The organism is Microtetraspora glauca (genome assembly GCF_040656155.1).
Lineage (GTDB): Bacteria > Actinomycetota > Actinomycetes > Streptosporangiales > Streptosporangiaceae > Microtetraspora > Microtetraspora glauca.
Genome location: NZ_JBFALK010000028.1, coordinates 1 through 56180, shown reverse-complemented (window position 1 = coordinate 56180; position 56180 = coordinate 1). Strand labels below are relative to the sequence as shown.

The following is a 56180-nucleotide window of genomic DNA, read 5'->3' as shown; positions in this document are numbered from 1 at the left end:
CTGCTGATCGTCGTACTGGCCGTCGCGTCGGCCCGGTGGGCCATGCACGACGCCCCCGCCGAGGCCCCCGCGGACGGCACCACAGTCACAGGCGACAGCGTCACAGGCGACAGCACGACCGGGACCACCGGGACCACCAAGGCCGGCCTGCCGCGAGGCGTGCTCTTCCTGGGTGTGCTCGCCTTCTGCTGTCTGGTGGGAGAGGGCACGGCGGCCGACTGGAGCTCGGTCTACCTGGTCGAGACCCTGGGTTCCTCCCCCGGAGCCGGCGCCGCCGCGTATGCCGCGTTCGCCGTCATGATGACCGCGGGACGGTTCGCCGGGGACCGGCTGGCGAACCTGCTCGGCCCGGTGCCGCTGGTGCGCTACTGCGGGATCCTCGCCGCCGGCGGGCTGGCCCTCGCGGTGCTCGGCGGCGCGCGGATCACGGGCGTCATCGGGTTCGGTCTCTTCGGAGCCGGTCTGTCGTGCACCATCCCGCAGGTCTTCTCGGCCGCCGGGCACCGTGACCCGGCCCAGGCCGGACGTGCGCTGGCCCGGGTCGCGAGCCTCGGCTACGCCGGTCTACTCGCCGGTCCCGTCCTGATCGGCGGCGCCTCGGAGCTGTCCACCCTGCGCTACGCGCTCCTGATCCCCGTCGTCCTGTCGGCGTTCGTGGCCCTCGCGGCACCCGCGCTCCGGGCGCCCGCGACGGCCACCCCGGCGGGACCGGCGGAGCCGGCCACCGAGAGCGGCGTCCCCGGCGGGAACGTCACGCCGGTCTGAGGAACTGCTCGTAGCCGAGCTTGACGACCAGGCCGGTCACCACGCACAGCAGCACGATCCGGACGAAGCCGGAGCCCCGCTTGAGTGCCATGCGCGCTCCGAGCTGGGCTCCGGCGATGTTGCACACGGCCATGCCGAGGCCGAGGGCCCACAGCACGTGCCCCTGCCAGGAGAAGACGACCAGGGCCCCGAGGTTCGTCCCGGTGTTGAGGATCTTCGCGGTGGCCGAGGCGTTGACGAAGTCCATGCCCAGAATGGACGTGAACGCGATGAGCAGGAACGTCCCCGTCCCCGGACCGAGTATCCCGTCGTAGAACGCGATCAGCCCGCCCGCGACGGCGACGGCGGCCAGCAGCCGTCCCCTCGTACGCAGGTGAGGACGCGGGAGCAGGCCGAACGCCGGACGCGTCGTCACGAACGCCGCCACCCCGAGCAGCACGACGAGGACCAGCGGCTTGAGCACCGCCGCGTCCAGCATCGCGGCCGAGGCCGCCCCCAGCCCGGCGAACGCCACCGCGAGCACGCCCGACGGTACGGCCACCGCCCGGTCGAGCTTGGTGTTCCTGGCGTACGTCAGCGCGGCGGAGGCCGTGCCGAAGATGGCCGCGGACTTGTTCGTCGCCATCGCCTGCACGGGGGACAGCCCGGCCAGCAGCAGCGCGGGGAGCTGGAGCAGCCCTCCCCCGCCGACGACCGCGTCCACCCAGCCCGCGGCCAGCGCCGCCACGAGCAGGATCACGACCTCTCCCGCCCCCATACGGCGCACCTTCCCTTGACGATCTCTTGACCATCCGAGGGTAGCCAAGGCCGAACTGGAGCCGACGCCGATCGGACCGGACACCATCCCTCCCCTGTGTGGGGTAGGCCGGACCGGGCGCCGGACGCGTCGTCGGTGGTACGGCGCAGCGGTGACGATCGACTGGCAGGCCCCCCCCCGCCCCGCCCGTCCCCTGACACCGGATCCCGGCCGGCCCCGATCACGCCCGGCGGACGTCGCGGCCGGCGGCCACGAGGACCAGGACGGGTACGGGAAGAGCCGCCAGCCACCACACATGAACGGCATGCCAGTCGGCGCTGTACGGCATCGGCCAGGCCGCTCCACCGGCGATCCCGATCCCGGCGCAGAGCGCGAGCAGCACGAACGCCCCGGCGAGCGCGGCCGGCCGTCCCCCATGCCTCCGTACGGCGACCGCCGATCCCGCCAGACCCGCCAGCACGCACGCGGCGGCCTCGACACCGGCCCCGGGGAAGTGCAGCACGCCAGCGGGCTCCAGGCGTACGGCGACCACCGCGCACACCGCGGCCCAGCTCGGCACCACGGCCGCGAGGACCAGCACGACGCGCGCCCATTGCCGCACCCAGCGGGGCACCGGCGCCGCGTCCGTCCCCGCCGCCATCGCATCCACGAGCGCGAAGCCCGCCGCCGCCCCGAGCAACAGCCCGGACATCCTGAGCAGGAGCAGGCCAAGACGGGAATCCATGGGGTCGCCGGGCTCCACCGCGATCGCCAGGGCCACGGTCAGCGGCCCGGCCAGACCCACCGGAAGCCAGTCGATCGCCCGCGCCAGCGGCCGGACCAGCGCGGCCACCACCGGAAGGCGTACGGCCCGGCCGGCAGGGCCCGCACGGCCGCCACGGCCGTTCGTCATCGCGCGTCCGCGCATGTCTCGTCCTTCACGGTGGCGGGGAACTCCGACCGCAGCCCCAGCGAAGGAAGAGCCTGCTCCACGGTGGTCCGGGGATCGGTGAGCGTGTCCCAGTTCGCCCGTACGCGCTCGACCGCGTCGGGTCGCGCCAGGAGGCGGCGGGCGTAGCCCACCTCGGCCGCGCCGTACCGCGTCCCGTAGAGGCGACCGGGCATCGAAAGCCCCGCGCCCCCGTCGCCCAGCACCACGTGGGTCCACCCCTTGGGGGAGTCATCGGGGCCGGGAAACCCCCAGGTCTCCGGGATGTCGAGCACCGTCCCCGCCCGCGCGGCGAGCCAGAGCGCGACGACGGTACGGGCCCGGCCGAGGCCGTCGCAGACGTCGTCGTCATCGTCCAGGCCGGTGACGGCGGCCGCCATCTCGCCGACCAGCAGTGTGCGGTGCTGGGCCGGGTCGGTGGACCAGACGACCCAGGTCCGCGGATCCCGCATCTCCCCCGCCGTCGCGACGGTGTTCTGCCGTACGACGGGGATGCGCTCGACGGCCTCACGCGGCACGGCCGACACGATGGGCCGCACGGCCTCCACCCAGACCGGGATCCACGGCAGGTAGTCCGGGAACACGCAGTACGTGACACCGTCCCGCTTCTCGCACACCTGCTCGGGGAGCCGGGGGGTGAAGTGCGGCACGGTCCACGGCAGCACCGGCGCGCCGGCCGTCGCGGCGGCCCCCGTGGGCACCGCGACGGCCAGGGCGGCCAGCGCGACGACGACGCGGACCGGCCGCGGGCCGTGTCTGAGCAGCGCGACGGCCGCGAGGAGAACCGCGGCCGCGATCAGGTAGGCGAGATGCGGCCCCGTCGGCCTGGGCCCCCATTCGACACTGTGGCCGGGGATCACCGGCAGGAACCACCCTCCGTACTCGCCGCGCGAATTGCCGAGCATGGTGAAGGCCACCGTGAAGATCAGGATCGGCGGCATGATCAGCCACGGAGTCCAGCGGCCGAGTGCCGCTCCGGCGGTGGCGGCCAGCGCGGCGAGCGCCACGCCGCCCAGGGCTTCGTAGATGTCCGGCCGCCCGGCCGCCGTGTCCGACAGGGACACGACCAGCAGGTGTAGGAAGATCATGACTGCCGCCGCGAGCGCGGCCACCACGGGAGCGGCCACGATCACCGCCCGGGTGCGGGCCGCCGCCCGGCCGGGCACGGCGGCCAGCGTCTCGGGCAGGCCGTGCCTGCGGTCGCGGCCGGCGGCCAGGTTCGTGACGATCATCACCGCCGCCCCGACGATCGTGGACGCGGTCACCGTGTCGATCGTCACCATGGTCATGTCGGGCAGCCAGGGCGCGCGCTGCGCGAACGCCATGGCAAGGGCGAGGACCACCGCGCCCCACAGGATCGGGCTGCGCAGCAGCCGCCGAGCCTCGAACAACACCAGCGACCGGTTCACGCGCCCTCCCCTCCATCCGAAGCGCCCGCCGAACGGCTCCCCGACTCGCCCGCGGAACCACCCGAAGGCTCGTCGGACGGCCCGCCGGCCCCTTCGCCGAGCAACAGCAGGTAGCCGTCCTCGACGCCGGGATCGGCCGGGACGCCGGACGGCGGGCGGGCTCCGAGTGTGCGGTACCGCCCGTCGGCGGTCCGCCAGAACAGCCCCTTCTCCGCGGGCGGGTGGTCCGACAGCCACACCTGCCCGGCGGCGGTGGCCGCCAGGCCGCCCGGCGTGCCTTGGAACGCCTCCGCGCCGTCCCTCATCACGATCACCCGCTCGCACAGGGCGGCGACGTCCTCGGTCTGGTGGGTGGAGAGCAGCACGGTACGGCTCTCGCCGAGCCGCGACACGAGGGCGCGGAACCGCATCCGCTGCTCGGGATCCAGCCCCACGGTGGGCTCGTCGAGGATGAGCAGATCGGGGTCGCCGAGCAGCGACTGGGACAGCGCGAGCCGCTGCCGCATGCCACCGGACAGCTTGCGCACCTTCGTCGCCGCGAGATCGGTCAGGTCGGTCTCGCGCAGGACCCGGCGGACCTCCCGGTGGCGTTCCCTCCTGTCGGTCAGCTCCTTCAGGATCGCGACGTACTCCACCAGCTCGAAGACCGTGAAGTGCGGATAGAACCCGGGGCTCTGCGGGAGGTAGCCGAGCCGGCGCCGCAGGTCCGTACGCCCGCCGGGGTCGGACGGGTCCAGCCCGAGCGCCCGCACCTCGCCGCCGTCGGGTGCCAGTGTGGTCGCCAGGCAGCGCAGCAGCGTGGTCTTGCCCGCGCCGTTGGGGCCGAGGAGCCCGGTCACCCCACGCCCGAACTCCAGGGAGAGGCCGTCGAGCACCACCGCGCGGCCGTATCTCTTGGTCAGGCCGCGTATGGTCACCGTCGCCGTCACGGGAGCGGGCGACGGTGCGGTCGCAGGAAAGGTCATCGGGGTCCTCCGGGGTCGAGGCGAGCGCGCCGCGCGTAGATGAGGAAGACGAGAGCCGGCGCCGCAACGCCGTACAGCGCCTGCGCGCCGGGCGAGAAGGCCAGCAGCCGGTCGTCGGCGAGCAGGGGTCCGGCCGCCACCGCGCCGAACCAGGCGATGGCGAGCACCGCCACCGAGACGGGCGGCGCGAACCGCGTCGAGAGCGCGAGCGCGCCGGCGGTCAGCGCCAGGGCGGGCAGCAGCCAGGCGGCGGCGAGCCCCGGCGGTCCGGGCAGCAGCGGGGTGGCCGCGCCGCTCAGCGCGACCGCGCACGACAGCACCGCGAGCGCGCGCAGCAGCAGCGCCCGCCATCCCGCCATCGGAGTGGCGGCCTGCAGCTCGTACACCGGATCGACGTGCCGGCCGTACGCCATCGCGATGCCGGCCACCGGCAGTAGGGGGGCGACCGCGAGGAAGGGGATCAGAGCGTTCGCCGTGTCCGGCGTGCGCCGCGCGGCGAAGTGGGCCGCCGCCACGGCGAAGGCGAGCACCCCGGTCACGGCGACGAGCCAGCCGCGGGCCGGCGCGGGTGTGGCGGCGAGGAACGTGGCCACGTGCTCCGGCACGCCCACCCGGCGCAGGACGCGCGCGACGGGCCTCGGCCGGGGCCGGTCGACCAGGTCCTCGATCCGCTCCCAGCTCGCCGCGAGCCACCCGTCCTCGTACGGCACGGCCGCCCGGCAGAGCGGGCACCGCGCGAGGTGGCTCTCCACGGACATCACCTGGGCGGAGTCGAGACGGCCGTGCGCGTAACGTTCGACGAGATCGCCGGGCAGGTGCCAGGTCATGCCAGATACCCCCTGAGCCGGGCCTTGGCCCGCATGACGCGGGTCTTGACTGTGCCCTCGGGAACTCCGAGGAGGTGGGCGGCCTCCTTCACGGTGAGGCCGTCGAGGACGGTCGCCTGGATGGCGGCGCGCAGTTCGGGTGACAGCCGGGCGATGGCGGTGCCCAGATCGCCGTGCTCGACACCGACCAGGACGGCGTCCTCGGCCGACTCCGTGACCAGGTGCGCGTCGTCGAACGAGGTGACGGGCGGCGCGGTGCCGGTCCTGCGCAGCGCCGAGATCAGGCGGCGGATCGCGATCGTCCAGATCCACGCGGCGACCTCGCCCTCCCCCGCGCGGTAGCGGTGCGCGTCCCGCCAGACGGCGACGAACGTGTCCTGGAGCGCGTCGTCCACCAGGTCGGCGTCGGCGCACCGGCGGGCCAGCCGTACGCGGAGCCAGGGGGCGTGCCGCTGGTGCAGGAGGCGCAGCGCGTCGGTCCTGCGGGCGGCCGCGGCGGCGAGGAGCTCCGCGTCGTCGCTGGCCGGGCCGATCGGAGGGGGTTCTCTCCGCCGGGCGAGGAATCCGTACACGCCTGATCTATCGCGACATCCGCCTCCGGTGGTTCCCTCGAAGCCGGAGAACATCGAGCCGCCGCGCAGAGGGACGACGGCGGCCCGGCAGGGCACGCGTGTCCATGATGGCGGCGCCGCCCGCCGCGTACGCGAGGCGACCGGTCTGGCGGTCAGGCCGCCCTAGAAGACGAGAGAAAGTTCCCGTCTGCCGCGATGAGTTCCGACTCCACCGCCGGTATGTACTGACGAGCTCGCCGGAAAACCCCGGGCGAACCGATCACAAGGGAGAATGCGATGTCAGACAGTCGTGTGGAAGACGAGGCCGCCATCCAGGCCGTGCTGGTTGACTCCTACAAGGCGTGGGAGGCCGGCGACGCCGACGGCATGGTCGCCAACTACACCGCGGACGCGACCGCCATCATGACCGGCTCGCTCCGCGACGGCCGTGACGTGATCCGTCAGACGATGGCCCTGGGCTTCGAGGGGCCGCTCAAGGGCAGCTCGACCTACAACAAGCAGCTCAGCATCCGCTTCGTCGGCAGGGACGGCGCGATCGTCATCAGCGAATCCGCCATTCTGTTCTCCGGCGAGACCGAGGTTCCGGATGACCTGCGTAAGGTGAACGCGACGTGGGTCTTCGAGAAGCGGGACGGCCAGTGGCTGATCGCCGCCTATCACAACAGCCCGGTGCTGGCGCCTGGGCAGTGAACCCTTCCCTGTTACCGACAGTGACCGTGTGTACCTACCAGTGAGGTGGTGTGGCGGCAGTGGAGATGGGGCGTGGCGTGATAACGAGGGAAGAAGGCTTCGATCGTCGGATCGAACCGTTCCGGACAGAACTGCTGGCGTACTGCTACCGGATGCTCGGCTCGGCTCACGACGCAGAGGACGTGGTCCAGGACACGTACCTGAGGGCGTGGCGGGCGCGGGAGCAGTACGACGATACTCGCAGCTCACTGCGCACCTGGCTCTACCGGATCGCGACGAACGCCTGCCTGACCGCCCTGGAGGTTCGCGGCCGCCGACCGCTGCCGTCGGGGCTGGTGGCCGCGTCGGATCCGCTCGGGCCGCTCGTCCAGGGAGAGCACGTTGCCTGGCTCCAGCCCTTGCCGGACTCGGTGCTGGACGCGGGCGATCCGGCTGGGGCCGTGATCGACCGCGGCAGCCTGCGCTTGGCGTTCGCCGCTGCCCTGCAGCACCTGTCGGCGCGTCAGCGCGGTGCGCTGATCCTGCGTGACGTGCTCAGCTTCTCCGGGTCCGAGACGGCGGAAATCCTCGGCACCACCGTCGTGTCGGTGAACAGTTCCCTGCAGCGGGCGCGTACCCGCATGAAGGAGGTCGGGGTCCGGCGGGAACGGGTCAGCGAGCCGTCCGCGGCCGAGCAGCGCGCCTGGGTCGAACGCTACATGAAGGCGTTCGTGCTCGCCGACGTCGAGGGCCTCAAGCGGCTGCTCACCGAGGACGTGCTCATGGAGATGCCGCCGATGCTCAACTGGTTCTCCGGCCGCAGCAACTACGGCCTGTTCATGGAATGGGTCTTCGGGGCGGCCGGGAAGGACTGGCTTCTCAAGGAGGTCGCGGCCAACGGCGGCCAGCCCGGATTCGCCGCCTATCAGCGCGTCGGCGACGGGTACGACCTGCACACGCTCCAGATCTTCACCGTCACCGACGAGGGCATCAGCCGGAATTCGGTGTTCCAGGACTCCAACGTCTACGCGACTTTCGGCCTGGCGGCCAGGCTCGACGACCAGGGACGTGCCATCGCCGAGGCATAGCCGGGCAAGGGTGGGGTGGGGTGGGAGGGGTCCTCCACCTCCAGTTGCTCGGCCACGAACTCCAGCACCGCGCCCGGCACATCCAGCGGATCTTCCAGGAACGTCCGCAGCCACCGCACCGTCACCGGTCGCAGCGCGAACCCGGGCGTTGCTGTTCGACCCCCGCGTCCAAGGCACGTCGGCGCGATCTCCCCCTCGCGGGGGATGCGCCTCACCCCGGCTCGGGAGGACCGGAATTCGCGATCACGCGAGTGTGGATCCATGAACCGGCAACCCACGAACTCACAGATCGAGACCCGCCCGGCAGTGCCGCCCTACCGCCCTCTCGTCGCCGCCGCCGGATGGACGGCCACCGTGCTGCTCATCGGCTTCGCCGCCACCGGTGTCGCCCTGGACATCCTCCTGACGATCATGAAGGGGATCTCCCTCCTGACGGGCGACCGAGGCGTGCTCGACCCGGACATGAACTGGACGCTCAGCGGCGCCCGCGTCGCGTCCCTCATCGCGGGCACGGCCGTCGCCGTCGCCACGATCCGCTACCGGCGGCGGTCACTCGGCGCCTGCTCCCGATGCGGCCGGACACCCCACGGCGCGAACAATCACGACGACGCCGCCGAGGCGAGTGGTCTGAGCGGATACACCCGTCACGCCGGGTACGTGTCCGCCCTGCTCGCCGCCGCGTACGGCGGGTTCAAGGCGCAGTGGGGACTGGGCGGCACCTTCGGCCTCGACGATCCGCACGCCTTCGGCGACGACGTACACCTGTGGACCCCGGGGCTCGGGGACACGGCCGTGCTGGGTCTCATCGGAGTCGCGCTCGGCATCGGCTTCGCCCGCACCTGGACGCCCCGGTTCATCCCGCGCTGGATGCCGCTGACCGCCGGGTACGTGGGTTCGGTGATGCTCATCTCCACCGGCCTCATGGGGACCGGCATGACCGTCGCCCACGGGCTCGGGCTGGTGGACCCGCCGCAGGCCGGCGACCTGGGGGGCGTCTCCGCGTGGGTGTTCCAGGGCATCTATCCGCTGTTCCTCACCTGGGGCCTCACCATGGCCTCGGCCGCGCTCGGCTACCACTACCGGACCAGGGGCCGCTGCGGGGCCTGCGGCCTCGGCTGACCGCCACCGGGGCGACGCGTCCTCCCGCGGCCCCCCCAACCCGTCTCGTCTTCCACCGGCGTCGGACGGCACGATGGGGTGCGTACGGAGCCGCCGACCCCGCGGACCACGGATTCTCGCGGGCCGGCAGGACCCGCTCGGGAAAGGAGCACGGGTGAACGGCGTCATCGCACCGTTGCGCAACGCGGTCACCTACCGCCGATGGGCCTGCCTGGTCGTCGGCGGAGCGCTGCTGATGCCGTACATGATGGCGGGTGAGGTGGTGGCGGCGCTGTGGCGGCCGTCCCCGGCCCCAGGGGACCCCCTGCTGTCGGTGCAGCCGCTGATCTTCCTGGCCGCGCTCCCTTTCGTCGCCGCCTCGGGGCTGGTCCTGCCGGTACGCGCGTTCGAGATCGCGGCGGCGCGGGCGCTGCTGGGCGTGTCGATCGATCCCCCGCCTCCCCTCGCGCCGCGGACCCGGGCGGAACGCCTCAGAACCGCCGGGTGGTTCACCGTCCACCTGGCCGTCGGCGGTGTCGCCAGCGGCCTGGCGCTGGCCCTCGTGCCGTTCGCGATCTGGGCGGCGGCGCTGCCCCTCATGGACGGCCCCACCCGCTTCGGCGACCTCTCCATCGAAACCGGACGGGCCGCGCTCTGGGGGCCGCCGCTCGCCGTGCTGACCCTCGTCCTGCTGGTCGGTCTCCTCGTGGGAGCGGGCAGGCTGCTGGCCGCGCTCGCCCCGGTCCTGCTCGGCCCGTCGCCCGCCGACCGGCTGGCCGCGGCCGAGGCGAACGCCCGGCGGCTGGCCGCCCGCAACCGCCTGGCCAGGGAGCTGCACGACTCCGTCGGCCACGCCCTCAGCGTCGTCACCGTGCAGGCCGCCGCCGCCGGCCGCGTGCTCGACCGCGACCCGGCCACGGCGCGGGCCGCGCTGCACGCCATCGAGGAGTCCGCCCGGTCCGCGCTGGCGGAGCTCGACCACGTCATCGGGGTGCTTCGGGAGGGCGCGGGCCGTACCGAGCCGGAGCCGACCCTGCACGACCTGGACCGGCTCCTGGACTCCTCGGGCGCTCGGATCATCGGTCGGATCGACGATCTGTCCGGTGTCCCTCCCGTGGTGTCCCGCGAGGCGTACCGGATCGTCCAGGAGGCGCTGACCAACGCCATCCGGTACGGCACCGGCCCGGTCGAGGTGGCGGTGGCCGTACGGGACGAGAGCCTGGAGCTCGACCTGCGAAACGCGACACGGGCACGGGCCGCCACATGGGCGGCCACACGGGCCGCCGCACCAGGGACGGCCGCACCACGGGCCGGCCGTGGCCTGGCGGGCATGCGGGAGCGTGCGGCCCTGCTCGGCGGCGAGTGCGAGGCGGGCCCCACGGACGGCGGCTGGCGGGTCCGCGCCTCCCTCCCCCTGCCCGCCGAGGGCAGGTGGCGGGCATGAGCGTGCGCGTCGTCATCGCGGACGACGAGAGCCTCATCCGTACGGGACTGCGCGTCATCATCGGAGCGGAGCCCGGACTTATGGTGGTCGGCGAGGCGTCGGACGGGGCGGAGGCGCTGTCCATCGTCCGCGAGACGCGGCCCGACGTGGTGCTCATGGATGTGCGGATGCCCGCCGTGGACGGGATCCAGGCGACCCGGGCCATCCTGGCCGGGCAGTCGCCGCCGAAGGTGCTGGTCGTCACGACCTTCGAGAACGACGACCACGTCTACGAGGCGCTGCGGGCCGGGGCGAGCGGGTTTCTGCTCAAGCGCGCCCGGCCGGAGGAACTGGTGCACGCGATCCGGCTGGTGGCGTCCGGGGACTCGCTGCTCTTCCCCGCCGCGATCAGGTCGCTGGCCGCCGCGAGCGGCGCGTCCGGGAGTGCCCGCGCCGTACCGGGGATCGACCGGCTCACCTCGCGCGAGGGTGACGTGCTGCGGCTGATGGCGCGCGGCCTGTCGAACGGCGAGATCGCGGCCGAGCTCGTGGTCGGCCCCGAGACCGTCAAGACCCACGTGGGGAACGTGCTGGCCAAGCTCGGCGCGCGGGACCGGACCCAGGCGGTGATCGCCGCCTACGAGTCCGGCTTCGTCTCCCCCCGCTGAGCATCCACCGCCGCGAAGGTTCCGGCAATTCCACTGCTCACAACAGGCCCTAACGTTGGTCCATGTCCGAAATGCCATCACGGGTCGAACTGCGCCCGCTCGCCCTCTCCGACCAGGACGAGTTCTGCTCGCTCGTGCGGGCCAGCACCGAGCTGCACCTGCCGTGGATGCGGCTGCCCGCGACCGCGGAGGAGTTCCAGATCTGGATGCGCCGCTTCGACGACGGCACCAACCTGGGCTTTCTGATCCGTGTCCGGGAGACCGGCGCAGCCGCCGGCATGGTCAACATCAACTCGATCATCCGGGGCCGCTACCAGGGCGCGTCCCTCGGCTATGCGGCCTTCGCCCCGTCCGCAGGGCAGGGTTACATGACCGACGGGCTCACCGTCACCCTGCGGCACGCCTTCACCGACCTGCGGCTCCACCGGCTGGAGGCCGGCATCCAGCCGGCGAACAAGGCATCCCTGGCCCTGGTCCAGCGCCTGGGCTTCCGTTACGAAGGGCTGTCACCCGCCTACCTCTACATCGACGGGGCCTGGCGCGACCATGAACGCTGGTCCATCACCGCACCGAACCCCTGGAAACCCGATCCCTCCCTTCCAGAGGTATGAGCCGCACGGCGCCGCTTATGAAACACGTCCTAGATGTCCCCGCCGACGTCGTCGTCGCCCCCGGGGAGCGTCGTCCGGCTCTCCGAGCCGCCCTCTGACGGCGTGGGCGACTGCTCTCCGGGGCGCGGGGACGCCGGGGTCGGCGGCGGCGTGGGGACGACGACCGTCGGCGGCAGCGGCCGGGTCGGCTGCGGATCACCCTCCAGACGGACCAGCAGCAGCCATACCATCGCGATCATCATGGCGACGAGCGTGGCCAGCAGCGCCGAGGCGAGGCCGACGGAGCGCCGTGTCCCGACGGGAGGGGGCCCGGGAGGCGCGGGGGCGGGCAGCGCCGGATCCCGGTCTCCCAGCCAGTACGGCACGAAATCGGGCCCCTGCCGGTCGCCGAGCAGCATGCCCGACACCATGACGGGTTCGAGGAACCGCTCCGCACCCGCTCCCCCCGGCACGTACGGCACGGCCACCCACGGCGCCCGGCCCTCGTCCATGGCGACGACCTCGGGGGTCTCGGCCCGGCCGCGCACCACACCGATCAGCGGGACGCTCCGGCCGCGCCGCCCGCCGCGGTGCCGCCCGGCATCCTTGATCGCGGTGACGAACCGGTCCCTGGCCGCCGCGTCCAGCGCCGCCCCTCGGGTGAGGACGGCCACGGACACCGCGCGCCCGTCGGGCCCCTGGCCCAGGTAGACGAGGCCGGCCGGCGCGGTGAGCAGTCGGGCCTGCAGCACGAAGGGCCCCAACCGGGGCGGGTCGCCGTACTGCAAAGGAGTGGCCATCCAGCTCATGAAAACACACCCGACGGTTCTGCCCGCCGACGCCGGGCACTGTCAGGGCATGGATTCTCCCACGGAGTCACGATTGAATAACACGCATGACCGTCGCGGATGAGCGCAGTGAGCCGGAACGGGGCCGGGCGAGGGGCGGGGACATCGGGGCGTTGCGGGAGACTCTCGCCGAGGTGCGCCGGGTCATCGTCGGGCAGGACCACATGGTCGAGCGGCTGCTGGTGGCGCTGCTGGCACGGGGGCACTGCCTCCTGGAGGGCGTTCCCGGCGTCGCCAAGACGCTCGCCGCGTCGACGCTGGCCACGGTGGTCGGCGGCTCCTTCGCCCGGATCCAGTTCACCCCCGACCTGGTGCCGAGCGACATCGTCGGTACCCGCGTCTACCATCCGGGCAGCGAGCGGTTCGACGTGGAGCTCGGGCCCGTGTTCGCCAACTTCCTGCTGGCCGATGAGATCAACCGCGCCCCGGCGAAGGTGCAGTCGGCCCTGCTGGAGGTGATGGCCGAGCGGCAGGTCACCCTGGCGGGGAAGACGCATCCGCTGCCCCGGCCGTTCGTGGTCCTGGCGACGCAGAACCCGATCGAGTCGGAGGGGGTCTACCCGCTGCCCGAGGTGCAGCGGGACCGGTTCCTCTTCAAGGTGCGGGTCTCCCATCCGAGCGCCCACGAGGAGCTGGAGATCCTTCAGCGGATGAGCGTGCGTCCGCCGGTGGCCGCACCGGTACTGGACCCGGAGCGGCTGATGAAGCTGCAGGACATGGCGGAGGAGGTCTCCGTCCACCATCTGGTCGCCGACTACGTGGTGCGGCTGGTGATGGCCACCCGCTCCCCCGCCGAGTACGGCCTGCGCGAGCTGGAGGAGACGATCGAGATCGGTGTGAGCCCGCGCGCGACGCTGGGCCTGATGGCGGCGGGCCGGGCGCTGGCGCTGGTACGCGGACGCGACTACCTGCTGCCCGACGACGTGCGGGACGTGGCCGTCGACGTGATGGCACACCGGCTGATGCTCACCTTCGACGCCCTTGCCGACGACGTGGACGCCGCAGACGTCGTCCACCGCATCCTCGCCACGGTTCCCCCGCCCGTCGTCGTGTGGAACCAGGGCACCAGGTGAGCGGATCATGAGCGCCGGATCCCCGGAGCTGGCCCTGCGGCGGCTGGAGCTGACCGTGCTCCGACGGCTGGACGGCCTGCTGCACGGCAACCACCAGGGACTGATCCCCGGGCCGGGCAGCGAGCTGGGCGACACCCGCGTCTACGTGCCGGGCGAGGACGACGTCCGTCGCATGGACTGGGCGGTCACCGCGCGCACGACCACGCCGCACGTGCGGGATCTGATCGCCGACCGCGAGCTGGAGACCTGGGCCGTCGTGGACCTGTCGGCCAGCATGGACTTCGGCACCGCCGACATGGAGAAGCGCGACCTGGTCATCTCGGCCGTCGGCGCGATCGGCTTCCTGGCCGGCCGGGTCGGCGACCGGTTCGGCGCCTACGTCCTGCACGGTGACCAGGTCCACCGCTATCCGGCGCGCGGGGGGCGGCCCGCCCTGTACGCGCTGCTGCACTCGCTGGCCGGCGCCCCTCGCGGGACCGGGTCCGTGGACCTGGCCTCCGCCGTCGAGATGATGGCCGCGGCGCACCACAGGAGGGGCCTTCGGGTGGTCGTCTCCGACTTCCTGGACGAGCCGGGCACCTGGGAGCGGCCGCTGCGCCGCCTCGCGGCCCGCCACCAGGTGCTGGCCGTCGAGGTGGTCGACCCGCGCGAGCTGGAGCTGCCCGACGTCGGCCTGGTGACGCTCCGCGATCCCGAGACCGGCCGGACCCGTGACGTCCACCTGTCGCGCAAGGTCCGCGAAAGGTACGCCGAGGCGGCGGCCGCGCAGCGGAAGGCGACCCGGGCGGCACTGCGCCGCGGCGGCGCCGCGCACATGGTGCTGCGCACCGACCGCGACTGGGTGGCGGACATCGCCCAGTTCGTCCTCCAGCAGCGGCGTACCGCCCACCTGGCCCGGCGGCACCCGATCGGAGGACGCGGCAAATGATCTTCCTTTCCGCCGGCTGGCTGTGGCTGTTCGTCCCGATCGCGCTCCTGCTGGGCGGGTACATCGCGCTGCAGTTCGCCCGCCGTAGGTACACGGTCCGGTTCACGAACCTCCGGTTGTTGTCGGTGGTCGTCCCCGAGCGACCCGCGTGGCGGCGGCACGTGCCCGCGGCGATCTTCCTGGTGATGATGAGCGTCCTCGTCGTGGCCGCCGCCCGCCCGGCCGGCACCGTACGCGTACCGAGGGACCGGGCCACCATCATGATCGCGGTGGACATCTCGCTGTCGATGGAGGCGCAGGACGTCCCGCCCACCCGGCTGGTCGCGGCCAAGCAGGCGGCCCAGCAGTTCGTCGCGGACCTGCCCGAACGCTTCAACGTCGGCGTGGTGTCCTTCGCCCGGTCGGCGTCCGTGGTCATCTCCCCCACGGCCGACCATCCGGCGGTGATCACCGCCATCTCCAACATGACGACCAGGCCCGGCACCGCGATCGGCGAGGCCGTGTTCAACTCGCTCGACTCGATCAGGTCGTTCGACCAGCGGGCGGTGACCGATCCGCCGCCGTCGGCGATCGTGCTGCTGTCCGACGGCGACAACACCTCGGGCCGGTCCGTCAACGAGGCGATCCAGGCCTGCCTCTCCGCCAAGGTCCCGGTCTCCACCATCGCGTACGGGACACCCGAGGGGACGGTCACGATCGACAACAGGCCGGTCCAGGTCCCGGTGAACAAGGCGACCCTGCAGTCACTGGCGGACGGCACGGGCGGCCGGGCGTACGAGGCCCAGTCGGGCAGCGAACTGCGGGACGTGTACGCGCAGATCGGCACGTCCCTGGGCTACAAGATCGTGCACCAGGAGGTCACCCAGCGGTTCATCCTCGTCGCGCTCCTGCTCGGCGCGCTCGCCTCCGGCGCGGCCATGCTCCTCGGCTCGCGGCTGCCCTGACCGGCCGCGATCCGCTCGCATGCGGGCATTGGTAACGTCTCTCCATGTGGCACATTACTTCGAGGAACGCCCCCAGGCGGCCAGCAGGCCGGGTGTGGTCACCCTGCTCCTCCCCGACCTGCATCTGAGGCTGGAGACCGACCGCGGGGTGTTCTCGCCCGACCGGATCGACGCCGGCACCCGCGTCCTGCTGGAGAGTGTGCCGCCACCGCCCGCCGAGGGCGACCTGCTCGACCTGGGCTGCGGCTACGGCCCGATCGCGCTGACCATGGCCTCCCGCGCTCCGGGCGCGACCGTGTGGGCCGTCGACGTGAACCGCCGTTCCGTGGAGCTGTGCGAGCGCAACGCCAAGGCCGCCGGCCTTGACAAAGTAAGGTCGGCGCATGTCGACGAAGTGCCCGACGACGTGCGCTTCCGGGCGATCTGGTCCAACCCGGCCATCCGCATCGGCAAGCAGGCCCTGCACGAGATGCTCACCCGCTGGCTGGACCGGCTCACCCCGGACGGCGTCGCGTACCTCGTCGTGCAGAAGCACCTCGGCTCCGACTCTCTCCAGAACTGGCTGAACGACCAGGGCTGGCCCACGACCCGTGCGGCCAGCCGGTCCGCCTACCGAATCCTCAAGGTGGAAGCGCGATGAGCACCCCGAACCCGCGCAGGCAGCTGCGGCCGACCGACGTCAAGCGCCTCAACCGGACCTGGCGCCGCGCCACCGGGTCCCGCCTCGCGCTCATCCTCGAATCGGTCACCGGCCCCTTCAACGTCGGCTCCGTGTTCCGCACGGCCGCCGCGTTCGGGGTCGAGACGATCTGGCTGGCCGGGAACGCCACCCCGCCGACGAACCCGAAAGCGCAGAAGACCGCGCTGGGCACCGACCGGCTGGTCGAGTGGCACGAGCCGGTTCCCGCCACCGAGGCCGTACGCGCGGCGAAGGAGGCGGGGTATCGCGTCATCGCTGTGGAGCTGACCGGAGACGCCGCTCCGCTGCACGAGGCCAAGCTCGGCGGCGACGTGTGCCTGGTGGTCGGCAGCGAGGACCACGGCTGCTCCCCCGCCCTGCTGGAGGCGGCCGACGGCATCGTCTACATCCCCCAGGTGGGCCGGGTCGGCTCGCTCAATGTGTCGATCGCCGCCGCCATCGCGGTCGCCGAGGCCCGGCGCCAGGAGTGGACGTCAACGGCGCATCCGTGATTCCCCATGTTCATGGAGCGCTCACTGACGATCTGGGCCTCCAACCGGCATACTCCTGGTCATACGGGAACTGATCCGAGGAGCGGTGACCACCAGAATGACCCGCCGTCGTTTCGCCTTTCTCGACCACCCCGGGCCGCTCGCCTTCGCCCATCGCGGCGGGGCGGCCGAGGGCCGCGAGAACACGATGACCGCCTTCGCGCGGGCCGTCGATCTCGGGTACGTGTACCTGGAGACCGACGCCCACGCGACGGCCGACGGCGTACTGCTCGCCTTCCACGACCACACCCTGGACCGGGTGACCGACCGCAAGGGCCGGATCTCCCAGCTCCCCTACCGCGAGGTCCGCAAGGCCCTCATCGGAGGCACCGAGGAGATCCCGCTGCTGGAGGAGCTCCTCGGCACCTGGCCGGACGTGCGGTTCAACATCGACGTCAAGGAGAGCGCGTCGATCCTGCCGCTGGCCCGCGCGATCCGCCGGACCAACGCCTACGACCGGATCTGCCTGACCTCGTTCTCCGACCTGCGCCTCGCCCAGGCGCGCAGGGCCGTCGGCGCCCCGGTGTGCTCCTCCCTCGGGCCTCGCGGGGTCGCCGCGCTGCGGGCCGCCGCCATGGGGTCGGGCTACGGGCGGCTGCTCACCACCCTCGCCCGCGCCGGCGTGCCCTGCGCGCAGGTGCCGATCGGGGTGCGCGGGCTGCGCGTCACCACCCGCTCCTTCGTCCGTACGGCGCACGCGCTCGGCATGCAGGTGCACGTGTGGACGATCGACGACCCGGCGGTGATGCGGCGGCTGCTGGACCTCGGCGTCGACGGGATCATGACCGACAACATCACCGGCCTGCGCGACGTGCTCGACGCGCGCGGGCAGTGGCACCCCCGCACGTAACCAGCGGCACCCCCGACCCCTGCGGCACGCGCCCGGCGAGGAGACCATATGACCGCCCCCCAGGTCATCGACGAGACCCCGAAGGCACGCCTGCGCGAGCAGCGCGGCTGGTACTGGTACGACTGGGCGAACTCCGCCTTCTACACGACGATCATCTCGGTCTTCCTCGGGCCGTACCTCATCCCCGTCGCCAAGGCGGCCGCCTGCGGCAAGGACTTCCCCGGGATGCCGGTGGACGCCTGCGTCGCCGACTTCGACCGGCTGGCCACCGACCGGCTGGGCTTCGTCGACGTGCTGGGGGCCGACATCCGGCCCGCCGCGTTCTTCGGGCTGATCATGACGGTGGCGGTGCTGCTGCAGATCGTCGTCCTGCCCGTGGTGGGCGCGCTGGCGGACCACACCGGTCGTAAGAAGGAACTGCTCGGCGGCTTCGCGTACGTGGGCGCCATCGCCACGATGTGCCTCTACTTCGTGGCCGGCGACCGTTACCTCCTCGGCGGCGTGCTGTTCATCGTCGCGAACCTGTCCTACGGCGCGTCGGTCGTGGTCTACGACTCGTTCCTGCCGCAGATCTCCACGCCGAACGAGCGGGACCGCGTCTCGTCGCGCGGCTGGGCCATCGGGTATCTCGGCGGCGGCCTCCTCCTCGCCCTCAATCTCGTCCTCTACCTCGGCCGGGACAGCCTGGGCGTCAGCGAGGGCATGGCGGTGCGGATCAGCATGATGTCGGCCGGGCTCTGGTGGGCGATCTTCACGATCATCCCGCTGCTCGCGCTGCGCAACCGGCCCGTTCCCGCGCACGAGACGACGGCGCTGAGGTCGGTCGGCGGCAGCTTCCGCCAGCTGGGGCGGACCGTCGCCGAGCTGCGCCGCTACCCGCGCACGCTGCTCTTCCTGGTCGCCTACCTCGTCTACAACGACGGCGTCCAGACGGTGATCGGGAACTCCGCGGCGTACGCCTCGGAGGCGCTGAAGCTCAGCAAGAACGTGCAGATCAGCACCATCCTGATGGTGCAGTTCGTGGCGTTCGGCGGCGCGCTGCTACTCGGCGCGCTCGCCAGGAGGCACGGCACCAAGCGCACCATCCTCGCCAGCCTGGTCGTCTGGACCGTGATCGTGGTCGTCGCGGTCTTCCTGCAGGAGGGCGCCGCGGCGCAGTTCTACGCCATGGGCTTCGCCATCGCCATCGTGCTCGGCGGCACCCAGGCGCTGTCCCGCTCGCTGTTCTCGCAGGTCATCCCCAAGGGGAAGGAGGCGGAGTATTTCAGCCTGCTGCAGATCAGTGACAAGGGGTCGGCCTTCATCGGATCGCTGACGGTCACCCTGGCGCTGCAGTTCTCCAACAGCTATCGCATCGCGATCGTCTCACTGGTCGTCTTCTTCGTGATCGGCTTCGGTCTGCTCGTCGCGGTGAACATCCCGCGCGCCATCCGGGACGCCGGCAACGAGGTCCCGGAACGCATCTGAGGAACCACGCGCCGCAAAGGGCGGTTGGATCACGCTTCCTGTGGGAATCCCCACACGGTATCAAGCGTTGAACGCGGTGGAGACCGACCCCTCTCAGGCGGGGACCTCAGGAGGCATTTGAACATGGGCGAGCGTGCACTTCGCGGTACCCGGCTCGGCGCGACCAGCTACGAGAACGACCGCAACACCGATCTGGCTCCGCGCCAGGAGGTGTCCTACACCTGCCCCAAGGGCCATCGCACCACCGTGCCGCTTGCCGCCGAGGCCGAGATTCCGGCGAGCTGGGAGTGCCGCAGTTGCGGGGCCACCGCTCTCCGGATGGACGCCGAGCAGCCCCAGCAGAAGAAGGCGAAGCCGCCCAGGACCCACTGGGACATGCTGCTGGAGCGGCGCACCATCGAGGATCTCGAGGAGGTCCTCAACGAGCGCCTGGCGATCCTGCGGGCACAGCGGCGTAAGAGCGCGTAGAGGCAGCACAGCACAGAGGTCAGACGACAAGAACGGCGACGCCCCCGGAGGATTCCTCCGGGGGCGTCTCGCATGCTGCGGGCCCGCCGGGACGGGCCGGTGCCTCACTCCCAGGTGACGGTGAGCTCGTTGCGCTGGCCGAACCTCTCAAGGTGGCGGCCGAGCACGTCCTGCACGACGCCGAGCGACTCGGCGTCCGCGGCGCTGGCCCGCATGACGAGCCGGTCGGCCTCGGGCGTCAGCACTCCCTCTCCGGCGGAGAAGATCAGGCGGTAGCCGCCGTCGGGCAGCTCCTCGGCCTCGCTCTTACGGCCCAGGTGGGAGGCGAGCTGCTTGGCGTACCGGGCGGCGGCGTCGGTCGCGACGTACGCGATGGAAGTGGCCACGGCGGAGAACCTCCTACATTAAACGGTCAATAACCGCAAAACGGTTCATAGTCAGACTACTCGCTACGGCGCAAAAGTTGAAAGTTCAATTATTCCGCTAGGCTGGAGGCATGTCCGGGACACGATGGCTGAGCGACGAGGAGCAGCGGACCTGGCGAGCCTACCTGGCGAGCACCCAGCTGCTGCAGGAGGCCCTGGAACGGCAGTTGCAGCGCGACTCGGGCATGCCGCACGCGTACTACACGATCCTGGCCATGTTGTCCGAGGCGCCCGGCCGGGCGCTGACGATGACCAGGCTCGCGCGCGTCACCATGTTCTCCGCCAGCAGGCTCTCTCACGCGATGGCCCGCCTGGAGGAGAAGGGCTGGGTCCGCCGGGTCAAGCACGGGCAGGACCGGCGCACGACCATGGCCGAACTCACCCCGGAGGGTTTCGCGGCGCTGGAGGCGGCCGCGCCCGGTCACGTCCAGGAGGTACGGCACCGCCTGTTCGACCCGCTCACCGACGAGCAGACGCGGCAGTTCCGCGACATCCTCGCCGCCCTCACCGCGGCGTACGCGCGCGAGGGGCACGAGAGCGGCCTCGCGTCTCCCTGATCGCGGTGACGCCGCCGCTCGTCATCCCTTGGGCGCCCGGATCCCTTCGAGCACCATGCCGAGGTACCGCTCGGCGACCTCGTCGGCCGTCAGGCGCCCGCCGGGGCGGTACCAGCTCGCCGCCACCCACACGGTGTCGCGCAGGAAGCGGTACACCAGCGGCACGTCGAGGTCGGAGCGGAAGGCGTTCTCCTTGATCCCCCGGTCGAGCAGCTCGCCCCACATCCGTTCGAACCGGTCCCAGGACTCCCGCAGGTAGGCGAAGCGCGGCCCCTCCGACAGGTGTCGCGACTCGTTCTGGTAGATCACGACGGCCGCCCGGTGCCGGTCGATGGAGCGGAACGACTCGACGACGAGGCGCTCCATCGTCTCCCGCGCGCCGAGTCCCGCGCCGAGGACCTCGTCGTAGCGCGCCCAGAGGTCGTCCAGGAACGTGGACAGGATCTCGTCCACGATCGACTCCTTGGAGTCGAAGTGGTAGTAGAGGCTGCCTCCGAGGATGCCGGCCGCGTCGGCGACCTCCCTGACGGTGGTGGCGGCGTACCCTCGCGAGGCGAAGACCTCGGCCGCGGTGGCGAGCAGCTCCGTGCGCCGCCCCGCGCGCGCGGTCGCGGTGCCCTCGGCGTCACGCCGTCGTGGACTCATCTGTCATGGCTCCCTGGACGCTGACCGGAGACGGGGCAGGTCCGCCCCGTCACATGTGTACGAGCACCAGTCTCCCGTCTCCGGCGAGACGTAGGTGCGGGCGGAGGTCCACGATCTAGTGACCCCGTGCTTACCGCGTCTGGGTTGGTTCCAGCGGTCGATGCTGTGTGGATGGTCAGGACGGCGGCCGGGTCGCGATCGGGCTGCTGTAGGACACGTTCTTGCCTCCCACGAACGGCAGCAGGCGCTCCGTCTCCTGCTCCAAAGCGGCCTGATCGGTCGCGGTCAGGGGGCGGAATGGAGTGAGGTGCAGGGTTTCGCCTTTGAGGGACCAGCTTCCGTGCACGTGACCGTTCACAAGGAAGGTGGGCCGTACTTGTGCCTGGCCGGGCATCACGCGTTTTCGGTCCTCGTGGCTGATGATGCGGGTCCGGTCGGCGTGGCCGAGCAGGGCGTTGTCGAAGGCGGGCAGCAGTCGCACGGGGGCGGGCGTGTCGGGGTCGGGCAGTTCCGCGTCGGCCACGTCGACCAGTTCCCTGCCGTCGGGGTCGCGGTGGTGGCGCAGTTCGGCGCGCATGTCGGAGACGATCTCGCCGAGGCGGGTGAGCCCGGACCAGGCCTGTACGTCCATGATCCCGGCTGGACCGAACGCTGCCAGATAGCGGCGGATGAGGTCCTTGGCGGTCGCCGGGGCCATGGGCTGGCCGAGCCAGGTCTCGGCGGGCGTGACGGAGACGGCCGACCGGGTGCCCCAGGAGCCCCATGTGCCGGTGGCCGGGTTGTGGATGAGGGGGGTTCTGAACTCGACCTCCCCGGCGAGGCTGCAGTGCGACCAGGCGCCCGATCACCTCCAGCGGGGTCTGATCGGTGCGGGCCAGCAGGAACTGGCGATGCAGCAGGGCCCGGTTCAGGGCCCTGCTCGAGAGAGTCGTCATGACAGCCGCACCGAGACATTGCCTCGGTAGGAGCCCTGGAGCAGGGACAAGAACGCCTGCGGCACGTCTTCGACCCCGCCCTTGATGACCGTCTGCGGGTAGACGAAGCGGCCCTCGCCCAGCCAGGTGCTGAAGTGTTCCCGCCAGGCGGCGATCTGGTCGGGGGTGTGGTAGCAAGAGAACGGCAGCAGCTCGATGCCCCTGGCCTGGGCCGCCGCGTGGTCGGGCGTGGGGAAGCGCTCGGCCGCGTCGCCGAGCTGACTGGACAGCGAGCCGCACAGCGCGAAGCGGGCGCCGGGCCTGGCCGCCTGCAGCGCGGCCTGATACTGCTCGCCGCCCACGACGTCGAAGAACACCGAAATGCCCTCGGGCGCGAGCTCGCGGAGCCGGTCGACCGGCGAGCCGTCGTGATAGTCGAACGCGACGTCGTAGCCGAGCTCGTTCACCAGATAATCGACCTTGGCTGGGCTGCCGGCGCTGCCGATCACCCGCGCCGCGCCCAGGCACTTGGCGATCTGCCCGGCCAGTGAGCCGACCCCACCCGCCGCGCCGGAGACGAACACCACGTCGCCCTCGCCGACGCCCGCCACGTCGGCCATGCCGTAGTAGGCCGTCGGCCCCTGACCGAGGTAGTAGCCGGGGTCGGCGATGGGGTCAAGCCTGGTGTACTGGGCGGCCGGGCCCGCCGAGTACTCGCTCCAGCCGGTCATCGACTGGACCAGGTCGCCAACCGCGAGCTCGGGGCTGTCGGACCGGACGACGGTGCCGATGGCGGCCACGCCCACCCGCCGGCCCGGCTGCCAGGCCGGTACCGGGAGGGTGCAGTCCGCGCGCATCAACTCCAGGTAGGTCGCGGCGAGCCCTACCTGGTCAGTCCGCACCACAACCTCGCCGTCCACCTCGGTGGTGGCGACCGTGAAGTGGTCGAGCGTGGGGGCGCCGGCGATCTGTGCGGTCAGCTGGATCTCACGGGTGATCATTTATTGGTCCTTCTGTCGGTACGGCCTTCGAAATCGACCCTAAAGAGGCTTCCGGTCACTTTTTGGCCGGAAGTCGGGCGAGGATGGCGGTATGGCGAACACCAGCTCACGGACCCTCCGACTGCTCTCGCTGCTGCAGACCCACCGCCACTGGCCCGGCACGGAACTGGCCGAGCGGCTCGGGGTATCCGAGCGGACCCTGCGCCGTGACGTCGACCGGCTGCGCGAGCTCGGCTACCCGGTCAGCGCGGCCCGGGGGACCGACGGCGGCTACCAGCTCGCGCCCGGCGCGGTCCTGCCGCCGCTGCTGTTAGACGATGAGGAGGCGGTGGCTCTGGCGGTGGGCATCGGTGACGCGGCGCAGAGCGGGATCGCAGGGATGCAGGAGGCGTCGCTGCGTGCGCTCACCAAGGTGATTCGGGTCCTGCCGCCCCGGCTGCGGGCCAGGGTGGACGCCCTGCGGGAGATGACCCTCTCCGTCGCCGCGTCCGGGCCGGTCGTCGCGGCGCAGGTACTCACCGCGGTCGCCCAGGCCTGCCGGGACCAGGAGCGGCTGCGCTTCGGCTACACCGCCAGAGGCTCCGCCCCCACCGAACGCGAGGTCGAGCCGCACCGCCTGGTCGCCCTCGGCGGACGCTGGTACCTGGTCGCCTACGACCTGACCCGGCACGACTGGCGAAGCTTCCGCCTCGACAGGCTGACCGAACCGACCGGGATCGGCACGCGATTCCGGCCGCGTCCACTCCCGGCCGAGGACGCCGCGGCCTTCGTCCAGGCAGCCAGCGGAGCCCCGGCGCCGTGCACGGTCCAAGCGCTCGTCCACGCCTCCGCGACCCAGGTACGGCAGGTGGTCGGCCAGTGGGGCACGATCGAACCGCTCAACCACGACACCTGCCGGATCACCATGACCTCGACCTCTCTCGATTGGCCGACGCAGGCGCTGGGCAATGTGGGCGCCGAGTTCGAGGTGCTGGGGCCGCCGGAGTTCGCCGCGCACGTCCAGGAGTGGGGCGCCCGCTTCATCCGGGCCACCAGCGCAGCCGACAGTGCGCCTGCCGCCAGGGTACGTATCGAGTTGTGATCAGTGGTTGATCCCGGTGAGGTCTTTGATCCAGATCATCGAGGCGCGCAGGTGGAGGCCGGCGAGGTAGCTGTCCGGGGTCTTGTCGTATCGGGTGGCGATGCCTCGCCTTCTTCTTTCGGTTGGCAGCTTGGTCCTTCTTTTCGGGGATGACTGCCTTGATGTGGCGTTTGCGCAGGTGGGTGCGGTTGCCGCGGGAGGAGTAGGCCTTGTCCCCGGCGACCGCGTCCGGCCGGGTGCGGGGGCGGCCGACGGGCCCGCGGACCCGTACCTTCTCCAGCACGGGGATGAACTGCGGGCTGTCCGCCCCTCGATCGTCCGAGGAGGGCGGCCTTCAGCCGGAGTTTTCGCCGATGGCGGATGCGCCGCCGCTCTTCCCGCTCGGGATCGGTGTCGGTGTCCTGTCCGTCTTGTTCTTCGAGGCTGCCCCTTTTGACTTGGCCTTCTCCGCCTCGGCGGCAGCCCTTCTCAAGGGCAGTGAGGACGTCCTCGCCCAGGTGCATCCCAGCCGCGTCGTGGTGAGCGCGCGCGGTGGTGGAGTCGATGCTGACCAGGGACAGGTCCACCTCACCCCGCTTCGCCGCTTCCGCGATCAGGCCCTCCAGCAGGGCCCGAGAGCGAATCCCACAGATTGATCAGGACTCGGTAGGCACCCCACTCGGTCGGCTCCTGCGTCACCGAGAATTGATCAAGGGTCCGGACCTCGCAGTGCCTGATCCGTCCGGTCTCCGGCGCTGGTTGCCCTCGTGGGCGCCGGTGGAGCTTGCCTACTGTGTCCGTGTGAGTGACGTGACGAGCGGGCGTACGGGACGGGTGGTCGTGCTGGTGCTGCCCGAGGTGAACCTGTTGGATCTCGGCGGCCCGGTCCAGGTCTTCGATGCGGCAGCCCACTTGGGCGGCTGCTACCGGCTGGAGTACGTCGCCGAGACCGGTGGGGTGCGCTCGGCGCAGGGGCTGGAGCTCGCTGGGCTCCAGGCGCTCGCGGCGACGCAGGCGGGACCGGGTGATCTGGTGCTGGTACCGGGGCCACGACTGACCGGATCCGACCGACTGGTGTCGAGCGCCGCAGTGCGATGGCTGCGGGATGCCTATGACGCGGGGGCGCGGGTGGCATCGGTGTGCAGCGGCGCCGCGGCCCTGGGAGAGGCGGGGCTGCTGGATGGCCGGGCGTGCACGACGCACTGGTCGCTGACCGGAGCGATGCGCGAGCGGTATCCGGCAGCCCGGGTCCGCGAGGCGGCCCTGTACGTCCACGACGGGCGCATCAGTACCAGCGCGGGCATCTCCTCCGGGATCGACCTTGCACTGTCCCTCGTCGAACGCGACCATGGCCCGGAACTGGCCGCCGCCGTCGCCCGTGAGCTGGTGCTCTATCTACGGCGGGACGGCGATGCTGCCCAGATCAGCCCATTCCTGCGCTACCGCGACCATGTGCAGCCCGCCGTGCACCGGGTGCAGGACCACCTGGCTCAGAACCTGGATGCCCCGCACTCCCTCGACGAGCTCGCCGCCGTTGCCCATCTGTCGCCGCGTGGTCTGACGCGGGCCTTCACCACGGCCACCGGGATCACTCCGCTGGCCTACCAGCGCCGGCTGCGCCTGGAACGGGCCCGTGCCCTGCTGACGGACACCGACCTGACGGTGGAGACGGTCGCTGCCCGTTGTGGCTTCCGTGACGCACGGCAGTTGCGCCGCCTGGTCACCGCGAGCTTCGGCATTCCGCCGTCCCGGCTCCGCACGCAGTCGCGCCCCGCCGGCTGAAACGCCCGTTGGGAACGGCTCCTGACGCCTTCCCCCGGCCACTTCCTTTCTTGTTCTCCCCATGGGGGCGGTTGCGTGTGCCGCACCGCCATCGATCGCCCGTTTTATGGAGGTATGTCGTGTCAAGATTGAATAGGGGGCGCCGGGTGGTCCGCCGTGCGGGCTGGGTGCTCATGGGCACGGCGCTGTCGGTGGCGTCGTTCGCCGGGATCGCCTTCGCGGGGGTGAGCACGTCGATGGCGGACAGTTTCGCCCCCGCACCGGCCGCATCGGACGCGCGTGCGTGGCCGACCGCGCGGGCCGTGCCGACCGGACGGATCACGGTGGCCGTGGTGGTCAGCAACGAGGGGGCTGTGGCCACTGACGTGATGGCGCCGTACCGGGTGTTCGCCGAGTCGGAGAAGTTCTTCGTGTACACCGTGGCAGCCGAGCGCCGCGTCTCCCCGCTGTCCGGCGGAGCCCATCTCCTGCCCGACCACACGTTGGCCGAGGTGGGCAGGGGAGTGATCCCTGAGCCCGATGTGGTGGTCGTGCCCGCGGTGACCGAACCGGCCGACGCCAAGGAGGCGCGGCTGCGGGACTGGATCGTGGAGCGGCACCGCAAGGGCGCGCGTGTTCTGGGAGTATGCGCGGGCTCGGAGCTGCTGGCGGCCTCCGGCCTGCTGGACGGCCGGGACGCGACCTCCTTCTGGTCCAACATCGGCTCCCTGAAGCGCGATTACCCCCGGGTGCACTGGAAGCGCGGCCAGCGGTATGTGGAGGACGGCCGGGTCACCACCACCGCCGGCATCACCTCCGGTACGGTCGGAGCCCTACGGGTCGTGGAGGAACTGGCAGGCAACGGCGAAGCCGCCCGAATCGGGAAGGGCCTGTCGTATCCGGGCTGGACTCTGGACGGGCCGACCACGATCCCGGCCAACCACCTCACACTCGGCGACCTGCCGTACGCGCTGAACGCCGCGTTCCCCTGGCTGCGCTCCACGGTGGGGATCGGCCTGGTCGACGGCGTCGATGAGATCGACGCCGCAGCCGCCTTCGAAGCGTACGGCGGGGTGTCCTTCAGCGCACGTACGGTGGTCCTCGGCAGCCGTGGCACAGTCACCACTCGTCACGGCCTCGTCCTGATCGCCCAGCCGACAGGTTCCAGCTCCCACGGAGTGGACCGCTTCGTGGTGCCGGGCGTCGCGGACGTGTCGGCCGTCGACACGTCGCTGCGCACCTGGGCGCACCGCAACAAGCTGGCCGTCGAACTGCCCGGCGGGGGACGGCATGCCGGTGAGTTCGGCTTCGATCCGGTCCTGCGTGACCTCGCCCGCCACAGCGACCGCTCCACGGCCCGGGTCACGGCGAAGTTCTCGGAGTACCCCTCCGCCCACCTGACGCTCACCGGGGCGGCCTGGCCCCGGCGGTCGACCCTACTGGCCGTCGCGGCGGCCGCGGTCAGCGTCGGTGCGGGGTTCCTTCCGACGGCGATCCGGCGGGCTGTGCGGCGCCTGCGGGCGGCATGACAGCGCGTCGCACCCCGCGGGGTGCTCTCCCAGCCCACAGCCCCTTACCGGCCCGAACCCGACACCATTGATCACAACTCCGGACAGGCCCTAGGACCTTTGTCCGATATCGGGCCGACCGTCCGAGGATCTAGAACAGATGGCGTGGGGCCGCGAGGCCACGACCGAACCATCGGCATCCGATCGACCGGATATATCCGATCCGTCCAATCTGGGAGACCACCATGCGCGCCATCCGCCTGCACGCCTTCGGGCCCGCCGAGAACCTCCGCTACGAGGAGGTCGAGGATCCCCGTCCAGCCGCCGGCCAGGTGCGCGTGGCCGTACGGGCGGCCGGGGTGCACCTGGTCGACACCACGCTCAGGGCGGGGAACTATGGCGGCGGTCCCATCCCCGTACCGGAACTGCCCACCGTCCCCGGACGCGAGGTCGCGGGGGTGGTCGACGCCGTCGGACCGGGCACCGACCCCGGCTGGCTGGGGAAGCGGGTCGTCACCCACCTGGGCATGGTCCCCGGCGGCTACGCGGAGCTCGCCGTACGGGACGCCGAGGCGGTGCACGAGCTCCCGGACGGGCTGGGATACGAGGCGGCGGTCGCGATGATCGGGACCGGCCGCACCACTGTGGGCATCCTCGACGTGGCGGCGCTCACCGCCGACGACGTCGTGCTGGTGACCGCCGCGGCGGGCGGGATCGGCAACCTGCTCGTGCAGGCGGCCCTCGGCGTCGGCGCCTCCGTCGTCGGGCTGGCGGGCGGCGCGGCCAAGGTCGAGCGGGTCCGCGGGCTCGGCGCCGCGTACGCCGTGGACTACAACGCGCCGGACTGGCGGGAGGAGGTGCGGGCCGTACTCGGCGACCGGGAGGTGACCGCGGTCTTGGACGGCGTCGGCGGCGCGCTGGGACGGGGCGCGATGGAGCTGCTGGGGATCGGCGGCAGGCTGATCCTGTTCGGCTGGGCCGACGCCGAGGGCGGGCCGACCGAGATCACCACCGCGGATCTGTACGCGCGCGGCCTGACCGCCTCGGTCGCGATCGGCCCGCGGATCCTGAGGCGGCCGGGCGGGCTGCGCGGCCTCGAGGAGCGCGCGCTGGCCGCGGCGGCGACGGGCGCGCTGGTGCCGCTGACCCAGAGCTTCCCGCTCAAGGACGCCGCCGCCGCGCACGCCGCGCTGGAGAGCCGCGCGACGATGGGGAAGGTCGTCCTCGTGCCCTGATCCGGCGATTCACGTCAGAGCGAACCGCCGAGGTAACGCTCGGCCAGCTCGCAGCTCCCGTCGGTGTACCCGGCGCCGAGCTCGCGGGCGATGTCGACGGCCGAGTGGGTACCGATCCAGGCCACCAGCAGCAGCCGGCGGAACAGGATGAAGGTCCAGATCTCGGCCTCCTCCTCCTTCGACAGCGGGAGGACGGTGCGGTATCCGCGGAGCCAGGAGTCGATCATCTCGGGCACGAGGGGGTGGTGCTCGATGAAGCTGACCGCCGCGCCCAGGTCGTACAGATACCAGCCGAACCCGCAGTCGTCGAAGTCGATGACGTTGGGCGCCCGCTCCCCCTCGACGAGCAGGTTCGCGAGCCGCAGGTCGGCGTGGATCAGCCCGTAGCGGTCGCTCCCCCGGCCGAACGCCGCCAGCCGGTCGCGCAGTTCGGTGTCGAGCCGCTCCAGTACGGCTCTCGCCTCGCCGTCGACGCCCGCACCGTCCTGCCATCGTCCCCAGCGGGACTCCCTCCCGAGTGCGGCGTCGTAGTCCCAGTGGAACCGGTCGAAGCCCGCGGGGCGTCGCCATTCGCGGGCGTGCCGGTGCATCCGCGCCGTCAGGGCGCCGAGCCGCTCGAAGTCCTCCACCAGGCGGTCCTCGGTCGGTTCGGCCCCGGGCAGGTACTCGAACATCACGCAGTGGCGCCGTTCCCCGCCGGGGGCGTCGATCGCGAGGACGCGGAGGCCCGCGACGGAGGGGATCACGCGGGGGGTGCGGACACCCGCCTCCTCGCGCAGGGCCTCCAGCCAGCCGAGCTCGGACTCGATCGCCCGCTCCGAGTGGTAGCCGAGGCGGTGCACGCGCAGGATCGACCGGTGGCCGGTCGCCGGGTCGTCCACCCGGTACGTCGCGTTCTCCGAGACGTTGATCAGCGTGGCGGTCGCGTCCCCGGACAGGTCGTGGTGGCGCAGTGCCAGGCGCGCGACCAGGTCCGTGCGCTCAAGTACCTCCGCCCCTCCGGAGAGGTCGTGTTCCCGCATGCGCTGTCCTCCGAGGGCTGGGAAGGTCATCGACATTCTGGGGCACGGCTTCAGCCGGGCGCACACGGGGCGGCGCGCGAGATATTTTCCTAGTAAATTATATGTTAAGCTGTTAGCCATGCCGGAGCGGAACCACCACGACACGTCCACGTGCCCTCGATCCGGCACCCGCGTCAGGCCGCTCCCCATCAAGGGCGTGCTGCGCCTGAGGCCGTACGGAGACATCTGGCACAAGCCCGCCTTCAGCGTCGTGATCGCGACGGCGATCCCGTGCCTGGTGCTGCTCGCCCTCGGCCGCCTCGACCTCGCCGTCTACGCCTCCGCCGGCGCCCTTTGCGCGCTGTACTGCCACGGCCTGCCGTACGCGGCACGGGCCAGGACGCTGCCGTGGCTGGTGGCCGGGATGCTGACGGGCACGGGCGCGGCGCTGGTGACCGCCTCGCTCACCGACTCGACGTTCATCCGGGTGGCCGTGGCCGCGGTCATCGCCGCCGTCCACCGGATGCTGTGCGACGCGACGCGCGTCGGGCCCCCGGGGAACGTCGTGCTCACGTTCGTCGCCGCGAGCTGCGCCTTCATGCCCCAGCCACTGACCGGCATTCCGGGCCATCTGGCCGTCGGCGTCGCCGGAGGCGTCCTGGCGCTGGCGGTCTGCCTGGCCCCCGCCCTCGTGCGACCGCACGGACCCGAGCGCGTCGCCGTCGCCCGCGCGCTGGAGGCGGCGGCCCTTTTGCGCTCGGGTGCCCGCGAGGAGGGCCACGCGCGCGCGGCCGCGCGGCACGACACGGCCGCCGCCGTGAACGCCGCCTGGCACACCCTTCTCCTGCTGCGCCCAAGGACCGCCGCCGGGTTCCGGTCGCGTGCCGTACTGGAACGGCTCGTGGAGCACGCCGAGGCCGCGCTCGCCGGCGACCGGGCCGACCGCTCCGAGGCGGAACGGCTTCGCGCGTGGGCGCGGGCGCTGCGCCGCGGCGGCCCGCCGCCCGAGGTGGAGCCGGACCCCGGAATCCTCACGACGCCGCGCCTTCCCGCCCGGCAGGGTCCGCACGGCGTCCGCGCCCTGATGTCCGCGCTGCGTCCGGGCTCCCCGCTGCTCCCGATCGGGGCGCGGGTGGCGGTGGGCTGCGCGCTGGCCGGATGGGGGTCCATGGCCGCCGGCGTCGGTCACCCGTACTGGGCGGTCGTCACCGCCGCCTCGATCTTCCAGGCCAACACCTCGCTGAGCTGGCAGCGGGCCCTGCAGCGGGTCCTGGGCAGCGTCGCCGGCCTGGTGCTGTTCACCGCGGTCCTGCCCGTGTCGCGGATCAGCCCGCTCACGCTCATCGCGGCGATCCTCGTGTGCCAGTTTCTGACCGAGGCGGCCATGACCCGCAACTACTGGGTGGGCAACGTCTTCCTGACGCCGATGGCCCTGCTGATGACGGAGTTCGCCGTGCAGCGGCCGCTCACGGTGCTCGTCACCGACCGCTGGCTGGACACCTGCGTCGGGGCGGGGCTCGGCATCCTGAGCTGCTTTCTGGTGCCCAACCGCTGGGCGGGCGGCAGGATCGGGATCGCGTTGCGCCGGGTGGCGGCGGCCGAAGCCGCCGCTCTCGATCTGGACACGGAGGATTCCGGGGAGGCGGCGCGCGTCAGGCGGGAGCTCGCGGTGGCGCTGGTCCAGCTGCGGGAGGCCGTCGACGTCGCCTCCGGCGAGTGGTGGCAGCGGGCCCTGCCCGAGCAGGAGGTCGCGCTCGCGGAACGCGAGGGCCACCGGCTGCTCGCCGACCTCGCCGCGCGGTTGCCCCGGGTCAGAGCGGCATGATCGGGACCGGTGCGCGCCCTGATCTCCGCCGCTGACAGACTGGCAGGCCAGACCATCGAAGGGAAACCGGTCGTGGAGGACGTCGTCGCCGGAGTGCTGCGCCAGTGGCAGCGGGTCCACCCCGAGATCGACCTCGGGCCGATGGCCGTGATCGGCCGGCTGAACCGCTGCTCCGCGCTGCTCCGTCAGGCCTCCGACGCCCTGCTGGGCGAGGAGGGGCTGACCCGGCCGGAGTTCGACATCCTGGGGGCGCTGCGCCGGGTCGGCGGCGAGCTGACCCCGAGCCGGCTCGCCAAGGAGACCTTCGCGTCCGGAGCCGCCGTCACCAAGCGGGTCAAGGTCCTGGAGAGCGACGGCCTGGTGTCCCGCCGTCTGGACGAGCGGGACCGCCGGGTCTGCCACCTCTCGCTCACCGACAAGGGCCGCGAGCTCATCGACCGGCTGCTCCCCGAGCAGCTCGCGCTGGAGGTGACGCTGCTGTCCGGTCTCGGCGATGACCGCCAGGCCGAGCTCGCCGACGCGCTCGGGGAACTGCTCGTCACCCTGGAGGGACGGCTGGGCGGACTGATCGGTTGATCGACTGATTTCAGCGGGGCTTCAGTCGATCACAAGTCACACGGCCCAGACTCGGCAACCGCGGCGTTGATATCCATCGATACCCGGATGAAGCTGGAGAATGAGCAACGTGACCAAAGTACGCCTCTCGCCCCGGCTGGGCGCGCTGAGCCCCCGCGAACACTGGCGCAGGACACGGCTGCAGGCATACTCCTGGCTCCTCACCGGGCTCTACCGGACGGCGTCCGTCCATCCGGCCGTCTGGCGCTTCGTGGCGCGCAGCTACCATCCGGTCCTGGACCGGCTGGCCGCGCGGCACGCCGAGGTCGCCTGCCGGTTCGCCGCCGTCGACGTGCCCGCCTACCGCCACTTCCTCCAGGAGGGCGGAGCGTCCCGGGCCAGGCGGCTCGCCGACTTCCCCGAGACCTCCAAGGCGAACTACGCCGGCGCGTACGACGAGATCAGCCGGTGTCAGGAGGGCAAATTACGGCTCAGCGGCACGATCGTGGACGAGTCATCCGGGTCGAGCGGCAAGCCGTACAACTGGCTGCGCGGGCCCCGGGAGCTGAAGGCGATCTACCGGAACGCGGCGGGGTACACCGAGCTGGTCTTCCCGGGGAAGCGGCTGTTCGTGATCAACGCGTACTCCATGGGGGCGTGGGCCACCGGCACGACCACCGGGGCGGCCATGGCCCGCATCGCCGTGGTCAAGAACACCGGCCCCGACCTGGAGAAGATCGTCGACACGCTGGAGCACTTCGGGCCGGACTTCGACTACATCGTGACGGCGTACCCGCCGTTCCTGAAGCACCTGCGCGACCGGCTCGACGCGGCCGGGTTCCCCTGGGAGCGCTACCGGATCCGCGGCCTGGTCGGCGGTGAGGGCATGACCGAGGCGCTCCGCGACTACCTGCAGGAGCGCTTCGAGGAGGTGCGCTCGGGGTACGGCGCCAGCGATCTGACGATCGGCATGGGAGCGGAGACGGGGTTCACGGTGTGGCTGCGCAAGCGGCTGGCCGTGGACCGCGAGCTGCGCGGAGAACTGCTCGGCGAGCACGAGCAGCGGCTGCCGATGATCTTCCATTACAACCCGCTGGAGACGTTCCTGGAGGTCAACGAGCGGGGCGAGCTGCTCTGCACGATCAACACCAAGAGCGTGTTGCAGCCCAAGCTCCGGTACAACGTCGGCGACGAGGCCCGGCTCGTCTCCCTGGTCCGGGTACGGGAGACCATCAGGCGCGACCCGGAACGCTGGGCGGAGTGCCGGAAGGCCACCGCGGACGAGCGGATGGCGCTGCCGCTGCTGTTCCTTTTCGGGCGCAAGGACAGCACGATCTCCTACATGGGCGCCAACCTGTACCCGCAGGACGTGGAGTACGGCCTCTACACCGGCAACCCGTACGCGGCGGAGATCTCCCGGTTCTGCCTGTCCCTGGAGGAGTTGCCGGGCCTGGAGTACCGGCCGGTGGTCAACATCGAGTTGCGCTCGGCCTCGCTCGGCGAGAAGGAGCGGGACGAGCTGGCCCGGACCTGCCGCGAGGGCGTGCTCGCCCATCTGGCCACGGTGTCACGGGACTTCGCGGAGTCGCTCAAGGAGGACCCCACGGCCGCCGACCTCCGGATCCGGGTCGTCGATCCGGGCGAAGGGCCGTTCGCGGGCCTGAACAAGCTCAAGAACGTCTACCTGCTGAAGGACGCATGAGAACCACGGATTTCAGCGGCGCTCCGCCGCAGGCGCGGGCGACCGCGATGTTCGTCGGGGCGACCCGCTATCGCGGCCCGCTGTCGATCATCACGCTGAGCCTCACCTGGTTCAGGCTCGTCCGCGACATGAAACGGATGCGCGGTTACTGCTGGCACAAGGTCTACTGGGAGTTCCCCTTCACCCTCGGCACGCTCGCGTTCTTCACCGACAGGGACGCGATGATGCTGTTCGCCCGCAGCCGCCACCACAGGAAGCTCATGCGGTGGGTCACCGAGGGCACGAAGAACGCCACCGGCGGATACATCCGGGTCTACAACGCCGAGCCCGAGGGCTACAGCAACGGCGTCTGGCGGGCCGAGGGGAACACGATGGCGCACATCCCGACCTTCACCCCGCTGTCGTCCGAGGAGACGGGACCTCCCGTCCGATGAGCGGCGGGACGCGACTGCGGCCGGTCGAGAGCCGCCGGGACCTGCGCGACTTCCTCGGCCTGACCGACCGGATCTACGGCGGCGACCCGCGTTTCGTGCCGCCCCTGCGCCAGCAGGTCCGCCGCTGGTTCCGGGAGGGCGTCCCGATGTACGTCCTGCGGGACGGCCGGGACGTCGTCGCCAGGACCACCCTGCACACGGACGCCGCCTTCGACGCCAAGCTGGGACGCCCGCTGCAGCTCTTCGGGCTGACCGAGTTCACCGAGGACGCGGCGGAGGCGCTCTTCGACGAGATCGTCGCGGCGGGGAGGCGAGCGGGCCGGGCGGCCGTGTTCGGACCGGTCTCCCTGCTGCCCAACCAGTCGGGCGGCGTCATCACCTCCGGGTACGACGACCGCGGTTTCATCGACAGCGCCTGGAACCACCCGTTCTATCCGCAGGCGTACGAGAAGTATGGTTTCGGCCGGCGATTCGAGTCCGACACCTGGATCTGCCCGGTGGCCGGCGACCCCACCGCTCCCGCCGCACCCGAGCCGCTCCCCGACGGGGTGGAACTGCATCGGGGCGACAGGAAGCGGATCGGCGAGCAGCTCCCCCTCCTCCGGGAGATGCTCAACGCCGCCTTCGCCCAGCTCGGGTACTACACCGAGATCTCGGCGGAGCAGCTGGCCCGGCAGACCGACGGGCTCGCCTACCTCCTGGACGAGTCGCTGCTGCTCTATCTCACCAAGGAGGGCAGGCCGGTCGCCTTCGTCCTGTGCCTGCCGGACATCTCGGAGTTCGTCGTGTCGGCCGGGGGCGACCTCGGCCTCTTCGCGCAGCTCCGGCTGCTGGCCACCAGGTCGCGTTACCGCCGCGACGCCGTACTGATCATCAAAGGGACCGTGCCGGACGAGCAGGGGCGCGGCCACATGCGGGTGCTGTCCCGGGAGCTGTCGCGCAACCTCCGCGACGGCGGGTACGCCACGCTGCGCAGCACCTATGTCGAGCGGGCCAACCCCGGATCGGCGGCGCAGTTCGTCGCCATGGGAGGCCGCCCGCTCCACGGTTACACGTTCTACGAGAAGGCACTCAGTTGACGGACTCCCGGACGGCGGCGCCGTTCCACGCGCTGCGCGAGCTCGAACACGACTTCTGGCGGGCGCCGAGCGCGCACAACACGCAACCGTGGGTGCTGCGCTACGGCCCCGACGGCGTGGAGATCGGCTGGGATCCGGAGCGCGCGCTCCCGGTGAGCGATCCGACCGGCCGGGACCTGCGCCTGGGCCTGGGGGCCTTCGTCGAGTGCTGCCTCATCGTGTGCGCGGACGCCGGCATCGCCGTCGACTTCGAGCCGGGCCACCGCGAACGCGACCTGCGGGTGGGGCGGCTGGTCGCCTCGGCCGCGCCGTACGCGACGCCGTTCTCCGCCGAGGACGTGCGCCGGCGTGGATCGAGCCGGGTGCCCTACGAACCGGGACGGCTGCCCGAGCCCGTCGTCGAGGAGCTCCTGCAGGAGGCGGAACAGGAGAGCGGGGGCGCCGTGCGCCTGCTGCCCTGCCGGGATCTGACCAGGCTGCTGCGGGCCGCCGACCGGCACCAGTTCGGGACTCCCGAGGTCGTGACCGAGCTGCGGGAGTGGATGCGGCTCACGCCGTCGCATCCGCGCTACCGGCTCGACGGCCTGACCGACCGTGCCCTCGCTCTCGGCCGGACCGAGGCGCTCGGCCTGCGCGCGGCGCTGTCACCGGCCGCGTACGGCGTGCTCCGCCACCTGGGGCTGCCGTACCTGCTCGCCGCGGCCTCGGGTGGGCTGCTCGACTACGACGGCGACGTGCTCGTGCTCGTGGCTCCGCCGGGATGCGACGCGGACGGGCAGGTCGCGATGGGGCGGGTGCTCCTGCGGCAGATGCTCCACCTCGCACGGCACGGGCTGTCCACCCACCCGCTGAGCCAGATCATCGACGCTCCGGCGACCCGGGACGGCCTGGCCGCGCTCCTCGGGGTCGACGCCCCCGATCGGCTGCTCCATGTCGCACGGGCGGGGCGTCCCATCGGCCCGGCGGCCAGGTCGGCCCGGATCGTCTAGCCCGGCCCGCGCCTCGTCCACCCCGTGGCGCCGGGCGGCCGGGTGGGCGGGTGGCCTCACGGCTCGTCTCACCGGGACGACCGCGCGGCGGATTTCACCTCGTCCGTCGATCCCTTGTGGCGGGAGACCCGGATCAGCGCGGCCGAGAGCCGGGCGAGGTCGTCGTCCGACCCGACCAGGGCGGCCAGGGGGCCACCTTGACGGGGCAGCCCGACCGTTTGGGCGGCGTCGAGGACGCGGCCGTCGAGGTACGGTGCGACCTGCGGCCACACCACCTGAACCTCGCGGAGGAAGATGTCGGCGCCCGTGGGCCCGATGCCGGGAATCTCGGTGAGCAGGGCCTTGGTCCGCCGCGTTTCGCGGCCGGCCTCCTCCCGCAGCCGGCGCAGGTCGCCCGACCACCGGTCGATCAGCATGTCGGCCGCGTCGCCGAGCATCGTCGACGTACGCTCGTCGTACCGCCGATAGTGGCCCCGCCCCAGCGCGTCCACGCGATCCTGCCAGCTCGCCTCGCGCATCGACCGGGGCGTACGGAAACCGGCGGCGAACAGCTCCCGCGCGGCGGCGACCGCGATCTCCGCCGAGATGCGGGCGCTCAGCAACGTCGCGAGGACGAGGAGCTGATACAGCGGGCCCGGCTTGTCGGCGAGCCGGATGCCGGCCTCCTCCGCGTAGGTGCGGCCGTATCGGTCGAGCAGGATGCCCACCAGGGCTTTGTCCGTGTCCGTCCGTGCCATGGGCTTCCGCTACCCGCGTGCTTCCGGCGCATTCGCGACAACGCCACGAGGCGGCGCGGGCATGACGAGCCCGCGTCACTCAGCCGAGGCGGCCGACCCCCGCGTAGACCCACATCTTCTCGGGGGCGACGGGCTGCGCGATGTGCGGGTGCCATTCGGGAGCGGTCACCAGGCCGGGCTCGACGAGCGCGAATCCGTCGAAGAAGCTCATGATCTCCGCACGGTCGCGGGCCACCCACGGAGCTCCTGAGCGTCCGGACACGGCGACCAGCTTGCCGATCTCCTCAGGCCGGAACTCGTTGGTGACGTGGGAGACCGCGAGATAGCTCCCGGGAGCCATGAGGTCACGCAGCCGGGCCACGACGTCGGCCGGGCCGCTCCCATCCGGGATGAAGTGGAGGACGGCCACCATCAGCACCGCGACCGGCTCGGAGAAGTCGATCAGCCGCTGGAGGTCCGGGTGGCCGAGGTAGTCGTCGGGAGCGCACAGGTCGGCCTGGACGAACGCGACGTCGTCGCTGGTCGCCAGCAGCGCGTCGCCGTACCTCGCGACGATGGGGTCGTAGTCCACGTAGACGACGCGGCAGCGGGGATCGACCTCGCGGGCCACCTCGTGGACGTTCTGCTGGGTCGGCAGTCCGGACCCGATGTCCAGGAACTGGCGGATGCCCGCCTCCTCGGCGAGGTAGCGCACGACGCGGCCGAGGAACTGGCGGTTCTGCCTGGCCATGGAGGGCATCTCGGGGGCCAGCGCGAAGACGGTCTCCGCCACTTCTCGATCGACGGCGTAGTTGTCCTTGCCGCCGATGGCGTAGTCGTAGATTCTGGCCGAACTGGGACGATTCGGGTCCACACCGGCCGGGACGGGACGTTCGTCGGTCACCGCACACTCCTGGTCAATCCTGGAGAGACCACTATCGCATAAACGATCACATCCCGCCGCCCCCGATCCGGCCCGGTCCGGCCCCGATCCGTCCCGTCAGGCCCCGTCTCCCGCGTACGCGGACAGGCCGTTGACGATGAGGGTGACGGCCTCGTCGAAGGCGTCGTCGTCGGGCGCGGGGAACGCCCCGTTGATCTCGGCGAGCAGAATTCCCGCGGTGAACGCGAAGAGCGCGTTCCGCACCCGCGAGAGCCGCTCCTCGGGCACGCCGGCGGCGGTCAGCACCCGGCTCAGCACCTTCCACACGGTGTCCTGGCGCGTCAACTGCGGATGGGCGGACAGGTCGGGGTAGAGCGAGGGATGCCGGTGGGCCAGCGCCCGCATACCGGTCGCGAGCGCCCGGATCTGCTCCTGCCACGGAGACCCGTCGTCGGCGGGCAGCTCGATCTCGGACAGCACCAGGCCGCGCACGCCATCCAGGAGCGCCTCCTTGTTGGGCACGTGGTGGTAGAGCGACATCGGGTTGACGTCCAGCGCGGCGGCGAGCTTGCGCATGCTCAGCGCCTCGACCCCCCGCTCGTCGATGAGGCGCAGCGCCTCCGCGTGGATCTCCTCGGGTGAGAGGGGCGAACCCCTCCGCGCACTAACGGCCATACGCCGTATGGTAGCCTTCCATACAGTGTATGGCTGACAGAAGGCAGGGGGATTCCTTCACATGGCCCAGCTCACGCCCATTCCCAGCCTCCAGGGCTTGCCCATCGTCGGGAACGCGCTGCGCATCCCGCGTGACCGTCCGAGCGAGTTCTTCCAGGAGGTCGCCGCGCGCCATCCCGGCGGCCTCTACCGGATGGAGATCCTCGACCGCAGCGTGGTGTTCGTCTACGACCCCGACCTCGTCACGGAGCTGTGCGACGAGACACGGTTCTACAAGCCGGTCGACGCGCCGCTGTCCATCGTCCGGGACTTCGCCGGAGACGGGCTGTTCACCGCGCGCGGCGACGATCAGATCTGGGGGCAGGCGCACCGGATCCTCCTCCCGGCGTTCGGCCAGCGCTCGATGAAGGCGTACTTCCCGCAGATGCTGGAGGTCGCCGAGGCGCTGGCCGCCAAGTGGGCGACCGCCGACGAGGTCGACGTGCCCGCGGACATGACGCGGCTCACCCTGGACACGATCTCGCTCACCGGGTTCGGGTACCGGTTCCGCTCCTTCGAGAGCCCCGAGCTGCACCCCTTCCTGCGGTCCATGGGCAACGCCCTGACGGAGGCCATGGTCCGCAACCAGCAGATCCCGCTCGTCACCAGGATGAAGAGGCGGGCGGACGAGGCGTACCGCGCCGACATCGCGCGCATGCGCGAGCTCGTCGACGAGGTCATCCGCGAGCGGCGCGCGGGCGGCGATGGTGGAACGGGCGGCGCGGGAGGGGTCACCGACCTGCTCGGGCTGATGCTGGAGGCGGCCGATCCGCGCACCGGCGAGCGGCTGCCCGACGAGAACATCCGCGACCAGGTGCTGACGTTCCTCATCGCCGGGCACGAGACCACCAGCGGCCTGCTGTCCTTCGCGATCTACAATCTGCTGCGCAACCCGCACGTGCTGGCCCAGGCGTACGCCGAGGTCGACCGGCTGCTTCCCGGCGACACCGTCCCGACCTACGAGACGATCATGAAGCTGGACGTCGTCCCCCGGATCCTGGAGGAGACGCTGCGGATCTGGTCGCCCATCCCGTCGATCGGGCGCGCGCCGCGGGAGGACACGGTGATCGGAGGCCGCTATCCCCTGGCCAAGGGGACCAAGTGCGTGGTGCTACTGCCGCCGCTGCACCGCAGTCCGAAGGCGTGGGACCGGCCCGAGGAGTTCGACATCGACCGCTGGCTGCCCGAGAACAAGGCGGCCCACCATCCGCACGCGTACAAGCCGTTCGGCAACGGAGAGCGGGCCTGCATCGGCCGCCAGTTCGCGCTCACCGAGGCCCGGCTGGCGCTCGCGCTGGTCCTCCAGCGGTTCGCCGTCTCCGATCCGGAGGCGTACCGGATGGAGATCAAGCAGACGCTGACCGTCAAGCCCGACAATTTCACCATCCGGGTACGGCCCCGCAAACCGAGTGAGCGGATGAGCGCCCCGGCCGCCCTCCAGGGCATGGAGGAGGACGCGGAGCGGGCCGAGGAGGGCGCGGAGGTGCAGGTCCGGGGCGTGGGCCTGACCGTCGCCTACGGCTCGAATCTCGGCACGTCGCAGGACGTCGCCGAACAGATCGCCGACCGGGCCCGCCGGTCCGGATTCGCGACCACACTGACCACACTGGACGCGCTGGACACGGTGGAGCCGCCTGCAGGCGGGCTGCTCGTCGTGGTGGCGGCCAGCTACAACGGCAGGGCGCCCGACAACGCCGCCGCCTTCGACGCCACCGAGAGCCTCGGCGACCTGTCCGGGCTGCGCTTCGCCGTACTGGGCTGCGGCAACACCCAGTGGCCGACGTACCAGGCGTTCCCGAAGCGGGTCGAGGCCAAGCTGCTGGCCGCGGGCGCCGCTCCCCTGGTCCCGCGCGGTGAGGCCGACGCGAGCGGCGACTTCGACGGCGACGTCCGGTCCTGGACCGCGGGCCTGTGGTCCGCGCTGGCCGCCGGGTACGGCGCGGGCGCGATGGCGGAGCCGGAAGGCCGCCGCTACCACGCCGAGCTGCTGACCCAGGCGGAGGTGCGGCCCGCGGTCGTGTCCGGGCAGGCGTTCCCGCTCACGGTGGTCTCGAACGAGGAGTTGGTGGCGTCGGGGGTGTGGGACTTCGGGGACGAGCGGCCACGGCCCGGTGTGCGATCGATCGTCGCCGAGCTGCCCGAGGGCGTGACGTACGAGGCGGGCAACCACCTGGCGGTGTACGCGAAGAACGATCCCGAGCTGGTCGCGTGGGCGATGCGCTGCCTGCGGCTGCCCTCGGGCCAGGTGGTACGGCTGAGCCAGGACGGCGAGCGCTCGACGCACCTGCCGCTGGGCGTCCCGGTTCCGGCGGAGCTGCTGCTGGCCGAGTTCGTCGAGCTGCAGGAGGTCGCGAGCCGGTCGGATCTGGAGACGCTGGCCTCGTTCACGGAGTGCCCGTGGACCACGGGCGAGCTCGCCCGGCTGGACTACGCCGAGGACGTCCTCGCCAAGCGGGTGTCCGTGCTGGCGCTGCTGGAGCGGTTCCCGTCGATCGCGCTGCCGCTGGACGCGTTCCTGGAGATGTGCGGCCCGATCCGGCCGCGCTTCTACTCGATCTCGTCCTCGCCGCTGGCCGCGCCGGGCCGGGTCCGGATCACGGTGGGGCTGGTGGAGGGGCCGGCCTGGTCGGGGACCGGGCAGTACCGGGGCATGTGCTCGGCCTACCTGGCCGCGCTGGCTCCGGGGGACACGTTCTACGGGTACGTGCGGGTGCCGTCTCCCCCGTTCCACCTGCCGCCCGATCCGGCCACTCCGGTGATCCTGATCGGTCCCGGCACGGGTTTCGCGCCGCTGCGCGGCTTCCTGGAGGAGCGTTCGCTACAGCCGGGCGCGGGACCGGCGAAGGTGTTCTTCGGTTGCCGGCATCCGGAGCACGACTGGCTGTACCGGCACGAGACGTGGGACGCGGACGTCCATCTCGCCTTCTCCGCGCTGCCCGGCCACCCGCACCGGTACGTCCAGCACGCGTTGCTGGCGGACGCCGCCGGCGTTCATGAGCTGCTGGAGCGGGGGGCGTACGTGTACGTGTGCGGTGACGGCGTACGGATGGCCCCGGCGGTGCGGCGGGCGCTCGCGGAGATCTGGGGCGATGAGGGTGTGCGAAGGCTGGAGGCGGAAGGCCGCTACCAGCAGGATGTCTTCGGCGCCTGATCGGCGCCGGCGGCCTGTGCGGCCCGTGGCGGCCTATGCGGCCTGGAAGTACACGGGGCTGGGGCCGCCCGTACGCATGGTGGACAGGACAAGGGACTGGACGATGCGCATGACGAGGGCCTCAAGGACCATGAAGGCCGCCTTGGCGAGCACCGAAGCCAGGAACTCGGACACTTGATACCTCACGGGGGTGAAACAGCAGTTAAGGACAGATTTCACCATATAAACGACCGTGCCGGTACCATCCAGGTGTACAGAAGATGAACAGGCGATGACTACTGGAGCACGGCCCGCTCGATCATCTGCCCCAGGGCGCCCGCGGCGGCGGAGCAGCCCAGCCCGATGCCCCATCCGAACGGGCCGATCGGGCGGCATCCGAAGAACTGGCTGAGCCCCGGGGTCGAGACGATCATGGCCAGACCGGCGAGCGACGACACCGCGGCGATCATCACCGTACGGTCCTTGCCCCCTGTCATGAGCGTCTGCAGCAACTGGGTGGCCACCAGGCCGATCAGCCCGACGGTGTCCGCGCGGCCGCGGGTGCCGGTCATCCGGGCGAGTCCCCAGGCGAGGCCGGCCCCCACCGCCGTCGTGGCCGCGCGCAGGTAGATGTCGCGTGTCAGGGCGGCGCCCAGCGACGCCTCCGGCCCCTCGGCGAGGAGCTTCTCCGGGCTGGTCGCGCTCGGTGGCCGTACGGCCACCGCCATCGCGGGGAGCATGTCGGTGAGCAGGTTGACCAGGAGGAGCTGGCGCGCGTTCAGCGCGCTGCGCCGGGTGAGCAGGCTGGATCCCACCGTGAAGAGGATCTCTCCGACGTTGCCGCCGAGCAGGATGCCCAGCGAGTCGCGGACCGATCCCCACATCGCCCGCCCCTCGACGATCGCGTCGATGATCGTCTCGATGCGGTTGTCCGCCACGACGATGTCGGCGGCGGCACGGGCGGCGGGGGTCGCCCGTGACCCCAGCGCCACCCCGACGTCGGCGAGCCGGATCGCCGGCACGTCGTTGGCGCCGTCGCCGGTGACCGCCACGATCTTCCCCGCCCGGCGCAGGCAGGACACGATCCGCGCCTTGTGCGCCGGGGTGACCCGGGCGAAGACCGAGACCTGGGGCAGCACCTCCACCAGCGCTTCGTCGTCCAGATCGTCGATCTCGGGGCCGGTCATGATGTGCAGCCCGTTCAGCGCGCCGACCTCGGCCGCGATGGCCTCGGCGGTGCTGGGATGGTCGCCGGTGATCATGACGACCCGGACCCCGGCCCGGATGAGCCCGTCCACGCTCCGCTTGGCCGTCGGCCGTACGGGATCGGACAGGCCGAGGTAGCCGAGGAAGCACAACCGGCTGATCCTGGACTCGTCCAGGTCGGCGCGGCTGGAGGCGCGGCGCTCCGCCACGGCGAGCACGCGGTAGCCCTGGCGGGCCAGCCGGTCCACCTCCTCGGCCAGCTCGCGCCGCGTCGTCTCGTCGAGGGGGACGGCCTTGCCCCCGCGCTCGACGCTGTCGCAGCGGGTCAGCACGACCTCCGGGGCGCCCTTGACGCTCAGCAGGTGGCCGGTCTCGGAGAGCCCGAGCACGGCGTGGTATCCGCGCGCCGGCTCGAACGGCATCTCGTCGATCCGCTTCCACTCGCGCAGACCGTCCTCGGGGGCCACCCCCAGCCCGGTCGCCCCCTCCACCACGGCGCGGTCGGTCGGGTGGGGGATGGCGCGGCCGCCCTCGAATCTCGGGCTCGCGCGCAGGGCGGCGCCGACGATCGCGCGCATCTGGGGCGTCAACGCGTCCACGCTCTGCTCAGACCATCCGTCGGACACCCGGCCCAGACTGATGCGCCCCTCGGTCAGGGTCCCGGTCTTGTCGAAGCACAGGACGTCCACCCGGCCGAGCGCCTCGATCGTCGCGGGGTTCCTGATCAGGGTGTTGCGGGCAGACAGCCGCTTGGCCGCGGCCAGCTCGGCGACGGTGGCGATGAACGGCAGCCCCTCGGGGACCGCGGCGACCGAGAGGCTCACCGCGGTCGACACGGCGGAGGCGAGCGGCGAGCCGCGTACCAGGTCGATCAACATCAGCACGGCGCCGGATCCGAGGGCGGCGGGCAGAATGCGACGGCTCAGTTCGCGCAGCCTCAGCTCCACCCCGCTCGGCGGGGGTCCCTCACCGCGCAGTTCCGCGGTGCGGCCCACCTCGGTCGCCTCTCCGACGGCGACCACCACGCCCAGGCCGTGTCCCGCCGCGACGGTGGTGCCCTGGTAGACCATCGACGTGCGGTCCGCCACGGCGGGCGCCGCCGTCGGCGCCGTCGTCTTGGTCACGAGCTGGGACTCGCCGGTGAGCGTGGACTCGTCCACCTCCAGGCCGACCGCCCTGATCAGCCGGGCGTCCGCGGGAACGGCATCCCCGGCGCGCAGCTCGATCACGTCGCCCTGGACCAGGTCGTCGGCGGTGGCCGCCCCTCGGCCGCCGCCGCGCCGCAGGAGCCGTACGTGGATCTCCGTCTCCTTGGTGAGATGGCGCAGCGCGCGCTGGGCGTCCCTGCGCTGTGCTCCCCCGAGCATGGCGTCGACCACCATCACACCGGCGATCAGCACCGCGTCCAGGACTGAGCCGACGACGGCCGACACCCCCGCCCCCGTGGCCAGGACCGGTGTCAGCGGGTTGGCGAGCTCCTCGACGGACGCCCGTACCAGGGACGGCGGGCCCTCGACGGCGCGCGGCGCGGCGGTTCCCCGCCGGTGCGCCGCGTCTTCCTCCTCCAGCCCGGTGGTCGAGGTGTCCAGCCGGGCCAGCACGTCGGACGTCGCCATCGCGTGCCAGGGAGTCCGGTCGGCGCCTGTCGGCGCTTCCTCGCGCCGGATGCCGCGGCCCACCAGCGCCCCGACGACCATCGTGGCCAGCGCCGTGGCGTCGCCCACGAGGACGGCGCTCTTGATCGCGCGCGCTGCCGGGCCGAGGGCCGACAGCCCCGCGCCGACCACCGCCCCGCCGAGGGTCACCCGTACGCTCTGCTCGCTCGCCTTCCTGGCGTACGGCAGGCCGCGCAGCAGCAGGTAGACGCCGTCATGGTCGGCGATCACGTCGGCGTCCCAGGGGACGTGGGCCGATCCGCTCCGGTGCACGCCGATGCCGATGTCGGCCTCGGCCAGCCCGTGCGGGGAACGGCGCGACACCAGGGCGACGCCGTGCCCCTCCCGTTGGAGGGTCCGTACGAACTCGACCAGGTGCGCGGCACGCTCGGCCTGCTGCTCGACGCCGAGACGGCGGCCGAGGCCCGGCTCCCCGCCGACCACGATCACCCGGGCGGTATCCTTCGCCGCGGCGGCGAGCGCCTCCGCCAGCGGGTGCAACTCGGGGGCGAGTCCCACGAGCGCGACCCGCGTGCCGTCCCTCGTCACCTCGATCGCCCGGACGCCGCGCTCGCGCCACTGCGACACCCTCTCGGACTCCCCCGCCTCCGCCGGGGCACCGGTGAGGGGTTCGGCGAGCCAGCCTCCGTCGGCGCGCCGTGCGCCGGGGTCCTTGAGGTCGAGGAGCGTGTAAAGCCGGGCGTGCAGCGCGTCGCGGTCCCCTCCTGGCGCGAGTGGCACGACCTCGTCGATCGCCCATCCGCCCGTGGTGATCACTGGGGCGTCGAGGAGGACCGCGTCGATCCGGTCCATGCGGCGCAGGGCGGTCCGGTGCAGCACGATCCCGCCACGCTCCGACAGCACCCGTACGACCGCGCTGGTGAACCCGTCCCGGCCGAGGCGCGCGGCCTTGGGCGTGGCGGAGATCAGCATGGAGACCCCGCGATCCTGGCTGCGGCTCACGATCGAGGTGATGCCCTGCGCGCCCAGCGCGGCGAAACTGGCGGCCTCGCAGTACCGCTCGATCGGGCCGTGCGGCAACGGCGCGGGACGGGGCCGCATGGGCACCCGTATGTGGCGGTACGCCCCGTCGTGGGCGGCGAACTCCTCCTCACGGTGCTCCCACGCGCGGCGGCCGGCCCGGGAGTCGGCGTACCGTCCGGCGGCCGCCAGCGAGTCGAGGAAGAGCGCGATGGGGCGCACCGCGAGCGTCTGGCTGACGATGCGCGTCAGCGTGAAGATGGTGTCCGTCGCCGGCACCCCGACCCGGCGTTCCAGGAACACCCGCACGCGGGGGGTGTGCTCGACGAGCTGGACGAACGCGGGCACGGTCGGCGGCAAGCGCCGCGTGTGGGTGAGGAACCCGGCCAGAGCGAGACTCGTCCCGGTGAGCCCGCCGAAGAGGGCGATGGCCGCGTGCACCTCCTGCTCCACGCCGTCCCGCGCCCATCGGACCCCGCCGGCCTGGTCGGTGTCCTCCTCTTCCTCGTCCTCCTCGGTCGCCACCTCGAGGGCCTGTTCGTCGGCGGCGGCCGCCGCGGTGTCGCATTCCTCGATGATGGCCAGGTAATCGGCCATCTCGGCGCTGCGCTTGTCACAGCTGACGAACACGCAGCCGAGCGCGCCGTTCACCTCGGCGCGGACCGCTCCCGCCGCGCGCAGCCGCGCCTCGAGGGCGTGGACGGCGTCCCGGGTGTCGGGGCCGCCGATCTCGCGCAGTTCGATCCGTACGCCGCCCGCGCACGCCTGGACGCGGCGCGGGCGTGGTACGAAACTTCGCAGCGGCTCCGGGAGGATGCTCAGCAACGTGTCGATGGAAGGTATGACCGAGAGCCGCATCTCAACTCCGGCCTGTCACGTGGGATGGACGGCCGGACCGGGCGGCGGACGAGCCGCCCGGACGGGATGGCGGGGTCACCTGCCCGCTCGGGCGGTCCTGGTGGCGGGCGCCACCGGGGTCACGCGCCGCTCCCGCGACCAGGCCTTCGACTCTTCCGTACGGCCGCGCTGCGCGAGCACGGTCCCGACGCCGATCGCGGCGGCCACCGGCCACTCGATCACGCCGAGGATGGCCAGGGCGCCGAGCCCGCCGTAGTACGCGACGCGCTCGGGCGGCGGGAGGAACGACCGGGCGACGTCCATCGCGTGGCCGACCTCCTGGCGGCTGACGTGCGGCATCTCGACATGCGGCAGTCCGAGATGGGGCCGGTGGAACTGGAGGCTCACCATGGGCAGGTTCAGCGTGAACTCCCCGTTGTGCCCGTCATGCTGCCGCGGCGTGTCGGGGCCGGGCGTCATGGTGGGCCGCGTGGCGGGCGGGGTGACCGGCTTCGCCGCGGTCTTCGCCGCCGTCCTCGTGGTGGTCCTCGTCGTGCTCTTCGCCGTGGTCGTCTCGGTGGGCTTCTCCACCGGCGGCTGCTTCCTCGACACCGGCTTCCTCGTCGCCGACCGGGGTGTGGTGGCCGCACGCGCACGAGTCGTGCGACCCGTCTGGGGCGTCTGCGTCACGATCGTGTCCCTCCTCCACCCGGGGAGCGGTACCCCGGCAAGACGACCGGGAGGACGGCGCCCGTGGTCCGCGAGCCGGCACCTCCCGTATCTCCATACTTGGCCCGATCGGCATATACGGAAAGCCCTAATCGTGTCCTTTTACGGTCCCATTCTCGATCCAGGACGCTCAGCCGCCCGAACCGTGGATCACCTACCAGTGCCGTGACCTCGGCGGAGGCATTGCCCCCGCATGAGCGTGGAAGCGACGAACGGGTGATCCTTTCCGTTCGCTACCGCGACACCGTCGGTGGAACGTACTTCCACGAGTTCTTCCACGAGTTCGAGGGCAAGCACGAGAGCGTGGGTCTGACGACCGGCCGCCCGAGCGGCTATCCGAGCCTCATGCGGACACGCTCCGGCGGGTCGGCGAGGGGCGCGGGCAGCCGCAGCGGGCCTTCCCCCGGGGTGACGGTGCCGAGCAGCCGCGCCCCCGAGGCGCCCGTGCAGCCGGGCACCGTCCCCGGCAACCCGTGCGCGGTCAGCCAGCCCAGGTAGGAGAAGGCGATCGCCTCCTTGGCGTCCGACGGCACACCCAGTTCGTCGCTCGCGATGAACCGCGTGCCGGGCGCCCGTCGTTCGAGCTCGCCCATGAGGACCGGGTTGCGCAGCCCGCCACCGGACACGACCACCGTGTCCAGCCGGTGCCGCCGGACCTCCGCCGCCGCCGTCTCCCCCGTCAGCGCGGCCAGCGTCGCGAGCAGATCCTCCAGTCCCAGCCCGTACGGCGCCGCCACCCGCGCGAGATAGCCCGCGTGGAACAGCTCCTTGCCGGTGCTCTTGGGCGGCGCCCCGCGGTAGTACGGATCGGCCAGCAGCTCGGCCAGCAGCTCCTCGTGCGCCGTCCCCGCCGCCGCGAGCCGGCCGTCCTCGTCGTACGGCCGGCCGGTCGCGGCGAGCACGGCCGCGTCCAGCAGCGCGGAGGCGGGCCCGGTGTCGTAGGCGACGGCCGGATCGAGCACGGTGAGGTTGGCGATCCCGCCGAGGTTGAGCGCCCCGTTGCGGCCCGGCAGCCCGGCCAGCAACGGCAGGTCGAAGGCCGACACCAGCGGAGCGCCGTGGCCGCCCGCGCTCACGTCGCGTACGCGCAGGTCGGAGACGACCGGGACGCCGAGCCGTTCCGCGATCCAGGCCGGCTGGCCGAGCTGCAGCGTGCCGCGCACCCGGCCGTCCTCCACCCAGTGGTACAGGGTCTGCCCGTGGGAGCAGATCAGGTCGGCGGCCGGGCACTCCTCGGCCGCGCCGGCGAACGCCTGGCCGATCAGGGTGTCGAGGCGGCACACCTCCGCCATGTCGATCCGGTTCGGCGGCAGCGCCGCCACCACCCCGGCCCGCAGCTCCGGAGCGTACGGCCGCGCGCCGGTGTGCTCGATCACGCCGGTCAGGACGCCGTCCGCCATCGTCCAGTCGACGAGCGCGCTGTCGATCCCGTCGTGGGACGTCCCCGAGATCAGCCCGAGTACCCGCACACCTTCTCCTGTCGGGATTCTTCATAGCAATATAGTTCTTGGAAGAATATCTACACATGGAGAGCGTGTGACGACTCTGGTCATCGGCATCGACGGCGGCGGAACGGGCACCCGCTGCGTGGTGGCGACGCGTACGGGCCAGGTGGCCGGGAGGGGACGCGGCGGGGCCGCCAACGCGATTTCCGCCGCCGACCCCGTGGGCAGCCTGCGGTCCGCGCTGGAAGGTGCCCTCACCGGCATCGCGCCGGACCGGATCGCGGGCGGCGTGTTCGCCCTCGCGGGCGCCGCGTCGGCTCCGGAGCGCGCCGACGCGCTCGCCGCCGAGGCGTGGCGGGCCTGCGGCCTGTCCGGGCGGCCCGTCGTCGTGCCCGACATCCTCGCCGCGTTCGCCGGGGCCACCGAGGCATCCTCGGGCACCGTCCTGATCGCGGGCACCGGGGCCATCGCCGCCAGGATCGGCGCGCGTGCCATCGTCGCACGCGCCGACGGGTACGGCTGGATCCTCGGGGACGAGGGGTCGGGGGTGTGGATCGGGCGCCGGGCCGTACAGGCTCTCCTGGCCGCGCTGGACGGCCGGGGCGGGCCCACGGCGTTGCTCGACGGGCCGCCGGAGTGCTCGCTCCGCGACGCCCTGATCGACGTGCCGGGCCGGCCCGCCTTCGGATCTGAAGGATCCATCGGAGAAGTGGCCACCGCGGGAGGGGCGCGGGCAGAGGCGTCACGCCTCTCGCCGGACCAGGTCGTCCGGGCGGTCCACGCCGGGGTCGCGCAGTCCGGTCCGGCGTGGCTGGGGCGGTTCGCGCCCGCGGTGGAGGCCGCCGCCCGCCTGGGCGACGCGCCGGCCCTCGCGATCCTCCAGGAGGCCGCGCGCCGGCTCGTCGCCACGGCCGAGTCCTTGGGCGAGGAGGCCGGGCCGATGGTGCTCGCGGGATCGCTGCTCACCGAACCCACCCGGCTGGCCGAGCTGGTCAGATCCGGGCTCGGCCGCCCCACGGTCGCCGCTCGTGACGGCGCCGCCGGGGCTGCCGCCCTCGCCCTGCACAACGCCGCGCCGGGCGCCCCTGAGGCGCCCGACGTCCTGGCGGCCCACCGGAGGCTCATCGCCTGACCGGTGCCGGCCGGACCGCTCGCCCGGCCGGTACGGCTTCCCCACGGGGGCGGGAGCCGTGCCGGCCGGGGTGCGCCGATCGGCGGTGACGCGGGTCAGTGGACCCGGCGGCCGTCGCTCGGCTCGCTCTGGCGGTTCGCCCGGTCCACGGCCGTCACGTAGTAGTTCGCGCCCGCGGCCCCCTCGGGGTCCACCCAGCGCACGTTGCGGCCCGCCGGGATGACCGCGACCAGGTTCCGGGCGTCGGCGAAGTCACCCGCTCCGGCCTCCCGGTCCAACCGGTAGACCGCGAACTGGAACGGGATGTCCCTGCCGGTGGCCACGATGTGCAGTTCGGCGCCTTCGGCCGCCCTGCGGGCGGTGGCCAGGACCGGCCGCCGCGGCGGCTGCCCGCCCGCGAGACGCGGCAGCAGCGGGCCGAGGGCCGGACGGGTGTAGTGCTCGTTCACGGCACCGGTGACGCTGCCCAGCCGGTCCTCGCGCACGTCGCCGGAGTTGTACCAGATGTCGCCGCCGACCTCCGGGTTGGCCCGGTTGAGCGTGAGGTGCCGGGAGAGCTCGTCCGGCTGGAACCACTGGGCGGGCTGCCCGGCCGCACCGGCCTTGTAGGCGGCCTGGCCGATCCAGAGCTGCACGCCGGTGCCCGCCGCCACGCCGGACCACCAGGGGATCAGCTTGGCGTAGTCGGCGTTCGACTGGCCGATGTACCAGTAGATCTGCGGCGCGATGTAGTCCAGCCAGCCCTTCCTGACCCAGCCTCGCGTGTCGGCGTGCAGGTTGTCGTACGACTGGCTGCCGCCGGTGTCCGAGCCGAGCGGATCGGTGGACTTGTTCCGCCAGATGCCCGACGGGCTGATGCCCCAGGCGACCTCCGGCTTCGCCTGCCGTACCCGCTGCTGCATCTCCTGGACGAGCAGGTCCACGTTCTCGCGCCGCCAGGAGGCGAGGTCGGGGAAGCCCGCGCCGTACTGCGCGAAGGCCGCGCTGTCGTCGAAGGCCGTGGTGTTCACGGGGTAGAAGTAGTCGTCGAAGTGCAGGCCGTCGATGTCGTACCTGGTGATCGCGTCCATCATCGCGTCCTGGACGAACGCCCGCACCGCCGGGATGCCCGGGTTGTAGTACAGCTTGCCGCCGTACGGCACGATCCAGTCCGGATGCTTGCGGCCCGGGTGGTCGGGGTGCAGCTTGGCCGGGTCCGGCTGCATCGACACGCGGTACGGGTTGAACCAGGCGTGGAAGGCCAGGCCGCGCCGGTGCGTCTCCTCGACGAGGAAGGCCAGCGGGTCGTAGCCCGGGTCCTGCCCCTGCACACCGGTCAGGTACTCCGACCACGGCTCGAACGACGAGGGCCAGAAGGCGTCGGCGGTCGGCCGGATCTGGACGAAGACCGAGTTGAGCCTGCGGACCTGCGCGAGGTCCAGCCAGGCGAGGTACTCGGCCTTCTGCTGGTCGACGGTCAGCCCCGGCTTCGACGGCCAGTTGATGTTGAGCACCGAGGCGATCCACATCCCGCGCATCTGACGCAGGGGCGGGATGTGGCCGTCGGAGCTTCCGTCGGCGAAGGCGGGTAACGAGGTCAAGGCCGACAGGGGGAGAGCCGTCGCGGCCGCGGCCAGCGCCAGGCCGCGCAGGACGGAACGTCGGGTAGGTGAGCTCATGCGGACCTCCAGGGGGCATGAAGAAGAAGGCACCGATCGCGACCTTGGCAGAAACTTACTTTCAGATCAATGAGGATGAAAGAAAGTGTCATTGATGTGTAACCTGCTTCAAGACATCCACGCGAGAGGGTGAGCTCGTGCCCACAAGCAGCTCCAGCCTTGACCGGCTGGCCATGACCGTCCTCCAGCCCGGGTTCGACGGCGTCACGCCGCCCGGCTGGCTGCGCCGGGCGCTCGCCGACGGCCTCGGCGGGGCCGTGCTGTTCGCCCGCAACATCGAGGACACCGGGCAGACCGCCGAGCTCGTCGCCGCGCTGCGCGAGGAGAATCCGGCCGTGGTCGTCGCGGTCGACGAGGAAGGCGGCGCCGTCACCCGGTTCGAGGCCGGAACCGGCAGCTCATGGCCGGGCAACCGCGCGCTGGGCGTCGTGGACGACGTCACGCGGACCGAACGGGTCGGCCGGGCCATCGGCCGGCTCCTCGCCTCAGCGGACGTCACCCTGAACTACGCGCCCGTGGCGGACGTCAACGCCAACCCGGCCAACCCGGTGATCGGCATCCGCTCCTTCGGCCCCGATCCCCAACTCGTCGCGCGGCACACCGCCGCCTTGGTCACCGGCCTGCAGGCCGAGGGGGTGGCCGCGTGCGCGAAGCACTTCCCCGGCCACGGCGACACCGTCACCGACTCACACCTCGCCCTGCCGACCGTGCACGCGCCCCTGGACGTGCTCCGCGAACGCGACCTGCCGCCGTTCCGCGCCGCGGTGGAGGCCGGGGTCCAGGCGGTCATGTGCGGCCACCTGCTGGTGCCCGCGCTCGACCCGGACGTCCCCGCCACGCTCAGCAGGCGCATCCTGACCGGGCTGCTCCGCGAGGAGCTCGGTTTCGACGGCATGCTCGTCACCGACGCGATCGAGATGCGTGCCGTCGCCGCCCTGCTCCCGCCCGGCGAGATCGCCGTACGCGCGCTCGTGGCCGGCGTGGACGCCATCTGCGTGGGCGCCTCCTCCCCCGAGGGTGAGAACGTCTACGCCCTGCGTGACGCGATCGTCGAGGCGGTCCGCGACGGCCGGCTGCCCGAGGAGCGCCTCGCCGAGGCGGCCGCCCGGGTCCTCGCCGTCGCCGAGTGGCACGCCGCCCACGCCGCGAGGCGGACGGCCGGCGACGCCCGCGCGGAGGGCCTCGGCGCCGGGCCCGGGGCGGATTCCGGGGAGGAACTCGGCCTGGAGACCGCCCGCGCGGCCATGCGGGTGATCGCCGCGGGCTCGGACGTCCACCGGGCCGTTCCGCTCTCCCGGCCTCCCCTGGTGGTGCACATCGCACCCCGGATGAGCCAGGCCGTCGACTCCGATGTGCCCGTGGGTCTCACCCGTGAGCTGGCCGAGCTGCTTCCCGGCACCGTGGGCCATACGATCATCGCGGAGGCCACGGCGCTTCCCGAGCTGAGTGGTGACCGGCCGGTCGTGCTGGTCGTCCACGACGCGGGCAGGCACGCGTGGGTCCGTGACCTCCTGGCGACGGCCGTACAAGCCCGACCCGACGCGATCGTGGTAGAGACCGGCATTCCCGCCGAACCCGTTGGGGCGGTATATGTCACTACATACGGCGTCTCGCGGGCATCTGACCGCGTTGTCGCCCGATGGCTCACCGGCAGCGAAGAAACGCGATCCCGACAGGAGAAGACAGCAGGGTGAACGAACACGAGGGCCCCACCCCGGTCAACCTGGTAGCGACGGTACGGGCGGTCCTGCCGTCGCTCACGCCCGCGGCCCAGTCCGTCGCCCGCCTCATCCTTGACGACCCCGCGATGGTCGCCGGTAGCACGATCACCGAGTTCAGCGCGGCCTCCGGGACGAGCGAGGCCACGATCGTGCGCACCGCCAGAGCCCTCGGGTTCGCCGGGTACTCCCAGCTCCGCTTCGCCCTCGCGGCCGCGGTGGCACGGGCCAAGCCGGAACGCCTGGTCCCGGGCGATCTCGGGCCGGACGACCCGCTCACCGACGTGATCGCCAAGGTCACCAGGGCCGAGTCCGAAGCCCTCGCCGACACCGCCGCCCAACTGGCCCCGGACCGGCTCGCCGCCGTCGTCGAGGCCGTGGCCACCGCCCGGCGGGTCGACGCGTACGGGGTCGGCGCCTCGGGGCTCGTCGCGGTCGACATGGCACAGAAGCTGATGCGGATCGGGCTGCCCGGCCACTCCTTCACCGACGCGCACCTCGCGCTCACCAGCGCCGCGCTGGTCCGGGCCGGTGACGTGGCCGTCGGCGTGAGCTGCACCGGTGAGACCCCTGACGTGCTGGGCCCGATGCGGGTCGCGAGTTCGGCCGGGGCCACCACGGTCGCGATCACCAACAACCCACGATCGTCGCTGGCCGAGCTCGCCGACCACGTACTCGTCTCGGCGGGCCGCGAGACGGCGTTCCGCCCGGGAGCGCTGGCCAGCCGGATCAGCCAGCTGCTGATCGTCGACTGCATCTTCGTCGGCGTGGCTCAGCGCACCTTCGACACGTCGGACTCTGCTTTACGCGCCACCCGTGACGCGCTTGACGGCTACCTCGAGGACTCCCGCCGCCGTACGAAGGCCGGATAGGGGCCGTCCGGAGAACGGTTCGCGCTGTGAGGCGCCTGGTGATGAGACAGACCCCATGTCGAGGCCCGGCCCCTCGCGGCTGGAGCGTCAGAAGGGCGGAACGTCATCGGCGGGATGCGGCGACGCCCCAGATAGACCTCCATGGAGACTGTCGTCGCCCTCCCCCGTCGACACGTTCGGCGAGGCAACGTGCTCTTCCCACCAAGCAGGTTCGTAGGTCCAGGTCGGTAGGAACGGGAGTGCATCATCACCCGAATCGGTGATGCTGTCCGCGCCGTAGCCGTGGGCGGCAAGCCCACCGCCGTTCCCGCCGACATGGCCATCTGCTCCACGGGGCTTCGCACCTCTGTCGGTGTCATCAGTGCGAGCAACTCGAGAGTTTCCGTCGGCCTCAGCGTCATCGGCCGTGCCGCGCTTACTGATGCCGCTGGCATCCATGGGGCGCATCCCTGATCTGGGGAAGGTGCCGAAGGTCCAGCCGTTGGGGGCGAAGGGCTCGGGCATGGGTTCGATGATCGGCGGCGGCTCGGCCGGGTAGCGGTGACCGGTCCGGCTGATCCAGGTCACATGTCCGGGGCTGGTCTGGATGACCTGCCAGCCGTTGTCGCGCAGGTCGTGGTCGTGCGCGCACGCGGCGGCGAGGTTGTGTTCGGTGGTGGGGCCGCCGTGGGCGTACTGGCGGGTGTGGTCCATCTCCGACCGGGCGGCCGGTGCACGGCATCCGGGATGGGAGCAGACCCTGTCGCGGATCTCGATCCGTCGCCGCAACCCGGCTGTGGGGAACCGCCGCCGCTCATCCCCGGATGCTGTTCGGCCTCCGACAGCCGAGCCTCCAGCACCCTTCCCGGCGTCGGCCACTACAGTCCCATTGGCCCCAAAGTTCTCAGCACCAGCGCCTTCGGCTGCAACCCCGTCACTCCCAAATCCATCACTTCCAACCCGGTCGCTCCCAGCACTGCCATTCCCAGCACTGCCATTCCCAGCACTACCGTTCCCAGCACTACCGTTCCCAGCGCGACCCCACGCCTTGCCGCCCGACGCCGCGCTGTCTGGCGCGGTGCTGTGCATGGCGGTGAGGGCTGACGGCGTGCTGGTTCGCGCAGTGGCGCCTCGCGCCGTGCTGTGCATGGCGGCAGGGCCTGTGCAGCATGGTTCAGGGCCACGACGTACATCGCTGCGGGCGGTCCTGGTCGGTCCCGCCCAGGGATGGCCTTCTCCTCCGTTGGGCTCCGCCGTGTGGCTTGCGGCCTCGTCGTATTGGCGCACGATGTCGGCGATCACACCGGCCCAACCGCCCTGCGCGTAGATGTCGGCACGCAATGCCCGCAGCAGCGACAACGGGAGCTGAAGCTCGACAATCCCGCGACGGCGAGTCGATGCGGACCCTCGGCGAAGATCCGCTTCCTGGCCGGTGTCCGGTCTCTGGGCAGAGGCCAGGTGGCGGGGCCATCCCGCAGGGCGACGCCGGGTGATCCCAGCATGGAGAAGTTGTCCCTGTTCGTCACAGATGGCGAACCGCCACTCGCCGCCGATCTGACGCTTGGCCAGTCTGCGTGCCAGGTGGGCATGGACGGGCCCCCATCCGGCGAGTTCGGCGGGCAGGTCGTCCAGGTGCATCAGCGTGGAGACCTGGACTCGCAGCTCACCCGCCGCGAACCCAACCGCCCCAAGCGCCCCAAGCGCACGGGTGGCCGCACTGCCGTTCCCTGCCTCCGTCCTTCCCGTCCCGATGCCCGCGCCTGCCAGATCAGTCCGAAGGTTGCCACTACCGGCACCAGAGGTGGAGACAGCGTTGGACTCGCCCCCAGAACCGGGGCCAGTGCCGGGACCGGACCCCGGGGCGGGACCGCCGGGACCACCAGGACCAGGATCAGGACCTGGGTCGGGATCGGCGTCGGGATCGGCGGGATCGGAGAGGGCCGCGCTGGCGTCGGTGTCGTCAACCCGGCCGCCGCCAGCGTCGGACGCGTCATAGGGGTCGGTGCGGTTGTCGTGATCGGCGGGGCCGGGAGGGCCCGCTCGGGTGACGGTGTGGTCAACGTCGCCGTTCTTCTCGCCGTTGGCGTGGTGAACGTCGTGGAGGCCGCCGGAGCGCTGGGGCTTCTCGTCGTCCCGGCCGGCGCCGTCCCCGCTGGCGTCCCGGCCGGTGTCGTCGTCGGTGTCGTCGCAGGTGTCGTAGAGGTCGGTGCTGTCGTCGAGGTCGGTCACGTCGAAAGGATCGTCGGAGAGCTGGTCGTCGTAGTCAT

General features: G+C 72.0%; 55 protein-coding genes (1 of these 55 running past the window's edge). 32 read left to right on the top strand and 23 right to left on the bottom strand.

Features of this window, described 5'->3' with window-relative positions; all coding sequences use genetic code 11:
• Positions 1 to 765, top strand: the 3' portion of a protein-coding gene (locus tag AB0I59_RS37060; protein WP_358140603.1) for an MFS transporter. 522 nt of this gene lie to the left of the window's left edge; 765 of the gene's 1287 nt are visible here — the last part of the coding sequence; the start codon falls outside the window, past its left edge; the stop codon is at positions 763 to 765.
• Here the strand turns inward: AB0I59_RS37060 and AB0I59_RS37055 are convergent.
• From AB0I59_RS37055 to AB0I59_RS37030, 6 genes are all read right to left on the bottom strand, one after another.
• Positions 752 to 1522 carry a sulfite exporter TauE/SafE family protein gene (locus tag AB0I59_RS37055; protein WP_061254740.1) on the bottom strand — a complete coding sequence of 257 codons (771 nt, stop codon included), beginning with the start codon at positions 1520 to 1522 and terminating at the stop codon, positions 752 to 754. The genes AB0I59_RS37060 and AB0I59_RS37055 overlap by 14 nt on opposite strands.
• A 220-nt stretch (positions 1523 to 1742) precedes the next feature.
• Entirely contained in the window at positions 1743 to 2429 is a 687-nt protein-coding gene (locus AB0I59_RS37050; protein WP_358140599.1) for a hypothetical protein, read from the bottom strand.
• On the bottom strand, positions 2411 to 3859 hold the full coding sequence (locus tag AB0I59_RS37045) for a hypothetical protein (RefSeq protein ID WP_358140596.1): 1449 nt from the start codon (positions 3857 to 3859) through the stop codon (positions 2411 to 2413). The genes AB0I59_RS37050 and AB0I59_RS37045 overlap by 19 nt, the downstream gene beginning before the upstream one ends.
• On the bottom strand, positions 3856 to 4824 hold the full coding sequence (locus tag AB0I59_RS37040) for an ATP-binding cassette domain-containing protein (RefSeq protein ID WP_358140593.1): 969 nt from the start codon (positions 4822 to 4824) through the stop codon (positions 3856 to 3858). Before AB0I59_RS37040 ends, AB0I59_RS37045 begins: the two co-directional genes overlap by 4 nt.
• Positions 4821 to 5651, bottom strand: a complete 831-nt coding sequence (locus AB0I59_RS37035; RefSeq protein WP_061254743.1) for a cupin domain-containing protein — start codon at positions 5649 to 5651, stop codon at positions 4821 to 4823. Before AB0I59_RS37035 ends, AB0I59_RS37040 begins: the two co-directional genes overlap by 4 nt.
• Positions 5648 to 6319, bottom strand: coding sequence for an RNA polymerase sigma factor (locus tag AB0I59_RS37030; protein ID WP_358140590.1), 672 nt, complete (start codon positions 6317 to 6319; stop codon positions 5648 to 5650). The genes AB0I59_RS37035 and AB0I59_RS37030 overlap by 4 nt, the downstream gene beginning before the upstream one ends.
• Positions 6320 to 6499: 180 nt before the next feature.
• Between AB0I59_RS37030 and AB0I59_RS37025 the strand changes: the two genes are divergently transcribed.
• Entirely contained in the window at positions 6500 to 6913 is a 414-nt protein-coding gene (locus AB0I59_RS37025) for an SgcJ/EcaC family oxidoreductase (RefSeq protein ID WP_358140587.1), read from the top strand.
• 50 nt (positions 6914 to 6963) lie between these two features.
• On the top strand, positions 6964 to 7980 hold the full coding sequence (locus tag AB0I59_RS37020; protein WP_358140584.1) for a sigma-70 family RNA polymerase sigma factor: 1017 nt from the start codon (positions 6964 to 6966) through the stop codon (positions 7978 to 7980).
• Here AB0I59_RS37020 and AB0I59_RS37015 read toward each other — a convergent pair.
• Positions 7917 to 8243, bottom strand: coding sequence for a DUF4158 domain-containing protein (locus tag AB0I59_RS37015; RefSeq protein WP_358140581.1), 327 nt, complete (start codon positions 8241 to 8243; stop codon positions 7917 to 7919). The two genes, AB0I59_RS37020 and AB0I59_RS37015, sit on opposite strands and share 64 nt — an antisense overlap.
• Here AB0I59_RS37015 and AB0I59_RS37010 point away from each other — a divergent pair.
• From AB0I59_RS37010 to AB0I59_RS36995, 4 genes are all read left to right on the top strand, one after another.
• Positions 8242 to 9099, top strand: coding sequence for a hypothetical protein (locus AB0I59_RS37010; protein ID WP_358140578.1), 858 nt, complete (start codon positions 8242 to 8244; stop codon positions 9097 to 9099). The two genes, AB0I59_RS37015 and AB0I59_RS37010, sit on opposite strands and share 2 nt — an antisense overlap.
• 154 nt (positions 9100 to 9253) lie before the next feature.
• Positions 9254 to 10522, top strand: coding sequence for a sensor histidine kinase (locus AB0I59_RS37005; protein ID WP_358140576.1), 1269 nt, complete (start codon positions 9254 to 9256; stop codon positions 10520 to 10522).
• Positions 10519 to 11169: a response regulator transcription factor gene (locus AB0I59_RS37000; RefSeq protein ID WP_358140573.1), complete on the top strand. Its 651-nt coding sequence runs from the start codon at positions 10519 to 10521 to the stop codon at positions 11167 to 11169. Before AB0I59_RS37005 ends, AB0I59_RS37000 begins: the two co-directional genes overlap by 4 nt.
• Before the next feature lie 62 nt (positions 11170 to 11231).
• Positions 11232 to 11780 carry a GNAT family N-acetyltransferase gene (locus tag AB0I59_RS36995; RefSeq protein WP_061254748.1) on the top strand — a complete coding sequence of 183 codons (549 nt, stop codon included), beginning with the start codon at positions 11232 to 11234 and terminating at the stop codon, positions 11778 to 11780.
• Positions 11781 to 11809: 29 nt separating this feature from the next.
• Here AB0I59_RS36995 and AB0I59_RS36990 read toward each other — a convergent pair whose 3' ends face one another.
• The gene (locus tag AB0I59_RS36990; RefSeq protein WP_358140570.1) at positions 11810 to 12559 is read right to left on the bottom strand and encodes a hypothetical protein; all 750 of its coding nucleotides are present in this window, start codon (positions 12557 to 12559) and stop codon (positions 11810 to 11812) included.
• Positions 12560 to 12654: 95 nt separating this feature from the next.
• Here AB0I59_RS36990 and AB0I59_RS36985 point away from each other — a divergent pair, with 95 nt between their 5' ends.
• The 8 genes from AB0I59_RS36985 to AB0I59_RS36950 all read left to right on the top strand — a co-directional run bounded on the left by AB0I59_RS36985 (position 12655) and on the right by AB0I59_RS36950 (position 19567).
• Positions 12655 to 13680, top strand: coding sequence for an AAA family ATPase (locus AB0I59_RS36985; protein ID WP_061254750.1), 1026 nt, complete (start codon positions 12655 to 12657; stop codon positions 13678 to 13680).
• Positions 13681 to 13687: 7 nt separating this feature from the next.
• Positions 13688 to 14608 (top strand): DUF58 domain-containing protein, encoded by a 921-nt coding sequence (locus AB0I59_RS36980; RefSeq protein WP_061254751.1) that lies wholly within the window; start codon positions 13688 to 13690, stop codon positions 14606 to 14608.
• The gene (locus AB0I59_RS36975) at positions 14605 to 15552 is read left to right on the top strand and encodes a VWA domain-containing protein (protein WP_061254752.1); all 948 of its coding nucleotides are present in this window, start codon (positions 14605 to 14607) and stop codon (positions 15550 to 15552) included. The genes AB0I59_RS36980 and AB0I59_RS36975 overlap by 4 nt, the downstream gene beginning before the upstream one ends.
• A gap of 19 nt (positions 15553 to 15571) precedes the next feature.
• Complete coding sequence (locus AB0I59_RS36970; protein ID WP_061254753.1) at positions 15572 to 16192, top strand: class I SAM-dependent methyltransferase; 621 nt, start codon at positions 15572 to 15574, stop codon at positions 16190 to 16192.
• Entirely contained in the window at positions 16189 to 16743 is a 555-nt protein-coding gene (locus AB0I59_RS36965) for a TrmH family RNA methyltransferase (protein WP_358140565.1), read from the top strand. The genes AB0I59_RS36970 and AB0I59_RS36965 overlap by 4 nt, the downstream gene beginning before the upstream one ends.
• A gap of 97 nt (positions 16744 to 16840) precedes the next feature.
• Positions 16841 to 17632, top strand: coding sequence for a glycerophosphodiester phosphodiesterase family protein (locus AB0I59_RS36960; RefSeq protein ID WP_061254755.1), 792 nt, complete (start codon positions 16841 to 16843; stop codon positions 17630 to 17632).
• A gap of 48 nt (positions 17633 to 17680) precedes the next feature.
• Positions 17681 to 19099, top strand: coding sequence for an MFS transporter (locus AB0I59_RS36955; RefSeq protein WP_358140562.1), 1419 nt, complete (start codon positions 17681 to 17683; stop codon positions 19097 to 19099).
• Positions 19100 to 19222: 123 nt separating this feature from the next.
• Positions 19223 to 19567 carry an RNA polymerase-binding protein RbpA gene (locus tag AB0I59_RS36950; protein ID WP_061254757.1) on the top strand — a complete coding sequence of 115 codons (345 nt, stop codon included), beginning with the start codon at positions 19223 to 19225 and terminating at the stop codon, positions 19565 to 19567.
• A gap of 104 nt (positions 19568 to 19671) precedes the next feature.
• On the opposite strand, the gene AB0I59_RS36945 is transcribed toward AB0I59_RS36950, so the two are convergent.
• Positions 19672 to 19953 (bottom strand): DUF2218 domain-containing protein, encoded by a 282-nt coding sequence (locus tag AB0I59_RS36945; RefSeq protein ID WP_061254758.1) that lies wholly within the window; start codon positions 19951 to 19953, stop codon positions 19672 to 19674.
• Positions 19954 to 20063: 110 nt separating this feature from the next.
• On the opposite strand from AB0I59_RS36945, the gene AB0I59_RS36940 reads away from it, so the two are divergent.
• Positions 20064 to 20549: a MarR family winged helix-turn-helix transcriptional regulator gene (locus AB0I59_RS36940; protein WP_061254759.1), complete on the top strand. Its 486-nt coding sequence runs from the start codon at positions 20064 to 20066 to the stop codon at positions 20547 to 20549.
• Between the two features lie 21 nt (positions 20550 to 20570).
• On the opposite strand, the gene AB0I59_RS36935 is transcribed toward AB0I59_RS36940, so the two are convergent.
• The 3 genes from AB0I59_RS36935 to AB0I59_RS36925 form a co-directional block, all read right to left on the bottom strand.
• The gene (locus AB0I59_RS36935; RefSeq protein ID WP_061254760.1) at positions 20571 to 21194 is read right to left on the bottom strand and encodes a TetR/AcrR family transcriptional regulator; all 624 of its coding nucleotides are present in this window, start codon (positions 21192 to 21194) and stop codon (positions 20571 to 20573) included.
• Positions 21195 to 21369: 175 nt separating this feature from the next.
• Positions 21370 to 21981, bottom strand: coding sequence for a winged helix DNA-binding domain-containing protein (locus AB0I59_RS36930; RefSeq protein WP_358140719.1), 612 nt, complete (start codon positions 21979 to 21981; stop codon positions 21370 to 21372).
• A gap of 144 nt (positions 21982 to 22125) precedes the next feature.
• Positions 22126 to 23109: a zinc-binding dehydrogenase gene (locus AB0I59_RS36925; protein ID WP_358140558.1), complete on the bottom strand. Its 984-nt coding sequence runs from the start codon at positions 23107 to 23109 to the stop codon at positions 22126 to 22128.
• A gap of 91 nt (positions 23110 to 23200) precedes the next feature.
• On the opposite strand from AB0I59_RS36925, the gene AB0I59_RS36920 reads away from it, so the two are divergent.
• Positions 23201 to 24190, top strand: a complete 990-nt coding sequence (locus tag AB0I59_RS36920) for a helix-turn-helix transcriptional regulator (protein ID WP_358140555.1) — start codon at positions 23201 to 23203, stop codon at positions 24188 to 24190.
• On the opposite strand, the gene AB0I59_RS36915 is transcribed toward AB0I59_RS36920, so the two are convergent.
• Entirely contained in the window at positions 24129 to 24473 is a 345-nt protein-coding gene (locus AB0I59_RS36915; RefSeq protein ID WP_435831163.1) for a transposase, read from the bottom strand. The two genes, AB0I59_RS36920 and AB0I59_RS36915, sit on opposite strands and share 62 nt — an antisense overlap.
• Before the next feature lie 4 nt (positions 24474 to 24477).
• Here AB0I59_RS36915 and AB0I59_RS36910 point away from each other — a divergent pair, with 4 nt between their 5' ends.
• The 4 genes from AB0I59_RS36910 to AB0I59_RS36895 all read left to right on the top strand — a co-directional run bounded on the left by AB0I59_RS36910 (position 24478) and on the right by AB0I59_RS36895 (position 28673).
• Positions 24478 to 24825, top strand: a complete 348-nt coding sequence (locus AB0I59_RS36910) for a hypothetical protein (RefSeq protein ID WP_358140552.1) — start codon at positions 24478 to 24480, stop codon at positions 24823 to 24825.
• Positions 24826 to 24970: 145 nt separating this feature from the next.
• Positions 24971 to 25951 (top strand): GlxA family transcriptional regulator, encoded by a 981-nt coding sequence (locus tag AB0I59_RS36905; RefSeq protein WP_063818708.1) that lies wholly within the window; start codon positions 24971 to 24973, stop codon positions 25949 to 25951.
• 119 nt (positions 25952 to 26070) lie between these two features.
• Complete coding sequence (locus AB0I59_RS36900) at positions 26071 to 27459, top strand: DJ-1/PfpI family protein (RefSeq protein WP_358140549.1); 1389 nt, start codon at positions 26071 to 26073, stop codon at positions 27457 to 27459.
• A 224-nt stretch (positions 27460 to 27683) separates the two neighbouring features.
• Entirely contained in the window at positions 27684 to 28673 is a 990-nt protein-coding gene (locus tag AB0I59_RS36895) for a zinc-binding dehydrogenase (protein WP_061254765.1), read from the top strand.
• A 14-nt stretch (positions 28674 to 28687) separates the two neighbouring features.
• Here the strand turns inward: AB0I59_RS36895 and AB0I59_RS36890 are convergent, their stop codons facing one another.
• Entirely contained in the window at positions 28688 to 29695 is a 1008-nt protein-coding gene (locus tag AB0I59_RS36890; protein ID WP_061254766.1) for a phosphotransferase enzyme family protein, read from the bottom strand.
• A 118-nt stretch (positions 29696 to 29813) separates the two neighbouring features.
• On the opposite strand from AB0I59_RS36890, the gene AB0I59_RS36885 reads away from it, so the two are divergent.
• From AB0I59_RS36885 to AB0I59_RS36860, 6 genes are all read left to right on the top strand, one after another.
• A complete protein-coding gene (locus AB0I59_RS36885) occupies positions 29814 to 31499 on the top strand; it encodes an FUSC family protein (protein ID WP_358140544.1) in 1686 nt (561 codons plus the stop codon).
• Between the two features lie 9 nt (positions 31500 to 31508).
• Positions 31509 to 32075, top strand: a complete 567-nt coding sequence (locus AB0I59_RS36880; protein WP_358140541.1) for a MarR family winged helix-turn-helix transcriptional regulator — start codon at positions 31509 to 31511, stop codon at positions 32073 to 32075.
• 109 nt (positions 32076 to 32184) lie between these two features.
• Complete coding sequence (locus AB0I59_RS36875) at positions 32185 to 33756, top strand: phenylacetate--CoA ligase family protein (protein ID WP_358140538.1); 1572 nt, start codon at positions 32185 to 32187, stop codon at positions 33754 to 33756.
• Positions 33753 to 34190, top strand: a complete 438-nt coding sequence (locus AB0I59_RS36870) for a hypothetical protein (RefSeq protein WP_061254768.1) — start codon at positions 33753 to 33755, stop codon at positions 34188 to 34190. The genes AB0I59_RS36875 and AB0I59_RS36870 overlap by 4 nt, the downstream gene beginning before the upstream one ends.
• Positions 34187 to 35269, top strand: coding sequence for a hypothetical protein (locus AB0I59_RS36865; RefSeq protein WP_358140535.1), 1083 nt, complete (start codon positions 34187 to 34189; stop codon positions 35267 to 35269). The genes AB0I59_RS36870 and AB0I59_RS36865 overlap by 4 nt, the downstream gene beginning before the upstream one ends.
• Positions 35266 to 36258 (top strand): nitroreductase family protein, encoded by a 993-nt coding sequence (locus tag AB0I59_RS36860; RefSeq protein WP_358140532.1) that lies wholly within the window; start codon positions 35266 to 35268, stop codon positions 36256 to 36258. The genes AB0I59_RS36865 and AB0I59_RS36860 overlap by 4 nt, the downstream gene beginning before the upstream one ends.
• Positions 36259 to 36326: 68 nt before the next feature.
• Here the strand turns inward: AB0I59_RS36860 and AB0I59_RS36855 are convergent, their stop codons facing one another.
• The 3 genes from AB0I59_RS36855 to AB0I59_RS36845 all read right to left on the bottom strand — a co-directional run bounded on the left by AB0I59_RS36855 (position 36327) and on the right by AB0I59_RS36845 (position 38532).
• Positions 36327 to 36995, bottom strand: a complete 669-nt coding sequence (locus tag AB0I59_RS36855; RefSeq protein ID WP_358140529.1) for an endonuclease — start codon at positions 36993 to 36995, stop codon at positions 36327 to 36329.
• 79 nt (positions 36996 to 37074) lie between these two features.
• The gene (locus AB0I59_RS36850) at positions 37075 to 37878 is read right to left on the bottom strand and encodes an SAM-dependent methyltransferase (RefSeq protein ID WP_061254772.1); all 804 of its coding nucleotides are present in this window, start codon (positions 37876 to 37878) and stop codon (positions 37075 to 37077) included.
• A gap of 96 nt (positions 37879 to 37974) precedes the next feature.
• Complete coding sequence (locus AB0I59_RS36845; protein WP_061254773.1) at positions 37975 to 38532, bottom strand: TetR/AcrR family transcriptional regulator; 558 nt, start codon at positions 38530 to 38532, stop codon at positions 37975 to 37977.
• 97 nt (positions 38533 to 38629) lie between these two features.
• Here AB0I59_RS36845 and AB0I59_RS36840 point away from each other — a divergent pair, with 97 nt between their 5' ends.
• Entirely contained in the window at positions 38630 to 41722 is a 3093-nt protein-coding gene (locus AB0I59_RS36840) for a bifunctional cytochrome P450/NADPH--P450 reductase (protein WP_358140525.1), read from the top strand.
• 33 nt (positions 41723 to 41755) lie between these two features.
• On the opposite strand, the gene AB0I59_RS36835 is transcribed toward AB0I59_RS36840, so the two are convergent.
• From AB0I59_RS36835 to AB0I59_RS36820, 4 genes are all read right to left on the bottom strand, one after another.
• Positions 41756 to 41896, bottom strand: coding sequence for a hypothetical protein (locus AB0I59_RS36835; protein WP_358140523.1), 141 nt, complete (start codon positions 41894 to 41896; stop codon positions 41756 to 41758).
• Between the two features lie 101 nt (positions 41897 to 41997).
• A complete protein-coding gene (locus tag AB0I59_RS36830; RefSeq protein WP_358140520.1) occupies positions 41998 to 46368 on the bottom strand; it encodes an HAD-IC family P-type ATPase in 4371 nt (1456 codons plus the stop codon).
• A 108-nt stretch (positions 46369 to 46476) separates the two neighbouring features.
• A complete protein-coding gene (locus AB0I59_RS36825) occupies positions 46477 to 46992 on the bottom strand; it encodes a hypothetical protein (protein WP_358140517.1) in 516 nt (171 codons plus the stop codon).
• A gap of 449 nt (positions 46993 to 47441) precedes the next feature.
• On the bottom strand, positions 47442 to 48578 hold the full coding sequence (locus AB0I59_RS36820) for an anhydro-N-acetylmuramic acid kinase (RefSeq protein WP_061254777.1): 1137 nt from the start codon (positions 48576 to 48578) through the stop codon (positions 47442 to 47444).
• A 67-nt stretch (positions 48579 to 48645) separates the two neighbouring features.
• Here AB0I59_RS36820 and AB0I59_RS36815 point away from each other — a divergent pair, with 67 nt between their 5' ends.
• Positions 48646 to 49686: an N-acetylglucosamine kinase gene (locus tag AB0I59_RS36815; protein ID WP_063818709.1), complete on the top strand. Its 1041-nt coding sequence runs from the start codon at positions 48646 to 48648 to the stop codon at positions 49684 to 49686.
• Positions 49687 to 49781: 95 nt separating this feature from the next.
• Here AB0I59_RS36815 and AB0I59_RS36810 read toward each other — a convergent pair whose 3' ends face one another.
• The gene (locus tag AB0I59_RS36810) at positions 49782 to 51344 is read right to left on the bottom strand and encodes a glycoside hydrolase family 10-like protein (protein ID WP_061254778.1); all 1563 of its coding nucleotides are present in this window, start codon (positions 51342 to 51344) and stop codon (positions 49782 to 49784) included.
• Positions 51345 to 51481: 137 nt separating this feature from the next.
• Here AB0I59_RS36810 and AB0I59_RS36805 point away from each other — a divergent pair, with 137 nt between their 5' ends.
• Positions 51482 to 53038 carry a glycoside hydrolase family 3 protein gene (locus tag AB0I59_RS36805; RefSeq protein ID WP_358140512.1) on the top strand — a complete coding sequence of 519 codons (1557 nt, stop codon included), beginning with the start codon at positions 51482 to 51484 and terminating at the stop codon, positions 53036 to 53038.
• On the top strand, positions 53035 to 53934 hold the full coding sequence (locus AB0I59_RS36800; RefSeq protein WP_061254780.1) for a MurR/RpiR family transcriptional regulator: 900 nt from the start codon (positions 53035 to 53037) through the stop codon (positions 53932 to 53934). The genes AB0I59_RS36805 and AB0I59_RS36800 overlap by 4 nt, the downstream gene beginning before the upstream one ends.
• An 87-nt stretch (positions 53935 to 54021) precedes the next feature.
• Here the strand turns inward: AB0I59_RS36800 and AB0I59_RS36795 are convergent, their stop codons facing one another.
• The gene (locus tag AB0I59_RS36795; RefSeq protein ID WP_358140716.1) at positions 54022 to 55002 is read right to left on the bottom strand and encodes an HNH endonuclease; all 981 of its coding nucleotides are present in this window, start codon (positions 55000 to 55002) and stop codon (positions 54022 to 54024) included.
• Positions 55003 to 55965: 963 nt separating this feature from the next.
• Between AB0I59_RS36795 and AB0I59_RS36790 the strand changes: the two genes are divergently transcribed.
• Positions 55966 to 56180 (top strand): hypothetical protein (locus AB0I59_RS36790; protein ID WP_358140508.1); only part of this gene is annotated, 215 nt, incomplete at its 3' end.

Excerpts from the sequence above, each read along its gene's own strand:
- AB0I59_RS37055 (WP_061254740.1), bottom strand. The coding sequence starts at position 1,522 with ATGGGGGCGGGAGAGGTCGTGATCCTGCTCGTGGCGGCGCTGGCCGCG.
- AB0I59_RS37050 (WP_358140599.1), bottom strand. The coding sequence starts at position 2,429 with ATGCGCGGACGCGCGATGACGAACGGCCGTGGCGGCCGTGCGGGCCCT.
- AB0I59_RS37040 (WP_358140593.1), bottom strand. The coding sequence starts at position 4,824 with ATGACCTTTCCTGCGACCGCACCGTCGCCCGCTCCCGTGACGGCGACG.
- AB0I59_RS37035 (WP_061254743.1), bottom strand. The coding sequence starts at position 5,651 with ATGACCTGGCACCTGCCCGGCGATCTCGTCGAACGTTACGCGCACGGC.
- AB0I59_RS37025 (WP_358140587.1), top strand. The coding sequence starts at position 6,500 with ATGTCAGACAGTCGTGTGGAAGACGAGGCCGCCATCCAGGCCGTGCTG.
- AB0I59_RS37010 (WP_358140578.1), top strand. The coding sequence starts at position 8,242 with ATGAACCGGCAACCCACGAACTCACAGATCGAGACCCGCCCGGCAGTG.
- AB0I59_RS37015 (WP_358140581.1), bottom strand. The coding sequence starts at position 8,243 with ATGGATCCACACTCGCGTGATCGCGAATTCCGGTCCTCCCGAGCCGGG.
- AB0I59_RS37000 (WP_358140573.1), top strand. The coding sequence starts at position 10,519 with ATGAGCGTGCGCGTCGTCATCGCGGACGACGAGAGCCTCATCCGTACG.
- AB0I59_RS36995 (WP_061254748.1), top strand. The coding sequence starts at position 11,232 with ATGTCCGAAATGCCATCACGGGTCGAACTGCGCCCGCTCGCCCTCTCC.
- AB0I59_RS36990 (WP_358140570.1), bottom strand. The coding sequence starts at position 12,559 with ATGGCCACTCCTTTGCAGTACGGCGACCCGCCCCGGTTGGGGCCCTTC.
- AB0I59_RS36985 (WP_061254750.1), top strand. The coding sequence starts at position 12,655 with ATGACCGTCGCGGATGAGCGCAGTGAGCCGGAACGGGGCCGGGCGAGG.
- AB0I59_RS36980 (WP_061254751.1), top strand. The coding sequence starts at position 13,688 with ATGAGCGCCGGATCCCCGGAGCTGGCCCTGCGGCGGCTGGAGCTGACC.
- AB0I59_RS36975 (WP_061254752.1), top strand. The coding sequence starts at position 14,605 with ATGATCTTCCTTTCCGCCGGCTGGCTGTGGCTGTTCGTCCCGATCGCG.
- AB0I59_RS36970 (WP_061254753.1), top strand. The coding sequence starts at position 15,572 with ATGCGGGCATTGGTAACGTCTCTCCATGTGGCACATTACTTCGAGGAA.
- AB0I59_RS36965 (WP_358140565.1), top strand. The coding sequence starts at position 16,189 with ATGAGCACCCCGAACCCGCGCAGGCAGCTGCGGCCGACCGACGTCAAG.
- AB0I59_RS36960 (WP_061254755.1), top strand. The coding sequence starts at position 16,841 with ATGACCCGCCGTCGTTTCGCCTTTCTCGACCACCCCGGGCCGCTCGCC.
- AB0I59_RS36955 (WP_358140562.1), top strand. The coding sequence starts at position 17,681 with ATGACCGCCCCCCAGGTCATCGACGAGACCCCGAAGGCACGCCTGCGC.
- AB0I59_RS36950 (WP_061254757.1), top strand. The coding sequence starts at position 19,223 with ATGGGCGAGCGTGCACTTCGCGGTACCCGGCTCGGCGCGACCAGCTAC.
- AB0I59_RS36940 (WP_061254759.1), top strand. The coding sequence starts at position 20,064 with ATGTCCGGGACACGATGGCTGAGCGACGAGGAGCAGCGGACCTGGCGA.
- AB0I59_RS36935 (WP_061254760.1), bottom strand. The coding sequence starts at position 21,194 with ATGAGTCCACGACGGCGTGACGCCGAGGGCACCGCGACCGCGCGCGCG.
- AB0I59_RS36925 (WP_358140558.1), bottom strand. The coding sequence starts at position 23,109 with ATGATCACCCGTGAGATCCAGCTGACCGCACAGATCGCCGGCGCCCCC.
- AB0I59_RS36920 (WP_358140555.1), top strand. The coding sequence starts at position 23,201 with ATGGCGAACACCAGCTCACGGACCCTCCGACTGCTCTCGCTGCTGCAG.
- AB0I59_RS36910 (WP_358140552.1), top strand. The coding sequence starts at position 24,478 with ATGAACTGCGGGCTGTCCGCCCCTCGATCGTCCGAGGAGGGCGGCCTT.
- AB0I59_RS36895 (WP_061254765.1), top strand. The coding sequence starts at position 27,684 with ATGCGCGCCATCCGCCTGCACGCCTTCGGGCCCGCCGAGAACCTCCGC.
- AB0I59_RS36890 (WP_061254766.1), bottom strand. The coding sequence starts at position 29,695 with ATGCGGGAACACGACCTCTCCGGAGGGGCGGAGGTACTTGAGCGCACG.
- AB0I59_RS36885 (WP_358140544.1), top strand. The coding sequence starts at position 29,814 with ATGCCGGAGCGGAACCACCACGACACGTCCACGTGCCCTCGATCCGGC.
- AB0I59_RS36870 (WP_061254768.1), top strand. The coding sequence starts at position 33,753 with ATGAGAACCACGGATTTCAGCGGCGCTCCGCCGCAGGCGCGGGCGACC.
- AB0I59_RS36865 (WP_358140535.1), top strand. The coding sequence starts at position 34,187 with ATGAGCGGCGGGACGCGACTGCGGCCGGTCGAGAGCCGCCGGGACCTG.
- AB0I59_RS36855 (WP_358140529.1), bottom strand. The coding sequence starts at position 36,995 with ATGGCACGGACGGACACGGACAAAGCCCTGGTGGGCATCCTGCTCGAC.
- AB0I59_RS36845 (WP_061254773.1), bottom strand. The coding sequence starts at position 38,532 with ATGGCCGTTAGTGCGCGGAGGGGTTCGCCCCTCTCACCCGAGGAGATC.
- AB0I59_RS36810 (WP_061254778.1), bottom strand. The coding sequence starts at position 51,344 with ATGAGCTCACCTACCCGACGTTCCGTCCTGCGCGGCCTGGCGCTGGCC.
- AB0I59_RS36795 (WP_358140716.1), bottom strand. The coding sequence starts at position 55,002 with ATGCACAGCACCGCGCCAGACAGCGCGGCGTCGGGCGGCAAGGCGTGG.